Source organism: Modicisalibacter sp. MOD 31.J, assembly GCF_020147985.1.
Taxonomy (GTDB): domain Bacteria; phylum Pseudomonadota; class Gammaproteobacteria; order Pseudomonadales; family Halomonadaceae; genus Modicisalibacter; species Modicisalibacter coralii.
The window spans coordinates 386,209-441,041 of the sequence record NZ_JAGXFF010000004.1; the positions used below are offsets into that span (position 1 = coordinate 386,209).

At 67.4% G+C, this 54,833-nt stretch carries 53 protein-coding genes and 1 pseudogene (1 of these 54 running past the window's edge); 24 read left to right on the forward strand and 30 right to left on the reverse strand.

The genetic code is table 11. The features are described from left to right. Window positions 1–846 (forward strand): dihydroxy-acid dehydratase (locus tag KGR00_RS15710; protein ID WP_224424451.1); only part of this gene is annotated, 846 nt, incomplete at its 5' end. A 148-nt stretch (window positions 847–994) separates the two neighbouring features. Here KGR00_RS15710 and KGR00_RS15715 read toward each other — a convergent pair. Beyond that, window positions 995–2,227, reverse strand: a complete 1,233-nt coding sequence (locus tag KGR00_RS15715; protein ID WP_129138896.1) for an ROK family protein — start codon at window positions 2,225–2,227, stop codon at window positions 995–997. Window positions 2,228–2,536: 309 nt separating this feature from the next. Here KGR00_RS15715 and KGR00_RS15720 point away from each other — a divergent pair, with 309 nt between their 5' ends. The 7 genes from KGR00_RS15720 to ugpC are packed head-to-tail and all read left to right on the forward strand — an operon-like array spanning window position 2,537 to window position 9,985. Then, window positions 2,537–3,307, forward strand: coding sequence for an SDR family oxidoreductase (locus KGR00_RS15720; protein ID WP_224419597.1), 771 nt, complete (start codon window positions 2,537–2,539; stop codon window positions 3,305–3,307). After that, window positions 3,304–4,188, forward strand: coding sequence for an SMP-30/gluconolactonase/LRE family protein (locus KGR00_RS15725; RefSeq protein WP_224424452.1), 885 nt, complete (start codon window positions 3,304–3,306; stop codon window positions 4,186–4,188). Before KGR00_RS15720 ends, KGR00_RS15725 begins: the two co-directional genes overlap by 4 nt. Before the next feature lie 44 nt (window positions 4,189–4,232). After that, entirely contained in the window at window positions 4,233–5,498 is a 1,266-nt protein-coding gene (locus KGR00_RS15730) for an ABC transporter substrate-binding protein (protein ID WP_224419599.1), read from the forward strand. A 59-nt stretch (window positions 5,499–5,557) separates the two neighbouring features. After that, window positions 5,558–6,481 (forward strand): sugar ABC transporter permease, encoded by a 924-nt coding sequence (locus tag KGR00_RS15735; protein WP_129138892.1) that lies wholly within the window; start codon window positions 5,558–5,560, stop codon window positions 6,479–6,481. Further along, window positions 6,478–7,308 carry a carbohydrate ABC transporter permease gene (locus tag KGR00_RS15740; protein ID WP_224419600.1) on the forward strand — a complete coding sequence of 277 codons (831 nt, stop codon included), beginning with the start codon at window positions 6,478–6,480 and terminating at the stop codon, window positions 7,306–7,308. Before KGR00_RS15735 ends, KGR00_RS15740 begins: the two co-directional genes overlap by 4 nt. 3 nt (window positions 7,309–7,311) lie before the next feature. After that, a complete protein-coding gene (locus tag KGR00_RS15745) occupies window positions 7,312–8,952 on the forward strand; it encodes a glycoside hydrolase family 43 protein (RefSeq protein WP_224419601.1) in 1,641 nt (546 codons plus the stop codon). A 4-nt stretch (window positions 8,953–8,956) separates the two neighbouring features. Next, window positions 8,957–9,985, forward strand: a complete 1,029-nt coding sequence (gene ugpC / locus KGR00_RS15750) for a sn-glycerol-3-phosphate ABC transporter ATP-binding protein UgpC (RefSeq protein WP_224419602.1) — start codon at window positions 8,957–8,959, stop codon at window positions 9,983–9,985. Between the two features lie 326 nt (window positions 9,986–10,311). On the opposite strand, the gene KGR00_RS15755 is transcribed toward ugpC, so the two are convergent. Then, window positions 10,312–11,586, reverse strand: a complete 1,275-nt coding sequence (locus KGR00_RS15755) for an aminotransferase class I/II-fold pyridoxal phosphate-dependent enzyme (RefSeq protein WP_224419603.1) — start codon at window positions 11,584–11,586, stop codon at window positions 10,312–10,314. Window positions 11,587–11,830: 244 nt separating this feature from the next. Here KGR00_RS15755 and KGR00_RS15760 point away from each other — a divergent pair, with 244 nt between their 5' ends. Then, window positions 11,831–13,630: an IlvD/Edd family dehydratase gene (locus KGR00_RS15760; RefSeq protein ID WP_224419604.1), complete on the forward strand. Its 1,800-nt coding sequence runs from the start codon at window positions 11,831–11,833 to the stop codon at window positions 13,628–13,630. A 22-nt stretch (window positions 13,631–13,652) separates the two neighbouring features. On the opposite strand, the gene KGR00_RS15765 is transcribed toward KGR00_RS15760, so the two are convergent. Continuing rightward, window positions 13,653–14,414 carry an FCD domain-containing protein gene (locus KGR00_RS15765; RefSeq protein WP_129138886.1) on the reverse strand — a complete coding sequence of 254 codons (762 nt, stop codon included), beginning with the start codon at window positions 14,412–14,414 and terminating at the stop codon, window positions 13,653–13,655. Between the two features lie 100 nt (window positions 14,415–14,514). Next, complete coding sequence (argE, locus tag KGR00_RS15770; RefSeq protein ID WP_224419605.1) at window positions 14,515–15,672, reverse strand: acetylornithine deacetylase; 1,158 nt, start codon at window positions 15,670–15,672, stop codon at window positions 14,515–14,517. A 152-nt stretch (window positions 15,673–15,824) separates the two neighbouring features. On the opposite strand from argE, the gene wrbA reads away from it, so the two are divergent. From wrbA to KGR00_RS15785, 3 genes are all read left to right on the forward strand, one after another. After that, entirely contained in the window at window positions 15,825–16,430 is a 606-nt protein-coding gene (gene wrbA / locus KGR00_RS15775; RefSeq protein WP_129138884.1) for an NAD(P)H:quinone oxidoreductase, read from the forward strand. Window positions 16,431–16,638: 208 nt separating this feature from the next. Beyond that, window positions 16,639–17,817: an acyl-CoA dehydrogenase gene (locus tag KGR00_RS15780; protein ID WP_224419606.1), complete on the forward strand. Its 1,179-nt coding sequence runs from the start codon at window positions 16,639–16,641 to the stop codon at window positions 17,815–17,817. A 7-nt stretch (window positions 17,818–17,824) separates the two neighbouring features. Then, window positions 17,825–19,060: a CaiB/BaiF CoA-transferase family protein gene (locus KGR00_RS15785; protein WP_224419607.1), complete on the forward strand. Its 1,236-nt coding sequence runs from the start codon at window positions 17,825–17,827 to the stop codon at window positions 19,058–19,060. Here KGR00_RS15785 and csiR read toward each other — a convergent pair. The 5 genes from csiR to KGR00_RS15810 all read right to left on the reverse strand — a co-directional run bounded on the left by csiR (window position 19,057) and on the right by KGR00_RS15810 (window position 25,000). After that, window positions 19,057–19,746: a DNA-binding transcriptional regulator CsiR gene (csiR, locus tag KGR00_RS15790; RefSeq protein WP_129138881.1), complete on the reverse strand. Its 690-nt coding sequence runs from the start codon at window positions 19,744–19,746 to the stop codon at window positions 19,057–19,059. The two genes, KGR00_RS15785 and csiR, sit on opposite strands and share 4 nt — an antisense overlap. A gap of 114 nt (window positions 19,747–19,860) precedes the next feature. After that, a complete protein-coding gene (locus KGR00_RS15795) occupies window positions 19,861–20,115 on the reverse strand; it encodes a Txe/YoeB family addiction module toxin (protein WP_224419608.1) in 255 nt (84 codons plus the stop codon). Then, the gene (locus tag KGR00_RS15800; RefSeq protein ID WP_224419609.1) at window positions 20,112–20,366 is read right to left on the reverse strand and encodes a type II toxin-antitoxin system prevent-host-death family antitoxin; all 255 of its coding nucleotides are present in this window, start codon (window positions 20,364–20,366) and stop codon (window positions 20,112–20,114) included. Before KGR00_RS15800 ends, KGR00_RS15795 begins: the two co-directional genes overlap by 4 nt. A 75-nt stretch (window positions 20,367–20,441) precedes the next feature. Continuing rightward, window positions 20,442–23,747 (reverse strand): AAA family ATPase, encoded by a 3,306-nt coding sequence (locus KGR00_RS15805; protein ID WP_224419610.1) that lies wholly within the window; start codon window positions 23,745–23,747, stop codon window positions 20,442–20,444. Then, on the reverse strand, window positions 23,744–25,000 hold the full coding sequence (locus tag KGR00_RS15810; RefSeq protein WP_224419611.1) for an exonuclease SbcCD subunit D C-terminal domain-containing protein: 1,257 nt from the start codon (window positions 24,998–25,000) through the stop codon (window positions 23,744–23,746). Before KGR00_RS15810 ends, KGR00_RS15805 begins: the two co-directional genes overlap by 4 nt. Window positions 25,001–25,182: 182 nt before the next feature. On the opposite strand from KGR00_RS15810, the gene nfi reads away from it, so the two are divergent. Next, window positions 25,183–25,941 carry a deoxyribonuclease V gene (gene nfi, locus KGR00_RS15815; protein WP_224419612.1) on the forward strand — a complete coding sequence of 253 codons (759 nt, stop codon included), beginning with the start codon at window positions 25,183–25,185 and terminating at the stop codon, window positions 25,939–25,941. 142 nt (window positions 25,942–26,083) lie between these two features. On the opposite strand, the gene KGR00_RS15820 is transcribed toward nfi, so the two are convergent. Beyond that, on the reverse strand, window positions 26,084–26,980 hold the full coding sequence (locus KGR00_RS15820; RefSeq protein WP_224419613.1) for an aldo/keto reductase: 897 nt from the start codon (window positions 26,978–26,980) through the stop codon (window positions 26,084–26,086). 104 nt (window positions 26,981–27,084) lie between these two features. On the opposite strand from KGR00_RS15820, the gene KGR00_RS15825 reads away from it, so the two are divergent. Next, window positions 27,085–27,666, forward strand: coding sequence for a DUF1415 domain-containing protein (locus KGR00_RS15825; RefSeq protein WP_224419614.1), 582 nt, complete (start codon window positions 27,085–27,087; stop codon window positions 27,664–27,666). Between the two features lie 106 nt (window positions 27,667–27,772). After that, on the forward strand, window positions 27,773–28,204 hold the full coding sequence (locus KGR00_RS15830; RefSeq protein WP_224419615.1) for an OsmC family protein: 432 nt from the start codon (window positions 27,773–27,775) through the stop codon (window positions 28,202–28,204). Between the two features lie 74 nt (window positions 28,205–28,278). Here the strand turns inward: KGR00_RS15830 and KGR00_RS15835 are convergent, their stop codons facing one another. The 4 genes from KGR00_RS15835 to KGR00_RS15850 all read right to left on the reverse strand — a co-directional run bounded on the left by KGR00_RS15835 (window position 28,279) and on the right by KGR00_RS15850 (window position 33,570). Further along, on the reverse strand, window positions 28,279–29,961 hold the full coding sequence (locus tag KGR00_RS15835) for a GMC family oxidoreductase N-terminal domain-containing protein (protein WP_224419616.1): 1,683 nt from the start codon (window positions 29,959–29,961) through the stop codon (window positions 28,279–28,281). 253 nt (window positions 29,962–30,214) lie between these two features. Beyond that, window positions 30,215–30,919, reverse strand: coding sequence for a type 1 glutamine amidotransferase (locus KGR00_RS15840; RefSeq protein WP_224419617.1), 705 nt, complete (start codon window positions 30,917–30,919; stop codon window positions 30,215–30,217). Beyond that, the gene (locus KGR00_RS15845; protein ID WP_224419618.1) at window positions 30,916–31,911 is read right to left on the reverse strand and encodes an amidoligase family protein; all 996 of its coding nucleotides are present in this window, start codon (window positions 31,909–31,911) and stop codon (window positions 30,916–30,918) included. Before KGR00_RS15845 ends, KGR00_RS15840 begins: the two co-directional genes overlap by 4 nt. Window positions 31,912–32,016: 105 nt before the next feature. Further along, entirely contained in the window at window positions 32,017–33,570 is a 1,554-nt protein-coding gene (locus tag KGR00_RS15850) for a cation:proton antiporter family protein (protein WP_224419619.1), read from the reverse strand. Between the two features lie 216 nt (window positions 33,571–33,786). Between KGR00_RS15850 and KGR00_RS15855 the strand changes: the two genes are divergently transcribed. Beyond that, window positions 33,787–34,605 carry a creatininase family protein gene (locus KGR00_RS15855; RefSeq protein ID WP_224419620.1) on the forward strand — a complete coding sequence of 273 codons (819 nt, stop codon included), beginning with the start codon at window positions 33,787–33,789 and terminating at the stop codon, window positions 34,603–34,605. On the opposite strand, the gene ribA is transcribed toward KGR00_RS15855, so the two are convergent. Next, a complete protein-coding gene (gene ribA, locus KGR00_RS15860; RefSeq protein ID WP_224419621.1) occupies window positions 34,581–35,702 on the reverse strand; it encodes a GTP cyclohydrolase II RibA in 1,122 nt (373 codons plus the stop codon). The genes KGR00_RS15855 and ribA overlap by 25 nt on opposite strands. A 78-nt stretch (window positions 35,703–35,780) precedes the next feature. Between ribA and KGR00_RS15865 the strand changes: the two genes are divergently transcribed. Then, complete coding sequence (locus KGR00_RS15865; protein WP_224419892.1) at window positions 35,781–36,623, forward strand: RibD family protein; 843 nt, start codon at window positions 35,781–35,783, stop codon at window positions 36,621–36,623. Window positions 36,624–36,665: 42 nt separating this feature from the next. On the opposite strand, the pseudogene KGR00_RS15870 reads toward KGR00_RS15865, so the two are convergent. The 5 genes and pseudogenes from KGR00_RS15870 to KGR00_RS15890 all read right to left on the reverse strand — a co-directional run. After that, window positions 36,666–37,595: pseudogene (locus KGR00_RS15870) on the reverse strand (lysylphosphatidylglycerol synthase transmembrane domain-containing protein); the annotation flags it as partial. Beyond that, window positions 37,547–38,422 (reverse strand): hypothetical protein, encoded by an 876-nt coding sequence (locus KGR00_RS15875; protein ID WP_224419622.1) that lies wholly within the window; start codon window positions 38,420–38,422, stop codon window positions 37,547–37,549. The pseudogene KGR00_RS15870 and the gene KGR00_RS15875, both read right to left, overlap by 49 nt. Next, a complete protein-coding gene (locus KGR00_RS15880) occupies window positions 38,419–39,480 on the reverse strand; it encodes a glycosyltransferase family 4 protein (protein WP_224419623.1) in 1,062 nt (353 codons plus the stop codon). The genes KGR00_RS15875 and KGR00_RS15880 overlap by 4 nt, the downstream gene beginning before the upstream one ends. Then, complete coding sequence (locus tag KGR00_RS15885) at window positions 39,477–39,875, reverse strand: 6-carboxytetrahydropterin synthase (protein WP_129138865.1); 399 nt, start codon at window positions 39,873–39,875, stop codon at window positions 39,477–39,479. Before KGR00_RS15885 ends, KGR00_RS15880 begins: the two co-directional genes overlap by 4 nt. Window positions 39,876–39,914: 39 nt before the next feature. Next, window positions 39,915–40,886 carry a zinc-binding alcohol dehydrogenase gene (locus KGR00_RS15890; RefSeq protein WP_224419624.1) on the reverse strand — a complete coding sequence of 324 codons (972 nt, stop codon included), beginning with the start codon at window positions 40,884–40,886 and terminating at the stop codon, window positions 39,915–39,917. Window positions 40,887–41,116: 230 nt separating this feature from the next. On the opposite strand from KGR00_RS15890, the gene KGR00_RS15895 reads away from it, so the two are divergent. Beyond that, window positions 41,117–41,884: a CDP-alcohol phosphatidyltransferase family protein gene (locus tag KGR00_RS15895; RefSeq protein WP_224419625.1), complete on the forward strand. Its 768-nt coding sequence runs from the start codon at window positions 41,117–41,119 to the stop codon at window positions 41,882–41,884. A gap of 10 nt (window positions 41,885–41,894) precedes the next feature. Here the strand turns inward: KGR00_RS15895 and KGR00_RS15900 are convergent, their stop codons facing one another. Continuing rightward, complete coding sequence (locus KGR00_RS15900) at window positions 41,895–42,647, reverse strand: sulfite exporter TauE/SafE family protein (RefSeq protein ID WP_224419626.1); 753 nt, start codon at window positions 42,645–42,647, stop codon at window positions 41,895–41,897. A gap of 152 nt (window positions 42,648–42,799) precedes the next feature. Between KGR00_RS15900 and KGR00_RS15905 the strand changes: the two genes are divergently transcribed. From KGR00_RS15905 to KGR00_RS15915, 3 genes are all read left to right on the forward strand, one after another. After that, window positions 42,800–43,828, forward strand: coding sequence for a succinylglutamate desuccinylase/aspartoacylase family protein (locus KGR00_RS15905; RefSeq protein WP_224419627.1), 1,029 nt, complete (start codon window positions 42,800–42,802; stop codon window positions 43,826–43,828). 167 nt (window positions 43,829–43,995) lie between these two features. Next, window positions 43,996–45,039 carry a tRNA dihydrouridine(20/20a) synthase DusA gene (gene dusA / locus KGR00_RS15910; RefSeq protein ID WP_224419628.1) on the forward strand — a complete coding sequence of 348 codons (1,044 nt, stop codon included), beginning with the start codon at window positions 43,996–43,998 and terminating at the stop codon, window positions 45,037–45,039. 1,081 nt (window positions 45,040–46,120) lie between these two features. Further along, window positions 46,121–46,507, forward strand: coding sequence for a hypothetical protein (locus KGR00_RS15915; RefSeq protein ID WP_224419629.1), 387 nt, complete (start codon window positions 46,121–46,123; stop codon window positions 46,505–46,507). An 85-nt stretch (window positions 46,508–46,592) separates the two neighbouring features. On the opposite strand, the gene KGR00_RS15920 is transcribed toward KGR00_RS15915, so the two are convergent. Together KGR00_RS15920 and KGR00_RS15925 are read right to left on the reverse strand one after the other, a co-directional pair. Then, window positions 46,593–47,018 (reverse strand): GFA family protein, encoded by a 426-nt coding sequence (locus KGR00_RS15920; protein ID WP_224419630.1) that lies wholly within the window; start codon window positions 47,016–47,018, stop codon window positions 46,593–46,595. A gap of 93 nt (window positions 47,019–47,111) precedes the next feature. Beyond that, the gene (locus KGR00_RS15925; protein WP_224419631.1) at window positions 47,112–47,672 is read right to left on the reverse strand and encodes a nucleotidyltransferase family protein; all 561 of its coding nucleotides are present in this window, start codon (window positions 47,670–47,672) and stop codon (window positions 47,112–47,114) included. Between the two features lie 241 nt (window positions 47,673–47,913). Between KGR00_RS15925 and KGR00_RS15930 the strand changes: the two genes are divergently transcribed. Further along, complete coding sequence (locus KGR00_RS15930) at window positions 47,914–48,204, forward strand: hypothetical protein (protein ID WP_224419632.1); 291 nt, start codon at window positions 47,914–47,916, stop codon at window positions 48,202–48,204. 146 nt (window positions 48,205–48,350) lie between these two features. Here KGR00_RS15930 and groL read toward each other — a convergent pair whose 3' ends face one another. The 3 genes from groL to KGR00_RS15945 all read right to left on the reverse strand — a co-directional run bounded on the left by groL (window position 48,351) and on the right by KGR00_RS15945 (window position 51,052). Then, the gene (gene groL, locus KGR00_RS15935; RefSeq protein WP_129138855.1) at window positions 48,351–49,991 is read right to left on the reverse strand and encodes a chaperonin GroEL; all 1,641 of its coding nucleotides are present in this window, start codon (window positions 49,989–49,991) and stop codon (window positions 48,351–48,353) included. A gap of 76 nt (window positions 49,992–50,067) precedes the next feature. Continuing rightward, window positions 50,068–50,361 (reverse strand): co-chaperone GroES, encoded by a 294-nt coding sequence (locus KGR00_RS15940; RefSeq protein WP_129138854.1) that lies wholly within the window; start codon window positions 50,359–50,361, stop codon window positions 50,068–50,070. Between the two features lie 181 nt (window positions 50,362–50,542). Then, a complete protein-coding gene (locus KGR00_RS15945) occupies window positions 50,543–51,052 on the reverse strand; it encodes an FxsA family protein (protein WP_129138853.1) in 510 nt (169 codons plus the stop codon). A 169-nt stretch (window positions 51,053–51,221) separates the two neighbouring features. Between KGR00_RS15945 and KGR00_RS15950 the strand changes: the two genes are divergently transcribed. After that, window positions 51,222–51,983, forward strand: a complete 762-nt coding sequence (locus KGR00_RS15950; protein WP_129138852.1) for an SDR family oxidoreductase — start codon at window positions 51,222–51,224, stop codon at window positions 51,981–51,983. Between the two features lie 73 nt (window positions 51,984–52,056). On the opposite strand, the gene KGR00_RS15955 is transcribed toward KGR00_RS15950, so the two are convergent. Then, complete coding sequence (locus tag KGR00_RS15955) at window positions 52,057–52,332, reverse strand: ComEA family DNA-binding protein (protein WP_224419633.1); 276 nt, start codon at window positions 52,330–52,332, stop codon at window positions 52,057–52,059. A gap of 208 nt (window positions 52,333–52,540) precedes the next feature. On the opposite strand from KGR00_RS15955, the gene pyrF reads away from it, so the two are divergent. Next, complete coding sequence (pyrF, locus tag KGR00_RS15960) at window positions 52,541–53,242, forward strand: orotidine-5'-phosphate decarboxylase (protein WP_224419634.1); 702 nt, start codon at window positions 52,541–52,543, stop codon at window positions 53,240–53,242. Between the two features lie 12 nt (window positions 53,243–53,254). Here the strand turns inward: pyrF and lapB are convergent, their stop codons facing one another. The 3 genes in view from lapB to KGR00_RS15975 are tightly spaced (at most 34 nt apart) and all read right to left on the reverse strand, a layout consistent with a single transcriptional unit that may run on beyond the window. Next, entirely contained in the window at window positions 53,255–54,439 is a 1,185-nt protein-coding gene (gene lapB / locus KGR00_RS15965; protein ID WP_224419635.1) for a lipopolysaccharide assembly protein LapB, read from the reverse strand. Then, on the reverse strand, window positions 54,440–54,745 hold the full coding sequence (locus KGR00_RS15970; RefSeq protein ID WP_129138849.1) for a LapA family protein: 306 nt from the start codon (window positions 54,743–54,745) through the stop codon (window positions 54,440–54,442). 34 nt (window positions 54,746–54,779) lie between these two features. Further along, a protein-coding gene (locus KGR00_RS15975; protein ID WP_267899203.1) for an integration host factor subunit beta crosses the window boundary here: on the reverse strand, window positions 54,780–54,833 show its end. The gene runs 303 nt beyond the window's last position; only the last 54 of its 357 coding nucleotides appear in the window; its start codon lies beyond the right edge, outside the window; it ends in the stop codon at window positions 54,780–54,782.

Here is a 54,833-nt window from a genome sequence, read left to right on the forward strand (position 1 = left end):
CGCGGCACGCCGACGATCGTCGACCTGCAGCCCTCCGGGCGCTATCTGATGGAGGAGTTCTACTACGCCGGCGGGCTGCCGGCGGTACTCAAGCGCCTCGGCGAGGCCGAGCGGATTCCTCACAAGGACGCCCTGACCGTCAACGGCAAGACGCTGTGGGACAACGTCAAGGACGCCCCGCTCTACAACGACGCGGTCATCCGCCCGCTCGACGACCCCCTGCGCGAGGACGGCGGCATGTGCATCCTGCGCGGCAACCTCGCCCCCCAGGGCGCGGTGTTGAAGCCCTCGGCGGCGACCCCCGAGCTGATGACCCATCGCGGCCGCGCCGTGGTGTTCGAGGACTTCGACGACTACAAGGCGCGCATCAACGACCCCGATCTCGACGTCACCGCCGACGACATCCTGGTCATGAAGCACTGCGGACCGCGTGGCTATCACGGCATGGCCGAGGTCGGCAACATGGGCCTGCCCGCCAAGCTGCTCGAGCAGGGTGTCACCGACATGGTGCGGATCTCGGACGCGCGGATGAGCGGCACCGCCTACGGCACCGTGGTGCTGCACGTCGCCCCCGAGGCCGCCGCTGGCGGCCCGCTGGCGGCGGTCGAGAACGGCGACTGGATCGAACTCGACGCCTACGCCGGCACCCTGCACCTGGAGGTCGACGACGCCGAGCTCGAACGTCGTCTGGCCGAGAACGACCCCACCGCGGCGTCGCGCCGGATCGCCAGTAGCGGCGGCTACCGCCAGCTCTATATCGAGCGCGTGCTGCAGGCCGACGAGGGCTGCGACTTCGACTTCCTGGTCGGCTGCCGCGGCGCCGAGGTGCCACGCCACTCGCATTGAAAAGCAGGTGGCAGGATATCCAGGCGATATAAAAGCGCCGCCGCCACAAGCCGGCGGCGCTTTTGTGTCAGTTGCGAATGTCGGCTGTTGTAAGGGGCTTTCCGGGAAGACAGCCGCGCGGAATGTTCGAGTTGCCTACCGTGACGGCTCAGGCCAGGGGCAGGGCCCTTGGACGGTCGGCTTGCATCAGGCGACGGTCCGCTGCCTTCAGTGCCAGCTGGATGGCTCCCATGCAGGTCATGTCGTGGTCCCAGCCGTAAGTGGTGAGGCGTGTCTGGCCGATCAATTCCGCGACCAAGGCATCATTCAACGCCTGTTCGAGGCTGGGCTTGAGTTGATCGTAGGCTCGCACGCCTGATCCGGTGATCAGAACCTGATCAGGGTTGAAAAGCGCCAGTATGTTGGCGATGCCGGTGCCCAGCACGTGACCTGCCTTGTCGAATATCTGTCTGGCTATCGGATTGCCGTCTTCGGCGAGCCGAACTAGCACTTGCATTTGTTCTTCCGAGGGGTGGGCGCTATCGCCGGCAGGTAGCGGCAATAAGGTATGGGCGTCTCGGTAGAGCGCGTAGTCGCTGACGTAAGCTTCGATGCAGCCACGTTTGCCGCAGGCGCAGAGTGCACCGTTGGCTTCGTACTTGGTATGCCCGAACTCCGCCGACGAACCGTGCGCGCCGAGATAGGGTTTGCCATCGATCATGATCGCCATGCCCACGCCATAGCCGAGCATTATCACTGCCAGGTTGGGAATGGCCATGTAGTCGGGATGGCGGGTAATCGCTGCAGAGATGCAGTTGGCGTCGTTTTCGAGCTGGACCGGACAGGCGAAGCGAGCCCGGAGTGGCGAGACGATATCGACATTGCGCAGGGTGAACGCCGGGGACCAGACGATGCTGCCGCGCAGTGGTGACACGATCCCTTGCACGGCCACGCAGATACTGGCGACCGGGCCGCAGGCGGACGTCATGCGCAGGCACAGATCATCGATATGGCGTATGAGCAACTCGCTCAGAGCCTCGGCCGTGAGAGCCAGCGTATCGACCGCTAATGTGTCGTCGTGATGTAGCTCGCCACAGAAATTGCCGACCGTGAAGCGCACTTCGTTGATCGATAACTTGACGGTGATGACACAAGCCGCATGCGGATGGAGCGCGATCAGTGTCTTGGGGCGGCCACGGTGGCCAGGGCCTTGGCTGTCGGGGGGGCGCTCGACGACGATGCCCTGGTCGATTAGCTCGCCACTGATCGAGGTCACCGTCGCTGAACTCAGCTGATTGGCGGCTGCCAAGTCGATACGTGCCATGGCGCCATGGGTACGCAGTGAGCGGATCAGGGCCAAGGTGTTGTCGGTACGTATCGATTCGGTGACCGGGGCGGCCATGGGTAAACCTCAGATTAATTTCTGGCCTTAATTATATAGTGACGAAAGCACGAAGAAAATGCTCTCGTCAACCGCGTCTGTCGATGGATAGTACGAGATCGATGGCTGCCGGCTACACCAAGACAGGCCTTGAGCGTGTTACTCGGTGATTTGGCGCAACGACTAAAGTGGCATGTGGGATTATTTAATTTATTTGCTAAATTAAATGCGCTTGCAGAGCCAGCCTTATCCCTAGCGGCTGCAAGGAAGTCACGTATGGCGGGCCATCTAGCCCCAAGACCCTGAACAAGGCGAAAAACAGGAGCCGGCATGACCCACCTTTCAGCGCGATATCCGAGTCTCGAACAGCGTGTGGTATTCATTACCGGGGGCGGTAGCGGGATCGGTGCCGCCCTGACACGCGCCTTTCATCGTCAGGGGGCTCGGGTGGTTTTCGTCGATATCGCCAGAGAGGCGAGCGAGGCACTGGTCGAAGAGCTCGAGCGGGAAACCGGTCGGGCGCCTCGCTTCGAATTTTGCGACATCCGGGATGTCGAGGCCTTGCAGGCGACCATCGTTCGGGTCGCTGAGACGATCGGTCCCATTCGCGTACTGATCAACAATGCCGCCAACGACGATCGTCACGACTGGCGTGACGTCGATGTCGACTATTGGGACGAGCGAATGTCGCTCAACCTGCGTCCGATGTTCTTCACCATCCAGGCCGTGGCCGAACAGATGCGCGCGGCGGGGGGCGGCTCGATCATCAACTTCGGCTCGATCAGCGTGCGCCTGGCGCTTGGTGACATGGCCGCCTATGTCAGTGCCAAGGCCGCGGTGCACGGGCTGACGCGCAGCCTGGCCCGCGACTTGGGCCCTTGCGGCATTCGCGTCAATACGCTGGTGCCCGGCAGCATCATGACCGAGCGTCAGCTCGAGAAGTGGATCGGCCCCGAGGACGAGGCCAATATCCAGGCCCATCAATGCCTGAAGGTACGCCTGGAAGCCGAGCACATCGCGCCCGCCGCGTTGTTTCTCGCCGCCGACGATAGCGCCCAGATCAGTGCCCAGGAAATTCCGGTCGATGGAGGCTGGGGATGAGCATACCCATCGTCGCCGTCGAGCTCGACATGAGCCTGGGTGAGAGCCCCGTGTGGGACGCATCGAACGAGTCCCTTCACTGGGTGGATATCAACCTCGGGCTGGTCTATAGCTGGCGGCCCGGGAGCGACGACGCGCCATCGCGTGTCGCGCTGGGCGAGCCCCTGGGCTGCGTAGCGTTGAGTGCCACGGGGCTGGTCGTCGCCGCGCGCTCGGGGATCTATCGGCTGGATGCTTCTGATGGCGAGAAATCGTTAATCGTCGCCAATCCCGAATGGCGCAATGCGTCCGGTAACCGCTTCAACGACGGCCGCTGCGACCCGCTCGGGCGATTCTGGGTGGGCACGATCGATGCTGCCGAAGCTTTGCCAAGTGCCAGCCTGTATCGCCTGGACGGTGAACGCCTCACAGCCATGAGAAGCGCCCTGGCCATCTCCAACGGCCTGGCGTTCAGCCCGGATGGTCGCTTCGCCTATCACGCCGATTCACCCACCCGCCAGGTATGGCGTTACGCCTTCGACGCCGAGCGCGGCACGCTCGAGTCGGGCGAATTATGGATCGATCTGGCGCGCCATGACCTGCCCGGAGTGCCGGACGGCGCGGCGGTGGACAGCCACGGCGACTACTGGTGTGCGCTCTACGGAGGCGGCCAGATCGCCAGATTCGATCGTCACGGCGCTTTCCTGGAGAGCCACGCACTGCCTTGCCCGCACCCCACCATGGTGGCCTTCGGTGGTGCCGACCGAAAAACACTCTATATCACTACCGCCACCCAGCATTTGAGCGATGAGGAAAAACACCATCAATGGCCGTCGGCGGGCAGCCTGTTCGCCATGTCCGCGCCCAACCCGGGGCAGGTCGAACCGCGCGTCACGCGCTGAGTGACCGCCCATGCCACGCTCCAACAACAAGACGGGAGTAGCCCATGTTCAGTCATACCAGAAAGACGCTGCTGGTCGTCTCCGCTGCCACGCTGCTCGGCTCCGTGCAGTCGGTGATGGCGGATACCACGATTCGCATGATGCGCGTCGAGATCAGTCAGGTCGAGAAGGATTACTACGCCGAGATCGCTCGCGAATTCGAGAAGAGCCACCCCGGCGTGACCATCGAACTCGACTACCTCTCCAACGAAGCCTACAAGTCCAAGCTGCCCACCTTGCTGCAGTCCAGCCAGCGCCCGGACATCTTCTACAGCTGGGGTGGCGAGGCCTTGAAGGAGAAGGTCGAGGCCGGCTTCGTCAAGGATCTGACCGCGGCCATGCAGGGCGGCTGGCAGTCACGTTTCCCGGACTCGGCCATCGACGCCTTTACCATCAATGGCAAGATCTATGGCGCGCCGCTATACGTCACCGAGGTGGGCCTGTGGACCAACACCGCACTGACCGAGAAGGCCGGCGTGGATGTCGATGCCATCGACACCTGGCAGGACTTCCTCGATGCCGTCTCCAAGCTCAAGAAGGCCGGCGTCACGCCGATCGTGGTGGGGGCCAAGGATGGCTGGCCGATGCATTTCTACTGGGGCAGCCTGGCCACCCGGCTGGCCGGTCAGCAGGGTTTCGCGGCCGCCAAGGCGGGTGAGGGCGAGGGTTTTGCCGCGCCGCCCTTCGTCCAGGCCGGCGACAAGCTCGAGCAACTGGTCGAACTCGAGCCGTTCCAGCCTGGTTTCATGACCACCACCTACGAGCGCGCCAGCGGCATGTTCGGCGATGGCGAGGCGGCTTTCCACCTGATGGGCGACTGGGACTATCTGCCCTCGAAGCAGCGCTCGATGAGCGGAGAAGGGGTGTCGGACGAGGATCTGCGCTTCATCTCGTTTCCCCGCGTGGAAGGGGGGCAAGGCAACGAAGCGACCTTCGGCGGCCTGAACGGCTGGGCGGTCACGCGTGACGCCCCGGAAGTGGCAATAACATTCCTCAAGAGCCTGCTGAGCCTCGACAATCAACGTGAGGCGGCCAGGCGCGGCATTTTCGTGCCGATCGTCAAGGGGGCCGAAAAGGCATTGACGACGCCCTATGCCCGCAAGGTGGCCCGGGACATCGGCCAATCCTCCTACCATCAGGTATTCCTCGATCATGACCTGGGTGTGTCGGTCGGTGCGACGGTGAACGACATCAGCACCGACATCGCTCAGGGCGTGACCGGGCCGGAAGAAGCGGCCGAGCGTGTCGAGGAAGCCTGGCAGTTCCGCTAAGTGTGCCTTTCGCCGGGGCCGGTAACGGCCCCTGTCGAGCCTCATACCGGGTGTTTGAGATGACTACATCGTCGTATTCCCCTTCCGGCTGGCGACAACGGCTGCGGCGTGGTCGCGCCAGCGGTCGACTGAGCGCCGTGCTGCTGCTGTTGCCGCCGGCACTTATCCTGTTCTCGCTTTTCGTCATCCTGCCCTTGGCGGATGCCGCCTATTACAGCCTGTTCGACTGGAACGGTTATGCCACGCCCAGCGACTTCGTCGGGGCGGAAAACTATCAGCGTCTGCTGGGGCATTCGACCTTTCACACCGCGCTTTGGAACACCGCACAATTGGTCGTCGTCTCGTTGGTCGTCCAATTACCGCTAGCGTTGGGCCTGGCACTGCTGATCTATCGCAAGACGCCGACCAATGCCCTGTTCCGGCTGGTGTTCTTCCTTCCCTATATCCTTGCCGAGGTGGCCGCCGGGCTGATCTGGAGTTTCGTCTTCGATGGCGAATACGGCGTGACGGCTCAACTCTTCCATGCCATGGACATGGAGTCGGTGTATATCCTCGCCGATCGCCAATGGGCGTTCGCCGCGATCATGACGGTCATCGTCTGGAAGTATTTCGGTTTCCACATGATGATCTATATCGCCGCCCTGCAGGGTGTACCCAAGGATCTCGTCGAGGCCGCGCGGCTCGAGGGCGCCGGTCCCTGGCAGATTGCCCGTCATGTCCAGGTGCCGATGATCAAGCACGCCATCGTGGTCAGCGTGTTCTTCGCGCTGATCGGCTCGCTGCAGATCTTCGACATCATCATTCCCCTGACCAACGGGGGGCCGTCGAACAGCACCCACACCATCGTCACCTATCTCTATACCTTCGGCCTGACCCGGCTGAAGATCGGCTTCGGCAGTGCCGCCGCCATCTTCCTGTTCGTCATCGCCATGCTGATCGCCTTCTTCTACCAGCGCCACGCGATGGCCAAGGAGGGCGCATGAGACGCCTGTTCCTGTTGCGCAACAGTCTGCGGGTGATCGTGCTGCTGGTCGTCGCCGGTTTCGTCATCGGTCCGCTGCTGGCGGCGTTCTTCGGCGGCTTCAAGAGCAATGCGCAGTTGCGCACCAATCCGCTGGGACTGCCGGCGAGCTGGGACGTGAGCCACTACGCGGGCATCCTCGAGAATCCCGACTTCTGGCAGTACCTGGGCAACTCGCTGCTGATTTCGTCGGCGACGGTGGTGCTGACACTGATCGTCGGGGCGGCGGCGGCCTACGTGTTCTCGCACATCCGTTTCTTCGGTTCGCGCATGCTGCACTCCTATCTGCTGCTGGGGCTGATGTTCCCCTTCGCGGCGGCGATCCTGCCGTTGTTCATCAAGGTGCGGGATCTGGGGCTGCTGGATACCTACTGGGCGGTAATCCTGCCGCAGACCGCCTTCGGGCTGTCGCTGGCGATACTGCTCTTCAAGGCGTTCTTCGACCAATTGCCACGCGAATTGTTCGAAGCGGCCTATGTGGATGGCTGCAGCTACCTGCGCTTCTTCTGGGCCTTCACGTTGCCGCTGTCGACGCCGATTCTGGCCACGGTCGGGGTGTTCGTCTTCGTGCAGAGCTGGAACAACTTCCTGTTGCCGCTGGTGGTGTTCAATACCGAGTCGATCTACACCTGGCCGCTGGGAATGATGCAGTTCCGCGGCGAGTACCTGACCCAGTGGAATCTGATCCTGGCATTCGTTTCGCTGACCATCCTGCCCGCCATCGTGTTCTTCCTGGCGGCGCAAAAATACATTGTCGCCGGGCTGACCGGCGGTTCCGTAAAAGGGTGAAGCATGGCTGTCACGTTCACCAACCCCATTCTTCCCGGGTTCAATCCGGATCCCTCGATCTGCCGGGTGGGCGAGGATTACTACATCGCCACCTCCACTTTCGAATGGTACCCCGGGGTGCAAATCCACCATTCGACGGATCTGGTCAACTGGCGGCTGGTGCGCCGGCCGCTCGAACGGCCGGCCCAACTGGACATGCGCGGCAACCCCGATTCCTGCGGTATCTGGGCCCCTTGCCTGAGTCATTCACAGGGCCGCTTCTGGCTGATCTATACCGACATGAAGCGCTACGAGGGGCACTTCAAGGATGGGCTCAACTATCTGGTCAGCTCGCCGAGCATTGAAGGCCCGTGGAGCGATCCGGTGTTTCTCAATGCCAGCGGTTTCGATCCATCGCTGTTCCATGACGACGATGGCCGCCATTGGCTGCTCAACTTGAAGTGGGACTATCGTCAGGCGGCGGGACCGGACCGCTTCGGTGGCATCGTGTTGCAGGAGTACGATGCCGAGGCGCGGACACTGATCGGTCCGATCCATACGATCTTCGCGGGCACCGCCATGAAGCTGACCGAGGGCCCGCACCTGTACCGTCGTGACGGCTGGTATCACCTGCTGGTCGCCGAGGGCGGCACGGGGTATGGCCATGCGGTGACCATGGCCCGATCGCGATCGATCACCGGCCCCTACGAGGTCCACCCGGACAACCCGGTGCTGACCTCGCGGGACGACGAGAGCCTTGCGTTACAGCGCGCGGGTCACGCCGATCTTGTCGACACCCCGGCGGGCGAGACCTATCTGGTGCATCTCTGTGGCCGCCCGCTACCCGGTACTCAGCGTTCGCCACTGGGCCGCGAAACGGCCTTGCAACGGGCTCACTGGGACGACGATGGCTGGTTGCGCCTGGCAGTCGGCGGCAACGCCCCGCAGAACGAGGTAGAGGCGCCGTACGGCGCGACGTCCTGGCCCCTCGAGCGGGAGGAGAGCCATGCGTTCGATAGCGCGACGTTGCCGATGGCCTTTCAGTGGTTGCGCACGCCGTATCCCGAACGACTGTTCTCGTTGACCGAGCGGCGCGGGTATCTGCGCCTCTACGGCCGTCAGTCGCCGGGCTCGTGGTTCGAGCAGGCGCTGGTCGCACGGCGGCGTGACGTTTTTTCCTGTGAGGCCGAGACGACACTCGAGTTCGCGCCCGAGGATTACCAGCAGTGCGCCGGGCTGATCGCTTACTACAACCGCTTCAAGTTCCACTACCTGGCAGTCACCCGCGATGACGCCGGTCGGCGCGTGCTGACCATCCTGAGTTGCGCCGACAACTGGCCGAGCGGCGACCTCGACTTCCCTCTGGCCGCTCCCGTGATGCTCGACGAGGAAACGTCAGTGCGCCTGGGACTGACGATGGACGGGGCCAGCCTGCAGTTTCGCTACGCCGAGGGTGGCGGCGAATGGCAGCCGGTCGGGCCCACGTTGGACGCCGGGGTGCTTTCCGACGAGGGGGCGGGGCGTGCCCACGGCTACTTCACTGGCACCTTCCTGGGCATGGCGGCGCACGACATCAGCGGTCGCGCCCTGCCGGCCGACTTCAGCGCGTTTCGCTACATCCGGTCCGAGCCACGGATGACCGACAACGATTTACCGAGAGGATAATCCCATGGCCGACGTGACTCTGAAGGGAGTTCGCAAACGCTTCAAGGGCGGTGCGGACGTGATTCCCGACATGCACCTGACGATCGATGACGGCAGCTTCACCGTCCTGGTGGGGCCCTCGGGGTGTGGCAAGTCCACGCTGCTGCGCATTATCGCCGGTCTCGAGACCGCCAGCGAAGGCACAGTGTCGATCGACGGACGCGACGTGACCCAGGAGGAGCCCGCCGAGCGCAACGTGGCAATGGTCTTCCAATCCTATGCGCTCTATCCGCACATGAGCGTGGCTCGCAACATCGACTTCGGGATGCGTCTGGCCAAGGTGCCAGTCGAGGAGCGCAAGGCCAAGGTCGCCGAGGCGGCTCGATTGCTCAATCTCGAGGAGTATCTCGATCGCAAGCCGGCGGCGCTTTCCGGTGGGCAGCGCCAGCGCGTGGCGATCGGTCGGGCCATCGTGCGTAATCCCGGGGTGTTCCTGTTCGACGAGCCGCTCTCCAATCTTGATGCATCCCTGCGCAACCGCATGCGCGTCGAACTGGCCGAACTGCACCAGCGGCTCGGCGCGACGATGATCTACGTGACTCACGATCAGGTCGAGGCGATGACCCTGGCCGATAGGATCGTGGTCATGAACGGCGGACGCATCGAGCAGGCGGGGACGCCGATGGAGCTCTACACGCGCCCCGCGACGCGTTTCGTGGCCGAATTCATCGGCTCGCCGCGCATGAACCTGATCGAGGGGCCGACCGCACAAGCGTATGGCGCACACGCGCTGGGAGTGCGGCCCGAGCATATCGACGTAAGCCGCGAGCAGGGCGCCTGGCGTGGCCGCGTGCGGGTGATCGAGAAGCTCGGCGCCGATACCTTCGCCTACATGGACGCTGGCGAGCTGGGGGGCCTCATCGTGCGCTTGCCGGGAGACGACCCGACGAGGTCCGGCGAGTCGTTGTGGCTGACGCCGCGACCCGAGTCACTGCATTGCTTCGACAGCGGAGGAATGCGTATCGAGTCTTCCCGGCAAGCGTCGGGCTTTTAAGGCTGATCACTCATGTTGAACAGGCGGCAGAGATGTTTGGCTTAGAGGGTGTTTACAAAGTCGGCGAGCGAAGGCAAGACAAGGCAAAATCGGCCGAAAAAACGGAGTTTACACGGGGTAAATGAGTATTTTGAGGCCGATTTTAACGCCGTATTGTCGAGCGCAGGCATTTTGTAAACACCCTCTTAGGAAATGCTGAATAAATCGACGAGCGAGATAATGCCCCCCCCCGACGCCGGCGTCGTGCCGGCGTTCTTTCGGGTGGGGAGAGGTTTTCGAATCGGCGGCGTGAGTGGTGACAGCTCACGACCGCACGGTGGCGAGTGTCAGGCCCGGGCGGCGGCCAGTGCCTGATCCAGGTCGGCAATCAGGTCGTCGACATGCTCGATGCCGATCGACAGGCGCACCATGTCGGGGGTGACGCCGGCCGCAGCGAGCTCCTCGTCGTTGAGCTGGCGATGCGTCGTCGCCGCCGGGATCGCCGCACAGGTCTTGGCATCGCCGATATTGACCAGGCGCAGTACCAGCTGCAGGGCGTCGTAGAAGCGTGCGCTCGCCTCGCGGCCGCCCTGGACACCGAAGCTCAGGATGCCGGACGCCCGACCGTCCATGTAGCGCTCGGCCAGGGCATGGTCCTTGTGGCTGGCGAGTCCGGCGTACTGCACCCAGGTGACCTGCGGGTGGCCTTCCAGGTAGGTCGCGATCCGCTGGGTGTTGTCGCAGACGCGTTCGATGCGCAGCCCCAGGGTCTCCAGCCCCTGCAGCAGGTTCCAGGCGGCCTGGGCCGAGAGGGCGGCCCCCATGTTGCGCAGTGGCACCACCCGGGCCCGCGTGATGAAGGCGGCGTCGCCGACGTCCCGGGTGTAACTGATGCCGTGATAGGAGGCATCGGGGTCGTTGAGCAGCGCGAAACGCCGGGCCTGATCGGCCCAGGGGAACCGGCCGGAATCGACGATGACGCCGCCGACGGTCGTGCCGTGCCCGCCGATGTACTTGGTGGCGGAGTGGACGACGATATCCGCGCCATGTTCGATGGGACGCCACAGGAAGGGGGTCGCCACGGTATTGTCGACGATCAGCGGAACGCCGTGACGGTGTGCCACGTCGGCCAGCGCGGCGATGTCCACGAGGCTGCCCGACGGGTTGCCGATGCTCTCGCAGAACACCGCCTTGGTACGCTCGTCGATCATCGCCTCGATCTCGGCGAGGGCGTCCTTGTGGGCGAAGCGTACCTCGATGCCCTGACGGGGCAGGGTGTGGGCGAAAAGGTTGTAGGTCCCGCCGTAGAGTTCGCTGATCGAGACGATGTTGTCGCCCGCCTCGGCGATGGTCTGGATCGCGGAGGTGATGGCCGCCATGCCCGAGGCGACCGCCAGGCCGGCGATACCGCCCTCGAGGGCGGCGACGCGTTGTTCCAGTACCGCGCAGGTGGGGTTCATGATCCGCGAGTAGATATTGCCTTCCACCTGCAGGTCGAAAAGGTCGGCGGCATGCTGGGCGTTGTCGAAGGCGAAGGACGTGCTCTGGTGGATGGGCACGGCGACGGCATGCTGGTTGTCGGGGGCATAGCCGTGGTGGAGGGCGAGTGTTTCGGGCTTCATGGCGTGTCCTGTGCGGGCGGGTTGGTGCTTGTTGTCCAGAGCCATTATAGGGCCAGAGACCCGGGGGCCCGAAAGGACACCCCTGCCGGTTGCGTGACTCCGGTCGTGGGGGGCGGTCGTGCTGGCATTAATGTTGAACATATAATCCGTTTGTTCAACATACGTGAAGGTCCCGGTAGAGTACGCTGGCGAAAGGGCGAGACCTGTTTTCGACAACCGACCATCGAGAGAAAAGCGTCAGACCATGAGCGATCACAAGATGACTCCCGACCAGCTGCGCTCACGCTGGTGGTTCGACAATCCCGATCATCCCGGCACCACGGCGCTGTGCATCGAGCGCTACATGAATTACGGCCTCACGCTCGACGAGCTGAAGAGCGGCAAGCCGATCATCGGCATCGCCCAGTCCGGTTCCGACCTGACGCCCTGCAACCGCCACCACGTCGAGCTGGTCAAGCGGGTCAAGGATGGCATTCGCGCCGCCGGTGGGGTGCCCTTCGAGTTCCCGCTGCATCCGATCCACGAGAACGTGCGCCGGCCGACCGCGGCGCTGGATCGCAACCTGGCCTATCTGGGGCTGGTCGAGGTACTGCATGGCTATCCCCTCGATGGCGTGGTGCTGACCACCGGCTGCGACAAGACCACCCCGGCGTGTCTGATGGCCGCGGCGACCGTCAACATCCCGGCGATCGTGCTCTCCGGCGGGCCGATGCTCAACGGCTGGCGGGGCAGCGAGCGCGTGGGTTCCGGCACCATCATCTGGGAACTGCGCAAGCGTCTTGCCGCCGGCGATATCGGCTACGCGGAGTTTCTCGACCGGGCCACCGATTCGGCGCCGTCGATCGGGCACTGCAACACCATGGGTACCGCCTCGACGATGAACTCGATGGCCGAGGCGCTGGGCATGAGCCTGCCGGGCTCGGCGATGATTCCCGCGCCCTACAAGGAGCGGGCGATGGTCGCCTACCAGACCGGCGAGCGCATCGTCGACATGGTCTGGGAGGATCTGCGCCCGCTGGACATCCTGACCCGCGAGGCCTTCGAGAACGCCATCGTGGTCTGTTCGGCGCTGGGCGGCTCCTCGAACGCGCCGATCCACGTCAATGCCATCGCCCGCCACGCCGGTATCGAGCTCGACAACGACGACTGGCAGCGCCTGGGGCACCAGATCCCGCTGCTGGCCAACGTGATGCCGGCCGGCATCTACCTCTCCGAGGAGTTCCATCGGGCCGGCGGCGTGCCTGCGGTTCTCAGCGAACTGCTCAAGGCGAAGCGCCTGCACGGCGACGTGATGACCGCTAACGGGCGAACGCTCGCGGCCAACGTCGGCGGCTGCGAGACCCGGGACGACGACGTCATCCGTCGCTATGACAATCCGCTGGTCGAGCACGCCGGCTTCATCAACCTCAAGGGCAATCTGTTCGACTCGGCGCTGATGAAGACCAGCGTGATCGCCGACGACTTTCGCCGGCGTTTCCTGAGCCGGCCCGAGGATCCCGGCGCCTTCGAAGGGCGCGTGGTGGTGTTCGACGGCTCGGAGGATTATCACGCGCGCATCGACGACCCCGCCCTGGCGATCGACGAGAACACCATTCTGGTGATGCGCGGCGCCGGGCCGGTGGGTCACCCCGGCGGTGCCGAGGTGGTCAATATGCAGCCGCCGGAGGCGCTGATCCGGCAGGGCGTGGAGTCGCTGCCGTGCCTGGGCGACGGGCGCCAGTCGGGCACCTCGGGCTCGCCGTCGATCCTCAACGCCTCGCCGGAGGCAGCCGTTGGCGGTGGCCTGGCGCTGCTCGAGAGCGGCGATCGTGTCCGCATCGACCTGGCGCGCGGTGAGGCGAGCCTGCTGATCGACGACGCGGAACTCGCCTCGCGCCGGGAGGCGCTGGCGTCACGCGGCGGCTATATCTATCCGCCGCATCAGACCCCCTGGCAGGAGATCCAGCGCGGCATGGTCGAGCAGCTCGATCGCGGCATGGCGCTGGCGCCGGCGACGAAGTATCGCGATGTGGCGCGTCGCTCGCCGCCGCGCGACAACCACTGAGCGGGCGGGGTCGGCGTGGCGGTCACTCCAGTTCCACGCCGCGCCCCAGCGACGTCTCGGGGTCTTCCAGACCGAGTGCCTTGGCGGTACCGGCGAGTACCCGCTGGGCGGCGCGGAAGGCCTCGCGGGGCTGGCGGGCACGAATGCACTCCATCAACTGGCGGTGACGCTCCAGGCTTGCCGCGGGGTCATCGGTCTCGCTGACGTTGGACATCGACACCAGCAGGTAGATGGAGGGGCGCAGGATGTGCGAGAGCTGCGACCAGACGATGTTGTGGGTGGCCTTGAAGATCGCCGCGTGAAAGGCGACGTCGTAGTCGCTGTGCAGGCGGCGTTCCTCGGGGTTGGTGGCGTTGTGCAGGTTCTGCCCCATGCCCTCGAAGGCTTCCTCGAGCGCTACTAGGTCGCGTGCCGTGGCGCGCTTGGCGGCGGTCATCGCGACGTAGGGCTCGACGTCGAGCCGGAAGGTGAGAATCTCGCGCTGGACGCGGGGATTGGGCGCCGCGTAGCGGGTCATCCACTCGGTCACCTGCGGGTCGAGAATGTTCCACTCGGTGTAGTCGCGCACCTTGGAGCCATGCCCCGAGATGCGCTCGATGATGCCCACGTCGACCAGCTGACGCAGGTCGCTGCGCACCGCGGAACGGTTGATCGCGTAGTGCTCGCACAGGGCGAGCTCCTTGGGTACGAAATCGCCCGGCTGGTAGTCGCCGGAGAAGATCGCCTCGGCCAGCGCCTCGGCGACGCTGGGCCTCGACGCTGACTTGCGTTGCTGTCCCTTCACGGATGTGATTCCAAGACGGTTTCGATCAACGCTGCCATATGTTCAACATTTGGACAACGTGACCAACGGTTAACAAGGGCGATGGGCGTGAAAGCCTGGATCAATCGCCGGCAAGGCGATCGCCGAGCCGGGCCATGAAGGCCGCCCCGGCTTCCAGTTGGGTCTTGTCCAGGTACTCGTCGGGCTGGTGGGCCTGGGCGATGCTGCCCGGGCCGCAGATCACCGTCGGCAGGCCCGCGCGCTGGAACTGGCCGGCTTCGGTGGCGTAGGCGACGGCCTCGCTGTCGCGCTCGCCGAGCAGGTCGCGACACAGCGAGAGGGCCGCGGCGTTGTCGCGATCGGCCAGCCCCGGCACGGTATCGGTCAGGTTCTCGGTACGGATGGCGACCTGCGGCGCGCGCTGGCGCAGCTCGCCCTCGAGGGACTCGGCGTACTCGGTGAAACGCGCGTAGACCGACTCGAAGCCGTCCTGGGGCAGGTGGCGGATCTCCCAGTCGAACTGGCATTCGCGCGCCATGATGTTGATCGCCGTGCCGCCGGCGATCTTGCCCACGTGAAGGCTGGAGTGGGCGACGTTGAAGGCCTCGTCGACCCGGCCGGCCTCGCGCAGCTCGGCCATGATGTCCTCGATTCGGGTCACCAGCCGGGCGGCGACGTGGACCGCCGAGACGCCCTGGTTGACCTGGCTGGAATGTGCCTCCAGTCCGGTCACGGTGGTCCGCAGGTTGGTGATGCCCTTCTGGGCGACCACCGGGGCCATCAGTGTCGGTTCGCCGACGATCACCGCGGCGGGGCGGGGCTCGTCGGCCACCAGCGACTCGATCAGCCGTGGCGCGCCCACGCAGCCCACTTCCTCGTCGTAGGAGAGTGCCAGATAGATGGGGCGTGTCAGCGACTGTTCCAGCCAGCGCGGGACCTGGGCCAGCGCGCAGGCGATGAAGCCCTTCATGTCGCAGCTGCCGCGGCCGTAGAGGCGGCCGTCGCCCTTGTCGGTGAGCGAGAACGGATCGCTCGACCAGGGCTGGCCGTCCACCGGTACCACGTCGGTGTGGCCGGAGAGCACCACGCCGCCCTCGACCTCGGGGCCGATGCGCGCGAGCAGGTTGGCCTTCTTGCCATCATCGCTCTCGATGCGGCGGTAGGGCACCGCCAGATCGTCGAGATAGCCCTCGACGAAGCGGATCAGGTCGAGGTTGGAATCGCGGGACACCGTGGGGTGCCCGACCAGGGTTTCGAGTAGCTGCTGAGCGGACTGCATGAGGGCTCCGGGGATCGTTTGCCACAGCCTAGCATGGCCCCGCGCGCCCCCGGCAGGGCTTTTGACGGAAAAGCGCTCATGAGCCATCTTGAGAACGTTTGCCAACTCATGATTCGTTTTCGCGCTTGATTCATTGTCGATAGGAGTTTCCGATGAGCCGTATCCTGATCGTTTACTATTCCAGCTATGGGCATGTCGAGACCCTGGCCAATGCCGTGGCCGAGGGCGCGCGCGGCGTTGCCGGGACACAGGTCGACATCCGCCGCGTCGCCGAACTGGTGCCCGACGAGGTGGCCGTGCAGTCCGGCTACAAGCGGGATCAGGCGGCGCCGTTGATCGAGGATCCCAACGAACTGGCCGACTACGATGCGATCATCATCGGCACGCCCACTCGCTACGGCAACATGACCTCGCAGATGCGCAACTTCTGGGACCAGACCGGCGGTCTCTGGGCCCAGGGCAAGCTGATCGGCAAGGTGGGCAGCGCCTTCACCTCGACCGCCAGCCAGCACGGCGGCCAGGAGACCACGCTGACCTCGATCCATACCATGCTCTTCCATCTGGGCATGGTGGTGGTCGGTGTTCCGTATTCCTGCCAGGCGCTGACCGAGATGGGCGAGGTGACCGGGGGCACGCCCTATGGTGCCACGACTGTCGTCGGCCCCGACGGCAGCCGCCAGCCCAGCGAGAACGAACTGACCATCGCGCGCTTCCAGGGCGAACATGTCGCCAGGACCACCGCCAAGCTCGCCGGCTGATCGCCTCTCCCTCACATCGCCATATCGCACGTCTCACTCGGGCGGGGCCGCAGGGCCCCGCCCGATTTCGTTTATGCCGTTGTTGCCGGGCCATCGAGCAGGCCTTTCATTGTCCGTTAAAAATGTAGATATTTTTTGTTTGTGTCGATAATATTTTCGGCATGATGGCGAGCGTCATCCCCTGCAACCCGGTTCCCGCGAGGCCGACATGAGTGGATTCCAGTGGCACGACCCGCTGCTCTTCGAACAGCAGCTCAGCGACGACGAACGACAGATTCAGGACATGGCACGCGCCTACTGCCAGGAGACATTGCAGCCGCGGGTGCGCGAGGCCTTCGAGCAGGAGCGCTTCGACCGCGAGATCCTGCGCGAGATGGGCGAGCTGGGGCTGCTCGGGGCGACCGTCGCGGAAACCTACGGCGGGGCCGGGGTCGGTCATGTCGCCTATGGACTGATCGCCCGCGAAGTCGAGCGGGTCGACTCCGGCTACCGCTCGGCGATGAGCGTGCAATCCTCGCTGGTGATGTATCCCATCGAGACCTACGGCAGCGAGTCGCAGAAGCAACGTTACCTGCCCGGGCTGGCCAGCGGCGAGCTGGTGGGCTGCTTTGGCCTCACCGAGCCCAACGCCGGTTCCGACCCCGGCAGCCTGCAGACCCGGGCGCGCCGGGTCGACGGCGGCTACCGGCTGAGCGGGCAGAAGATGTGGATCACCAACAGCCCGATCGCCGACATCGCCATCGTCTGGGCGCGCTCGGATGCCCACGAGGGCAAGATCAAGGGTTTCATCGTCGAGCGCGGCGCCGAGGGCTTCTCGACGCCGACCATCCACGGCAAGCTCTCGCTGCGCGCCTCGGTGACCGGCGAGATCGTCCTCGACGACGTCTTCGTCCCCGACGAGGCCCTGCTGCCCGATGCCAGCGGCCTGGGCGGGCCCTTCGGCTGTCTCAACAAGGCCCGCTTCGGCATCGCCTGGGGCACCATGGGCGCCGCCGAGTTCTGCTGGCATGCCGCGCGCCGCTATACCCTGGAACGCCAGCAGTTCGGGCGTCCGCTGGCGGCGACCCAACTGGTGCAGGTCAAGCTGGCCGACATGCAGACCGAGATCGCCCTGGGGCTCGAGGCCTGCCTGCGCGTCGGCCGGCTGCTCGACACCGGCCAGGCGACGCCGGAGATGATCTCGCTGATCAAGCGCAATCATTGCGGCAAGGCGCTGGCGATCGCCCGCCAGGCCCGCGACATGCATGGCGGCAACGGTATCTCGCTGGAATACGAGGTGATTCGCCACATGGTCAACCTGGAGACGGTCAACACCTACGAGGGGACCCACGACGTGCACGCGCTGATTCTGGGACGTGCCCAGACCGGCATCCAGGCCTTTGCCTGAGGCCGCCATGACCGTTTGCGATGAGACCCCGCGCAAGCCGCTCGCCGGTATCCGCGTGCTCGATCTGTCGCGGGTGCTGGCCGGTCCCTGGTGTACCCAGCAGCTCGCCGACCTGGGGGCCGAGGTGATCAAGATCGAGCGCCCCGGGCGCGGTGACGACACCCGCGGCTGGGGGCCGCCCTGGCTCGACGGCACCACCGAGTCGGCATACTTTCTCAGCGCCAATCGCGGCAAGCGCTCGGTGACCATCGACCTCGCCCGGCCCGAGGGGCAGGCGCTGGTTCGCCGGCTGGCCGCCGACAGCGACGTGCTGATCGAGAACTTCAAGGTCGGCGGGCTGGCCGCCTACGGCCTGGACGCGGCCAGCCTGTGCGAGGCCAACCCCCGTCTGGTCTACTGCTCGATCACCGGCTTCGGCCAGGACGGCCCCTATGCCTCGCGGGCCGGCTACGATTTCCTGATCCAGGGCATGGGCGGGCTGATGAGCGTGACCGGCCAGCCCGACGGCGAGCCGACCAAGGTGGGCGTGGCGTTCGTCGATATCTTCACCGGGCTGTACGCCGCCAACGCCATCCTCGCCGCCCTGCACCGCCGCGAGACCACCGGGCGGGGCGGTCACATCGACATGGCGCTGCTCGACGTGCAGGTCGGGGTACTGGCCAACCAGGCGCTCAACTACCTGACCAGCGGCCGCAACCCCGAGCGGCTGGGCAATGCGCATCCCAACATCGTGCCCTATCAGGCGTTCGCCACCGCCGACGGCCATCTGATCCTGGCGGTGGGCAACGACGACCAGTTCCGGCGCCTGTGCGAGGTATTGGGCATGCCGGGGCTGGCCGACGATGCACGCTTTGCCACCAATGCCGCTCGCGTCGCCCATCGCGAGACACTGGTTCCCTTGCTCGACGCCCGGCTGCGAGGGGCGAAAAGCGTCGAGTGGCTGGCGGCCATGGAAGCGGCGGGGGTGCCCTGCGGACCGATCAACCGGCTCGACGCGGTATTCGACGACCCGCAGGTGCGTCATCGCGGGCTACGCATCGAGCGATGTCACGCGGCCGGCGAGCCCATGTCGCTGGTGGGCAACCCGATTCGGCTCGACGGCCAGCGGCTGAACGCCGAGCGGGCCCCGCCGCGGCTCGGCGAGCATACCGATGCGGTGCTCGCCGAACGCCTCGGCCTCGATCCCGCCGCGCTGGCGGCGTTGCACGAGAGTGGGGTGCTCGGCCGACCCGACGACGCCTAGATGAGTGCGCGCGCTTCCAGCTCCTGCCGGATGATCGGCACCGGCGTCATCAGGTGGTCGCGCATCATCGCCCGTGCCCGGGGGGTGTCGCGGGCCAGGATCGCCTCGACCAGGGCGGCATGCTCGCGGCGCTTGGCGTCCAGGGCGTCGTCGGAGAACACCGTGCGACACAGCCACAGGTGGCGATAACGCTCGGCCTGGTCGAATAACGCGGCGCGGGCCTGAAGCAGGTGCGGCGAGCGGCAGCCCGCGGCGATGGCGGTGTGGAAGGCCTGATGGCGGGCGTCCCAGACGTCGAGCATCTCCTCGGCGCTGTTGACCTCCATCACCTTGGCCAAGGTGTGCGCCCTGGCCAGGATCTGTGCCTCCCAGTCGTCGTCGCCGCGGGCGATGGCCAGCTCCAGCACCAGCCCTTCCAGTTCGGCGCGGGCATCGTAGACGTCCTCGAGCTCTTGCAGCGACATCCCCGCGACCCGGTAGCCGCGCTGGCTGACCGCGGTGACCAGCCGTTCGCCGATCAATTGCGAGAGCGCCTCGCGCAGCGGCCCCACGCCCAGTTCATAGCGCGCCTTCAGGCGGCTCATCAGCAGCTTCTCGCCGGGGGCGAAGACGCCGCGAATGATGTCGCGCTTGAGACGCTGGTGGGCGCTGATGGCGAGATTGGGGCGCGGCACGTCGCGGGTCATGGGCGGCTTCCTGGCGAATGTGACGCGATGATACCCAACCCCGCCGCCGGACGGGACCTGCCGATATCAGCGCGACTGGCGATTGTTGCGGTGATTGACGTCGTGCCCGGTGTCTCAGTAGTGGTAGCGTAACTGAGCGATGAAGAGATGTTCCTCCGCGACCTTGTAGACGAGACGGTGTTCCTCATCGATGCGCCGTGACCAGTAGCCCGCGAGACCATGCTTCAGGGGTTCCGGCTTGCCGATACCCTCGAAGGGCGCTCGCTGGATCGCCTTGATCAACTGATTGATCCGGCGGAGTGTCTTCCTGTCGGTTCGTTGCCAATAGAGGTACTCCTCCCAGGCATGCTCGGAGAAGGTGAGCTTCATTCCTCGATGAGCTCCCGCTCGCGACCATCTTCATTCTCCAATTGCGCGATGGACTCGAGCAGGCGTCGGGCGTTCTTCGGCGAGCGCAACAGGTAGGCGGTTTCCTGCAAGGCTTCATAGTCTTCCAGCGACATCATGACCACCGACGGCGCCTTGCTGCGTGTGATGGTGATGGGGGTGTGGTCGTCGCAAACCTGCTGCATGGTCTTCGCCAGATGGCTGCGTGCCGCCGTATAGCTGATGGCATCCATCGGATATCTCCTGTACGGGATGTTGTACTGTAAAGAATAGCGTTCAACAGAGCGCGCGGCAATGGCGAGGCCGAGTCACTCGCTCACCAGCCGCGCCCGGCTGGTGCCGTTGCCCTCCGGTTCGATGCGGATCTGTACCGGAATGCGTTCGTGCATCTCGGGGACGTGGGAGATCACCCCGACACGGCGGCCCAGGGCCTGGAGGCCGTCCAGGGCATCCATGGCCAGCGCCAGCGACTCGGGGTCGAGGCTGCCGAAGCCTTCGTCGATGAACAGCGACTCGATGGCCAGCTCGCCGGAGGCCATCGAGGCCAGGCCAAGCGCCAGCGCCAGCGAGACGAGGAAGGTCTCGCCGCCGGAGAGCGAGTGCACCGAGCGGCGCTCGTCGGCCATGTCGCGGTCGATCACCAGCAGACCGAGTTCGCTGCCGCCGCGTACCAACCGGTAGCGGCGGCTGAGCCCGGCGAGATGGACGTTGGCGTGCTCGAGCAGCTGTTCCAGATTGTAGGCCTGGGCGATACGCCGGAAGGCCTTGCCGTCCGCGGAACCGATCAGCTCGCTGATCCGGCCCCAGCGGCGGAATTCGCTGCGAGCCGCTTGCAATTCGGCCTGGGCGTCCTGGTGGCGCTGACGTCGCCGGTCGTCGTCGCGCAGGGCATGCACGGCCTCGTCGCGCTGCTGCTGGGCGGCGTCCAGGCGCGGGGCCAGGGCCTCGCGTTCATGCTCGAGCGCTTCGCGGCGCCGAACGATCTCGGCCTCGGCGGATTCGTCGAGCAGGGCAGCGTCGTCTGCCGCCCCGTCGAGGAGCTGCTGATCGCGGCGATGATCGAGCAGTGCCTGACGACGCTCGGCCAGGCTGGCGGCGGCCTGCTGGCGGTCATGATCGGCGTCTTCCAGTTGCTGGCGCTGGCGCTCTGCCGCGTCGTCGGCCTGGGCCAGCAGGCGGGCGAGCCGGGCTTCGTCCAGCGCGGCATGCGTGCGCCGCCACTCGGCCAGCTCGGCGTTCAGGGTGTCGCGCTCATGGGTCAGCGTCGCCAGGCGCTCGGCCTCGTGGGCCGCCTGCTGGGCGAGCCGCTGGTGCTCGCGCTGCGTCTCGTGCCGGTGTGTCTGGGCCGCCTCCCGGGCCTGTCTGGCGTTCTCCTGACGGGCATCGAGATGCTGCTGCCAGGCGTCCGGCGAGGCATGCTCGCCGAGTCTCGCGGCGAGGGCGCGGGCGCGATCGTCGCGCCGCTGACGAAGCGGCGGCAGTTGCTCGGCGAGTGCCTGCAGCTCCGTGTCGAGCCCCTCGCGGCGCGTCTCGAAACGTGCCAGCCGCGTGGCGTCTTCCTGCAGGGCCTGGCGTAGTGGTTCGATGCGCGCCTCGGCCTGATTCAGCTTGCCTAGTATCGTGTCGTGATGCGCGTGATCGGCCTTGGCGCGCTCGCTCTGCTCGGCCAGCCAGGTGTCGCGCTGGTCCTCTTCGAGCGTCGCGAGTTCGCCATGCAGCGGGTGCCGTGCGAGGGCGTCGCGGGCCTCCCGACATTGCCGTTCGGCGCTCTGAAGCTCCTGACGCGCCTGCTTGAGCGAGGCGTCGAGGGCACTGTACTCGCCGAACAGGCGGTCGCGTGCCTGCTTGGCCTGGGTCAGGGCCTCGTCGACTTCCTGGCGTTGGCGTTCCTCTTCGCGCTGCTGCGCTGCCAGCTGTTCCGCCTCCGGCGATGCCGGTGGATGGTGCCGCCAGGGATGCTCGAGCCCGCCGCAGACCGGGCACGGGGCGTCCTCGACAAGCGTCTCGCGCAGCGCGACGACACCGTCGCTGCGCGCCGCCCGGCTGCGCTCGATCATGCCGGTCACGGTGTCGTGGCGGGCCTGGGCGTCATCGAGCCGGCGTCGGGCCTGCCGGCCCTGCTCCAGCAGCCGGGCCAGCCGGGGTTCGTCCGCCTGGACCCGCTCGAACAGCCGCTGATGGTGGGTCAGGGCGCGCTGGTACTCCCGCCAGTGACTGGCGAGCTCCTCGAGGGCCAGCTGGCGCTGATGTGCCCGTTCGAGTGCACTGCGGTGGGCCTGGCGGGCGGTCTCGAGGTCGTCGTGCTCGCCCAGCAGTTGCTGCAACGTCGCCTGCCAGTCGGCGTGCTGCTGGCGGCGTTGACGATGTTCCGTCCGAGCCTTCTGATGATCGGTCTCCAGGTGGTCGCGCTGGGCCTGCCGCTCGGCCTGGGTCTTTTCCAGCTGTGCCAGCTGATGGTCGAGATTGGCCAGGTCCATGGCCAGCTCCCGAGCCTCGCGCAGCGCGGGCTCGGCCGTGCGGCGTGCCTCGGCGGCTTGCGCCAGTGTCCGCTCGGCGGCCTCGAAGGCGCGTCCAGCCTGGTCCCGGGCGCTCTCCGCGTCGGCCAGTGCCCCTTGGGTCTGCTGGTGAGCGGCTTCCAGGGCGTCGAGTTCGCCGGGCAGTTCGGCCTGACGCGTCAGACGATGCCGCTGGGGCAGGATCACCCGCCGCCACGCCTGATCCTCCCGTACGGGCGCCAGTGACTGCCAGCGGTCCTCGGCCGCCTGCTGGCGGCGCCGACCCGCAGTGACGGCGTCACGCAGCCGTTCATCGCTGGCGTGCCACTGCTCGCGCGCCTCTAATCCCCTGGCGTCGCGCTGCACGGCATCGAAGGCGTCCTGGGCGGCGCGGGCCCGTCGTTCGAGGTCGGCGCGGGCCGCCGGCTCGGCGGGCAGGTCGTCGGCGAGTCGGGTCTCCAGGGCCTCGACCCGCTTCTTCGCCTCGCTGGCGCGACGAAAGGCGGCCATCGAGATCGCCGAATACTCGGCGGTGCCGGTGAGCCGCTCCAGCAGATCGCTGCGGGCGTTGTCGTCGGCCTGCAGGAAGGCGGCGAACTCGCTCTGGGCGAGCAGCACGGCGCGGGTGAACTGCTCGAAGGTCAGCCCCAGACGCTCGGGCAGCAGGCGATCGAACTCGCGTTTCTGGGCGGTCAACAGGCGGTCGTCGTCGAGATCGCGCAGCGACTGTTCGACGGCCTGCAGGCGGCCGTCGGCCTTGTCGCGGGCCCGGCGCACCGCCCAGCGGGCGCGATAGCGGCGGCCGTCGCGACCCACGAAGTCGACCTCGGCATGGCCGCTGGCGGTACCCCGGCGCAGCAGGGTGCGCGGATCGCTGGTGGTCAGCGCGGTGCCCGCGGCATCGTCGAGCTGGCTGTCGCGCTGGGGGGCCAGTCGCAGGCGCGGTGTATTGCCGTAGAGCGCCAGGCACAGCGCGTCGAGCAGGGTGCTCTTGCCGGCGCCGGTGGGGCCGGTGATGGCGAACAGGCCGGCATCGGCGAGGGGCGGGCTCGCGAAGTCGAGTTCCAGCGGACCGGGCAGCGAGGCGAGGTTGGCCAGACGCAGGGCGAGAATTCTCATCGGTCCAGTTCCCCGGCGTCCTGCTGACCGTCGAGCACGTCCTGGCAGAGCCGGTCGAAGTCGGCCAGCACCGTATCGTCGGGTGGCGCGTCCCAGCGTGCCTGCCAGGTGCGTTCGAAGAGCTTGCGCGGGCCGAGCGTCTCGAGATCGACCCGTGCCGGAGCCGTTTCGTGCTCGGTCTGGGGCAGGCGCCGCGTGAGCCGCAGCAGGCGCAGCGCCTTGCCGGCCAGCGCCGCCTCGATGCGGGCGCGCAGATCGGGGGCCGGCGCGTCGAGCTCGACGCGTACCTCCAGCCAGGGCCAGCGCTCGCGCGGCAGGTCGGGGTCGTCGTCCAGGCTTTCCAGCTCGTCCAGCACCTGCGCCAGTGGCGCGGGGCCGATCCGCTGCATGGCCACCGGGCGCGGCACGCCGAGGGTTTCGAGATCGACCAGGCGTTCGCCGTCGAGGGTGACCTCGACCACCTGATGCGGGTAGTCGACCTCGCTGAAATCCAGCGGCAAGGGGCTGCCGCTGTAGCGGATGCGCGCCTCGCCGACCTGCTGGGCGCGGTGCAGGTGACCCAGCGCCACGTAGGCGATGTCCTCGGGAAACAGCGCCGCCGGGATCGATTCCTCGCCGCCGATGACGATCGGCCGCTCGCTGGCCTCCGAGACCGCCGCGCCGCGCAGGTGGGCGTGACTCATGGCGACCAGCGCCTGGCCGTTGGCGCGGCGCGCGCGGGCCGCATCGATCAGTGCCGCGTGGACGCGGCTGATGCCGCCGACGTAGTCGTCGACCGGGGCGTCATCGTCGCCGCGCCGCCCGGTGACCTCGGCGGGGCGCAAAAAGGGCAGCGCCAGGCACCAGGCGCGGGTCTCGCCGCTGGCGTCGGTGAGCGGTACCAGCAGCCGCTCGGCGTCGAGCCGCCCATCGTCGAGCCAGTGAACCCGGCCCAGCGCGTGGGTGCGCAGGCGGGCCAGCAGCGGGGCGGGCAGCTCGATGCGGTTGCCGCTGTCGTGGTTGCCGGCGATCAGCACCATGTCCAGCGTCGGCAGGCGCTCGTGGGCGGCAACGATGAAGTCGTAGAGCAGGGCCTGGGCGCGCAGCGACGGGTTGACCACGTCGAAGACGTCGCCGGCGATCAGCAGCGCGTCGGGCCGCCGGGTCTCCAGCGTCTCCAGCAGCCAGTCGAGAAAGGACCGGTGTTCGGCATGGCGTTCCTGGCCATGAAAGGTCTGGCCGAGGTGCCAGTCGGCGGTATGCAGCAGTTTCACGTCGGGGTATCCGCGCAACGATGATCGGTCGGCGCCTCAGTGTACCGGCTCTGCCGGCCGGGTCCATGATGGCGTCCGCCCGGGGCTCCGGCAGACAGTGGCAAAGCATCTCAGGGGCGTTCCGGAATGGCGTGACGGGCATGCTAGGCTGGGGGAACGATCGACAAAAGGATGTTGTCTCGATGCCCGAATCGTTTCATGAAGAGCCGTTTCACGAAGGGCGCGTTCAGAACGCGGCCCTGCATGACTGGACCCTGTCCCCGGAGCGCGCCATCGCTCTGCAGCAAGAACTCGCGCCGCGTCTCGAGCGCCACGACCGGATCGGTGAGGTCGAGTGGATCGCCGGCGTCGACATCGGTTTCGAGGACGACGGGGCGACCACCCGAGCGGCGGTGGTATTGCTGCACTGGCCCGACCTGACACCGGTCGAGGAGCTCGTCCACCGCGAGCCGACGCGCATGCCCTACATTCCCGGCCTGCTGTCGTTTCGCGAGATACCGGCGGCGCTGGGGGCCTTCGACAAGCTCTCGCGGCGCCCCGATCTGGTGATGGTCGACGGCCAGGGTATCGCCCATCCCCGACGCCTGGGGATCGCCGCGCATCTCGGGCTATGGCTCGACCTGCCCACCCTCGGCGTGGCCAAGAAGCGCCTGTGCGGGCGTCATGGCGAGGTGCCCGAGGTCCGCGGCGAATGGACGCCGCTGACCGATCGCCGCCGCGCCGAGGACCCGGCGGACGTGGCCACCGATGCCGACGGCCGGGTGGTCATCGGGGCCATGTTGCGCTCGCGTCTGGGCGTCAAGCCGGTGATCGTCTCCCCCGGCCATCGTTTGAGCCTGGCCACCGCGCTGGACTGGACGATCGCCTGCCTGGGACGCACCAAGCTGCCCGAGCCGACGCGGTTGGCGGATCGGCTGGCCTCCCGGCGGGGAATGCGGTGATTTACTACTGCGCTCGATATCCAGGCCGCCGGCGGTACTCAAAATCCTCATTTACTGGCGTGTAAACTCCGGTTTCTCCGTTCCGGCGACGGCCTGCCTATCTTCGCTCGTAACGTAAATCTCTCGCATTCCCGATTCTTCTTTACACGATATCGAGGGGTTCCTTGCGCGCGGGCGGCGGGAAGGCCGCGTCCAGCCGGGCGAGGGCCTCGGCGTCGAGGCGCAGCGTCAGCGCCTCGGCGTTGGCGCGCACGTGCGCGGGCTGTACCGCCTTGGGAATGGCGATCACGTCGCGGGCGTCGCCGTCGTGACGGTCGGCCGCCGGGCGGATCGCCCAGGCCAGCAGCACCTGGGTGGGCGTGACGCCGTAGTCGGCGGCGATCGCCGTCACCGCCGGATTCGCGAGCAGCGAGTCCCGCAGCCGCCCGCCCTGGGCCAGCGGCGAGTAGGCCATGGTCGGCAGGCCGCGCTCGCGCTGCCGGGGCAGCAGGCTGTGCTCGATGCCCCGCGAGCCGAGATGGTAGAGCACCTGGTTCACCGTGCAGTCGCGACCGCCGGGAAGCCGCCAGAGCGATTCGAGGTCGTCGACGTCGAAGTTGGAGACGCCGAAACGGCGGATCTTGCCCTGGTCGCGAAGGCGCTCGAAGGCTTCCAGGGTCTCGTCGAGGGTGATGCTGCCCGGCCAGTGCAGCAGGTAGAGATCCAGGTGGTCGGTACCCAGCCGGGCCAGGCTGCGTTCGCAGGCGGCGATGGCGCTGTCGCGACCGGCGTTCCACGGGTAGACCTTGGAGACCAGGAAGGCGTCGTCGCGGCGCCCGGCGAGCGCCTCGCCGACGACCTCTTCGGCGCCGCCGTCGGCGTACATCTCGGCGGTATCGATCAGTGTCAGCCCGGCGTCGAGCCCCTGCTGCAGGGCGCGGACCTCGGCATCGCGTGGCGCGAGGCCCTCGCCCATGTACCAGGTGCCCTGGCCGATCGCCGGCAGGCTGATGGCCGGCGCCGCAGCGGCGGCGGGTAACGTGACGCTAGCGTGGGGCACGAGGACCTCCGGATCGGTCGTGGTAGCCATTGCCATGCATGGTGCTCGACCCCGCCGGCTGCCGCAAGGGCTATACTGGCCCGTCTTCATCAACGAGGTCCGTCATGCCGTCCGCCGATACTGCCGCGATCGCCGCCACCCGCGCCTGGGTCGAGCGCTTCGTCGTCGCCCACCATCTGTGCCCCTTCGCCGCGCCCGAGGTGCGTCGCGAGCGCGTACGCTACGCCACCGTCTCGGCGGAGGCCATCGAACCTGCGCTGCGGACCCTGATCGACGAATGTCGGCGGCTCGACGAGGACCCGGCGATCGAGACCACGCTGCTGATCCTCACCCGCGGGATGGCCTCGTTCGACGACTATCTGGATCTGCTGGCCCTCGCCGAGGCGCTGCTCGAGGCCGAGGGCTACGAAGGCATCTATCAACTGGCGAGCTTTCACCCCGATTACCGCTTCGCGGATGCCGAGGCGGACGACCCGGCCAATGCCACCAATCGCTCGCCCTGGCCGATGCTCCACCTGCTGCGTGAGGCCAGCCTGAGTCGGGTCCTCGAGAGCTACCCCGACCCCGAGGCCATCCCCGAACGCAACGTCGCGGCGATGCGGCGGCTGGGGCTGGCGCGGGTGACGGCCGAACGGCTCGCCTGTCTGGAGAGTCCGCTCGGCCACGAAGGCGAGTCGCGGGGTTGAATTGTCCCTTACCGGCCCGAATGCACTACAGTCAGGAAGGCATGATGCTGACCCGGCAGCGGCGAGGCGCCGCGTCGGGCGATCAACCCACGAAAGGAGGCAGTTCATGACGATCAAGAAGCAGGGGTCGGCCCAGTGGCGTGGCAGCCTGAAGAAGGGCAAGGGCACCGTTTCCACCGAGAGTGGCGCGCTCGGGGAGAATCCCTACGGCTTCAACACCCGTTTCGAGGGTCAGCCGGGCACCAATCCGGAAGAGTTGATCGGTGCTGCCCACGCCAGCTGCTACTCCATGGCGCTGTCGATGATCCTCGGCGAGGAGAACCTGGAGCCCGAGAGCATCGATACCCGGGCGACGGTGACCCTGGAGCAGGACGACAGCGGCTTCACCATCTCGGCCATTCACCTGGAAACCGTGGCCAAGATCCCCGACGCCGATCAGGCGACCTTCGAGACCTGCGCCAACAAGGCCAAGGAAGGTTGCCCGGTCTCCAAGCTGTTCAAGGCCGAGATCACCCTGGACGCCAAGCTCGCCAACTGAGCGGAAGCCGTTCGCACGACATCGGAAGCCGGCCCGCGGGTCGGCTTCCTTGCGTCGGGCCCCGGGCTGGCGGCTCAGGAGGACGCCGTCGCCGAGAGAGTGGCCCGCTCGTCGGTGGCCTGTCCGATGGCCCGCCAATGGCGTTCCTCGAGAATCATCGCCGCGGCCTTCTCGGCGATCATCAGGGTGGGGGAGCAGGTGTTGCCGGAGGTGATGGTGGGCATGATCGAGGCGTCGACGACGCGCAGGGCCTCGATGCCGTGCACCCGTAGCCGGTCGTCGACCACCGCGTGGATGTCCTGGCCCATCTTGCAGGTGCCCACGGGGTGGAAGATGGTCGTGCCGATGTCGCCGGCGGCCTGGACGAGTTCCTCGTCGCTCTGCCAGTCGGGGCCGGGCTTGATCTCCTCGGGCCGGTAGCGGGCCAGGGCGGGCGAGGCGACGATGCGGCGAGTGAGGCGAATCGCATCGATGGCCACGCGCCGGTCCTCCGGCTCGCTCAGGTAGTTGGGCTGGATACGCGGTGGCTGGCGCGGATCGCGAGCGCGAATCGTCACCGTGCCGCGACTCGCCGGGCGCAGCGGGCAGACCGAGGCGGTGAAGGCCGGGAAGTCGTGCAGCGGCTCGCCGAAGGCCGGCAGCGACAGCGGCTGGACGTGATATTCCAAGTCGGCGCTGGGCCGGTCGGGACGCGAACGGGCGAAGGCGCCAAGCTGGCTGGGTGCCATGGTCAGCGGCCCGCGGCGGGCGCTCAGGTACTGCCAGGCCATGCCCAGCTTGCCCCACCAGGAACCGGCGATCTCGTTGAGGGTGGTCGCGCCGGTGACCCGATAGATCATCCGCAGCTGCAGGTGGTCCTGCAGGTTGGCGCCGACCCCCGGCGCGGCGTGAACCACGGGGATGCCCAGTTCGTCGAGCAGTTCGCGGGGCCCCACCCCCGAGCGCTGGAGGATCGACGGCGAGCCGATCGCCCCGGCGCTGAGAATCACCTCGCCGGCCTCGAGGGTCTGGAAGGCCCCGTCGAGGCGCGCCAGGATGCCACAGGCGCGCGGTCGCTCGCCGCGGGTGTCGAACAGCACGCGGTCGACCTCGGCGTCGGTGACCAGGGTGACGTTGTCGCGGGTCTCGAGCCCGCGCAGGAAGGCCTTGGCGGCATTCCAGCGCACCCCGCGGCGCTGGTTGACCTGGAAGTAGCTGCAGCCTTCGTTGTCGCCGCCGTTGAAGTCCTCGATGGCGGGGATGTCGCTCTCGGCGCAGGCCTCGCGAAAGGCCTCGAGAATCTCCCAGGCGTGGCGCTGGGGTTCGACGCGCCACTCACCGCCGGCGCCGTGCAGGGCACTTTCGCCGGCGTAGTGATCCTCGCTGCGGCGGAACAGGGGCAGCACGCTCTGCCAGTCCCAGCCGGCGTTGCCCAGCGCTGCCCAGTGGTCGTAGTCGCGGGCCTGGCCGCGCATGTAGATCATGCCGTTGATCGACGAGCTGCCGCCCAGTACCCGGCCGCGGGGGTAGCCCAGCGAACGGCCGTTGAGCCCGGTTTCGGCCTCGGTCCGATAGCACCAGTCGGTGCGCGGATTGCCGATGCAGTACAGGTAGCCGACCGGGATATGGATCCAGGGGTAGTTGTCGCGCCCGCCGGCCTCGACCAGCGTGACGCGGTGGTGCGGGTCCTCGGAGAGGCGTTTGGCGAGCAGGCAGCCGGCGGGGCCGGCACCCACGATCAGGGTATCGGCGGCCGCGTAGGAACGGGCATGCGTCATGGCGGCGGGCGTCTCTTGTCGTTGTCGGTCATTGCCAGACTAGGCGAGAGAGGCCGGCCATCGGCAGCCGACGATGGTCGAAGGCTCTTAGAGCACATTTCCAACCCCCTGATGATGGGCGCCGGGGACAGGGCGAAGCGAGGGTCCTTTGCCATGGATGGCAAAGGTAGCGCCCAGGGATGGGTTTACAGCGCCCTCGCGAAGCCCTGTCGCCGGAAAAGTCCGCTTCATCTACCGGTTGTAAAAAGCGTTCTTAGGCGCGCGTCTCGTCCCCGGCGGACCGCGAGGCCTCGGCACGTATCGCGGCCTGCTCGACCAGGGCGCGGATCAGGCGCTGCTGGGGCCGGTTGAAGACCAGGAACTCGGGATGCCACTGCACGCCGATCAGGAACTCGTGGTGACAACTCTCGATGCCCTGGACCAGGCCGTCGCGGTCGCGGGCGACCACGCTCATGCCGTGGCCGGTACGGTCGATGGCCTGATGGTGCAGGCTGTTCACCTGGCACCAGTCGACCTGCAGGATGTGGTGCAGCCGGCTGCCTTCCACCACGTCGACGGTCTTGCGCGGCAGCACCGTCCGGCGCGGCTTGATGTGGGCGTAGGTGGTCTGGATGTCGCTGATCAGCGTCCCGCCCAGGAAGACGTTGATGATCTGGGCGCCGCGGCAGATGCCCAGCACCGGGCATCCGGTGGGTACCAGGCGGTCGAGCAGCGTCAGTTCCAGCTCGTCGCGTTGCGGATCGACGCGCACGTCGAGCTGCATCTCGCCGCCGTAGAGCTGGGCGCCGATATCGTCGCCGCCGCCGACCACCAGCCCGTCCAGGCTATCGATGTCGGGCCGGGCGGGGGACAGCCGCACGGGCCGCCCGCCGGCGCGCCATACCGCGAGGCAGTCGCACCACCAGGCCAGCCGGCTCTTGTGATCCGATGTCGTGATGCCGATCAGCGGTCGTCTCATGCGTCCTTCATCCACTCGCGAAGCCGATCCAGCCAGCGCGATACCGACGAGCGGCTGTGATGGGCGATATAGGCGGCGCTGCGTTCGGCCAGCCGGGTCGGGTCGGCGGCCAGGCGTTCGACCTCCACCCAGCGATTCCATTCCGCGGTGGCGCTCCAGTCCGGCTGCGACAACTGGGCGTTGGGCAGCCGGTAGTGGTAGGTCGGCCGCGGCTTGACGCGATCGTCGTCCGCCAAGCCGGGGTGATCGGGACTCAGGAAGGCGAACAGCGGATAGAAGTCGAGTTCGCGGTTGCGGCTGGGGTTGGCGGCCATGTAGTCGTCGATCAGGGTGTCGAGGTCCGGCCGATAGTCCGGCTCGAGCACCCGCAGGGCATAGTCGCGAGGAAACGGGTTGGCGTGCGGCAGCACCTCGCGGGTGATGTCGATGTCGATCTCCTCGCGCAGCCACTCGGCGAGGATCAGGTAGGCGCGCAGATGGGCGAGCACGCTCTCGGCATCGGTGTCCGGCACCTCGGGGTTGAGATGCAGGCCGAAACCGTAGAGCAGGCTGTCGCGGGTGTCGCGGGCGCCCTGCCGGCGCAGGGCGTCGAACAGCCCGTCGAGTTCGCCGAGGGCCAGCCAGGGTATCGGCGGGCAGACGATCTCGGTGGGCACCACGCCGGCCACGGCGTCGCCGATCAGCGCCCGGGTACGATTGTGCAGCTCCAGGCGCAGGTGCGACCACTCGTCGTCGCCGTGCTCACGGGCCTTCGCCAGCAGCTTGTCGTCGGGATGCGCGTACTTGGCGTCCAGCTCGATGGTGAAGTCGCCGTGCCGGGTATCGACGACCTTGTAGCGATGGGGGCCGAGCCGCTCGATCTCGCCGCCGAAGCGGTCGCGGACGAGCTCGGCGGCGGCGGTCGGGGCAATGGCGGCGAATTCGATCTCCACGCCCACTCGCCGTAATTGGCCTTCGGGCGTTCGGGGCGAGGGTGGCGCTGCGGGTTTCATGCGACCCTCCGGGGTAGACGACTGATGCCGACCATTGCAACGGCTGACCGGATGCCTTGCAAGCCCTTTCACGCGTGGCGGCCGGCTTTCGTGTATCGGGGGGTATCAGCCACGCGTGGCGGTGAGCCCCTGGCGAACGTGCTCGGCCAGCCCCAGCCCGGCCTCGTGCATGGTCAGGTAGGTCTGGTTGGCCCCGGCGCGACGGATCGCCTCGGCCTCGTCCTCGTAGAGGCTGTGGGCGATGATGGTGCCGGCGAAGCCGTGATCGCGCAGTTGGCGGGTGGCGAAGATCTTCGACTCGGCATCCGGCAGCGATAGCATCACGACCTCGATCTGGCGCAGGTTGACGCTGTTCCAGAAGCCGATGTCCTCGCCGTCGGCGTAGACCACGTGGCGCCCCGCGCGGACGTGGCTCTCGACCCGGTTGGGATCGGCATCCAGGCCGATCAACCGGGTGTCGTCGGCATGCAGACGATCGTAGGCGGCGGTGCCGGTACGCCCCATGCCGACGATCATCACCCGGGCGTCGCCCAGCGAGGCGGGCTGCTCGTCGGGATGCCAGCGATGATTCTCGAAGCGCCGCAGCCAGGGCTCGAGACGCGCGAACAGCGAGTGGGCGTTGCGCTGCAGCGGTGCGGCGACCAGAAACGACAGCGCCACGGCCAGCGCCAGGCCCACCAGGGTGTCGGGCGCCAGGGCGGCGGCGACGATCAGGCCGAACTCGCTGTAGCTGGTCAGGCTGATCGCCGCCTGGAAGGCGTTGCGGGCGCGCAGCCGGAACAGGATCAGCAGGAAGAAGAACAGCGCCGCCTTGAGCGGCAGCAGCGCGGTAAAGGTCACGGCGAAGACCAGCGAATCCCAGTCGGGCATCCCCGACATGCCGATCTTGAGAAAGAACCCCACCAGGAAGAGCTCCTTGAGCCCCCACAGCGTCTTGCCGAGCTCCTGGGCGCGGGGGTGATCGGCAACCAGCGCGCCGAGCAGCAGCGCGCCCACCTCGCCGGACAGCCCCAGCGCCGAGAATCCCGCGCCGCCGACCACCACGGCGAGGACCAGGCCCATCAGCAGGAGCAGCTCGTCGTGGCCGCTGAGGTCGATCAGACGCTTCAACAGCGGCCGCGCGAGGGGCAGGCCGAACAGCAGCACGGCCCAGGGCGAGGGCACCTGGCCGGTGGAGAAGGCCAGCACCACCAGGGCGATCAGGTCCTGGATGATCAGGATGCCGATCGCCACCCGGCCGTGAAAGGCACGCAGTTCGCGGCGGGCCTCCAGGCTCTTGGCCGAGAGCACGGTACTCGAGAAGGCCAGGGCGATGGCCAGGATCGACGCGGTGGCCCAGGTCGCCCCACCCAGCCAGTGCAGGCCGGGCGCGAACACCAGCAGCGTGGCCAGGAAGTGGATCAGCCCGCCGCCGAACACCTCGGGCTGGGCGAGACTCTTGAGCTTGAGCTTGAGGCCCACCGTGAACAGCAGCAGCAGCACGCCGAGGTGCGCGACATGGTCGAGGATCTCGGGGGTCGACGGGGGCAGCGCCAGGGAGTCGGCGAAGGGGTTGATCAGAAAGCCCGCCGCCAGGAAGCCGATCAGCGCTGGCAGCCCGCACCGCCAGGCGAGCAGGCCCAGCACGAAGGCGAACGACAGACAGATGACTTCCAGCATGGGCGGGCTCCCGTGAGACGATCTGGTGTGCCCGGCGGTATGACGAGCGATTCCCGGGTTTTTTACCGCAACTCGGCCGTCATGCCCACCGTCGGCGACGCCGGATTGACCTCGGTCAACGCGCAAAGCGTCAGCGTTCGCGGCGACGCTGACGTATCCTGTCAGCGGGACGATTCGATGACATCGGCGGCGTCGACCGTCGGCAAGGGAGGAAGCATGAACGCATCGCGACAGGGCGCGGACTGGACGGCGCTGACCAGCGTCGAACTCGAGGCCTGGGCCGAGGGCGACGGCGTGGCGGTGCTGCCGCTGGCGGCGATCGAGCAGCACGGCGGCCACCTGCCGCTGGCCACCGACCGGACGATCGGCGAAGGACTGCTCGAGGCGGCGCGCCATCGGCTGCCGGAGAACTTCCCGCTGCTGGTGCTGCCGACCCTGGCGGTGGGCGCCAGCGACGAGCACACGGCGTTTGCCGGCACCCTGAGCCTGCCGCCGGAGGTGGCGATCGCAGTGATCGAGGCCCACGGCGAGGCGGTCGCGCGGGCCGGCCTGCGCCGCCTGGTGCTGTTCAACAGCCACGGCGGCAATACCGCGGTGGCCGACATTGCCGCGCTCAAGCTGCGCCGGCGGCTGGGCCTGCTGGTGGTCAAGGCCCACTACATGCGCTTCGCGCCGCCGGCGGATTCACTGCCCGCGGCGGAGTGGCGCCACGGCCTGCACGGCGGGGCCGCCGAGACCGCGATGATGCTGCATCTGGCCCCGGAGACGCTACGCCGGGCGTGGCTCGATCACCCGCCGTCGCGGGGCGAGGCGATGGCGGCACAGGGCGGCCGGCTGGGCCCCGAGGGGGAGGCGGCGTTCGCCTGGATGGCCGAGGACCTGCACCCGGGCGGCGTGGTCGGCGATGCGCGTCTGGCCAGCGCCGCCCTCGGCGAGCGGCTGGTCGCGCACTACGCGCAGTGCCTCGCCGAGGTGCTCGTCGAGACCCGCGAGCTGGCGATCGACGACTTTCAGGCCCGTTCCGAGCCGGAGTGACCGTCGAGGACGTCATCGAGCAGGTGCCCGGCGCGATGCGCCTTGGCGTGCAGGTAGCGGTAGTTCTGCTCGGTGAGCCGCCCGTAGAGCGCCTGGCGGCCGGCGACCTCGATGCCGCCCTCGGCCAGCGCGGCGATCTTCACCGGATTGTTGGTGAGCAACTGCACGCGCTGGACGCCCAGTGCGGCGAGCATGTCCACGGCGACGCCGTAGCGGCGCTCGTCCTCGCCGAAGCCCAGCACCTGGTCGGCGTCCAGGGTATCCAGGCCCTCGTCCTGGAGCGCGTAGGCGCGCAGCTTGTTGGCCAGGCCGATGCCGCGGCCCTCCTGGGCCAGGTAGAGCAGCACGCCGCCGCCCAGGGCGGCGATTTCGGCGACGGCGTTGCGCAGCTGTTCGCCGCAGTCGCAGCGCAGGCTGGCGAACAGGTCGCCGGTCAGGCAGGCGGAATGCAGGCGCAGGGGCACGTCCCGCTGCCAGGTCTCGCGGTCACCGATGACGATCGCCACGTGCTCGCGCAGGCCGTCGGGCTCGCGAAACAGGATGAAGCGGCTCTCGCTGGCCTCGGCGAGCGGGATACGGGCCTCGCTGACGCGGCGCAGCATGCCGTCGGCACTCTCCAGACAGCGCTCGGCATCCTCGGCGGCGACGCCGAGCAGGGCCCCTTCGGCGATGCGTGCCTCGATCGCCGTGCGGGCCTCGCCGTCGAGGCGGCGGGTCAGCGCCGCCGGAATCAACAGGGCGCGGCGCATCAGCGCCAGGGCGGCCTGTTCGGCACGGTTGGCGGCGAGCGGTTCGGCGTCCGTCGCCCCGGGCTCGAGGCCGAAGGCCAGCGCATGCAGACGCCGGGTGTCGTGCCACAGTGCCGGCGGCAGCGCCAGACGGGCGCTGTCGGCGTCGATCCTGTGCCCCAGGCGGGCAAGACGGTGACGGCTGAGCACCAGCGCCGGTGTCGGCATCTCGGCGGATTCGGCGAGACGCTCGAAGGCCGCCTCGTCGACGCTCTCCAGCGGGTGGACGAGGACGGCCTCGTCGGCGTCGCGCAGCAGCACCGGCAAGCCGCGGCGTATATCGAATAGGGCGCGTTCGACCTGATGCATGAGCGTCTCCTTGCTTGGGGGTTGCCCTGGCGCAGCCGGGCTGCGCATGATGAATCGCCTGTCTCGATGGGAGCCGACATGGACGACTCGCTTCTCGATGCGGCCTGGCGCGGTGTGCGCCGGGCGCGCGAACACGACTGGTCACGCTCGACCGTCGCCCGTATCGACACCGGCGTCGGGGCCATCGAGGTCCGGCGCGGCGGCGACTGGTCCGCTGATGCCGTCTGGCCCGCCGGCGCGTGCGCCCTGCTCGACAGCCTGTTGCCGCTGGTGGCCCGGTGCGGGGGCCTGGCGATCGCCCAGCTGGGGCAGAGCCTCGACGGGCGCATCGCCACCGAGAGCGGGGCCTCGCATTACATCAACGGCCTGGCCAGTCGCGTGCATCTGCACCGTCTGCGTGCCCTGGTCGACGCCGTGCTGGTCGGCGCCGGTACCGTGGCGGCCGACGATCCGCAACTCACGGTGCGCCATGTCGAGGGCGCCAACCCCTGGCGGGTGGTCTGCGACCCGCGCGGGCGGCTCGACGTCCGGCGCGACGTGTTCCAGACCGCTGCCGCGCCCACCCTGCATCTGGTGGGGCGCGGCGCGCCGCCACTGGTCGGCGCCGGGGCGCACGTCGAGCGTCTCGAACTGCCCGCGGGGCCCCGCGGCATCGAGCCGCGCGCGGTCCTCGATGCGCTCGCCGAGCGCGGCCTGACGCGGGTGCTCGTGGAGGGCGGCGGGGTCACCGTCTCGCGTTTCGTCGAGGCCGACGTGCTGCACCGCCTGCATCTGCTGGTGGCGCCGCTGCTGATCGGTTCCGGCCGCCCGGGCCTGGCGCTGACGCCCATCGATACCCTCGACGCGGCGCGGCGCCCGCCGGCCCGGACCTTCCCCTGCGGCGACGACACCCTGTTCGATCTGCGCCTGCTCGACCCCTGAGCGTCGGCGCAGCAGAAACAGCGCGCCGGGCAGGCTGCTCACCAGCACGAGGACGCCGTAGGCCACCGACACCGCCACGCCCTGGGCCGGGTCGAGCCCGGTCGCGCCCCACACCAGCGCCGCGGCGCCCTCGCGCAGCCCCCAGCCGGCCACCGACAGCGGCAGGGCCATGGCCATGAGGACCGGCGGTACCAGGACCAGCAGTGTGGGTGTGGCCAGCTCGACACCGATGGCGCGGGCCGCACAGAGGTAGACCGCCACGTAGCTGGCGACCACCAGCAGCGAGCCGAGCAATTGACCCGGCCAGGCCGCGGCGTCGAGCAAGGCGCGCTTGAGGTCACCGCCGAGCCCTTGCAGGGCCCGTGGCGGACGATGCCAGGCGTGCCGGAGCCCACCGCCAACCGCCAGCACGATGAGACCCGGCACCGCCACGCCCGGTAGCCCCAGTCCGCCAAGCCGCTCGACGAGTGTCGTGACGGCGTGAATCAGCGGGTCGCGCCAGGTCGGCGAGAGCAGCGCGATACCCGCCAGCAGCCACAGCACCAGTTGCCCCGAGACGCGCTCGATGACCACGGCGCGCACTGCCGGACCGCGTTCGCCACTGGCGCTGGCATGGCGCCAGGCCCGGGTGACGTCGCCCATCACCCCGCCGGGCAGCAACTGGTTGAGAAAGGTCGCCAGGTAGTAGTCGGCGACGGCCGTGGGGTAGGCCAGCGGCACGCCCAGCAGGCGCGCGGTGAGCCGCCAGCGCCAGGCCGAGACCAGCACCTGGGGCAGCCCCAGGGCCAGCGCCAAGAGCACCCAGGCGGGCGACAGATCGCGCAGTTGCGCGGCGATCGCCGACGGCTCGAGCCACGCCGCCAGCGCGGCGAGCAGCCCCAGGCTGACCGCCAGCCGCAGCACGCTCCGGCGGCGAGACGCCGTCACGCGGCATCCCCCGGTACGACGAAGAGGTCGTCGTGCTCGACGCACAGCCCCAGCCGGCCGCTTGCCAGTGCCTGGCGACGGCGTTCCAGCCAGGTCGCGATCCGCCGCGTGTCGTCCGGGGCCTGCTCGCCGGCGGCCTGGGCCCAACCGTCGATCAGCGTCGTGGCGAGGGGCGTGGCGTCCGCCGCGCCCGCCGGCAACTGCCAGGGGCTCGGTGCCCGCGCGATCTGGTAGCCGCGCGCGGCGAAGCGGTCGGCGAGCCATGTCGGCGCGTCGCCGCCCAGCGCCGGGCCGAAGCCCTTGTCGCGGCGCTGGTGGGCGGCGAGCACGCCACGCAGCCAGCGGTCGTCGTCGTCCTCGTGGTGATGGCCCCGGGCGTCGACGAAGGCCCAGTCGCCGGTAACGCTGAGCGTGAACAGCCCGGCCACCCGGCGCTGGGCACAGGCCTCGACAAGGGCATCGAGCCAGTCGCGGGAGACCAGGTCGAACAGCGCCGAGGCGACGACCAGGTCACAGCCGTCGAGCAGTGCGGCGTCCAGCGGCTGCAGGCCGCGATGATCGCTGATCCACTCCAGCGGACGGTCGGCTCCGTCCGCCAGGCGATGCAGGCGTGTCGCGGCCTGGCCGAGCAGGGTGGCGTCGTGATCGACCAGCCGCCAGCGCTGGGGGCCGGGCAGCCGCGGGGCCAGATAGGCGACGTTGCTGGCGCCGCCGCTGCCCAGGTCGACCAGGCTAAGGGCATGGGCCGGTGTCTGGCGCGCGAGCAGCCAGTCTCGGGCCTGCTCGGTCAGGCCGGGGTCGCGGGCACGGTGGTCGATGCTTTCGCGCAGGCGCAGCCAGTGGGCGTCGAAGTGGCCGGTGGTATCGCTCATGGGGCGTCTCCCGGCGGCCGCTGCAGGGCGGCGGCGAAGGCGCGCCCGGCCTGGTTCCAGTCCTGAAGGGCGTCGCGGGCGCGACGGGCGCCGTCGCGCAGGTGGCGACGCAGCTCGGCGTCGTCGAACCAGCGTGCCAGGGCGCCGGCCAGGGCCTCGGCGTCGCCGGGGGGCACCGGGAGGCCGGCATCCGCCGGCAGGGTATGCGCCAGAGCACCGCCGGTGGTGGTGATCACCGGCAGGCCGTGGGCCAGCGCTTCGCTGATCACCATGCCGTAGCCTTCGTAGTGGGAAGGCAGCACGAAGACGTCGGCGTCCCGGTAGGCCGATCCCAGCTCGGCGGGCGGGCGTTCGCCGAGCAGATGAATGCGCGCCTCGAGCCCGGTGGCCGCGATGCGCTCGCGCACCCGATCGACATGGGCGGTGTCGCGGTCGAGGCCGCCGATGCAGTCGCAGCGCCAGTCGCGATCGGCAAGGGTCGCCAGAGCGTCGATCAGCACGTCGTGGCCCTTGCGCGGGGTAACGGTGGCCACGCAGAGCAGGCGCGTCGCGCTGTCGCCGCCGTCGGCGGGCAGCGGGGCGCGGTCGACGCCGGGCTCGACGACCGCGATGCGCCCGGGGGCAACGTGGTAATCGGCCAGGCGCCGGGCGGTGAAGGGGCTGGTGACGATGACCCGGGCCACGGCGCCCAGGGCGCGCGTCTCGCTGACCGCGAAGCGCGTGCGCTGGGCCTCGTCGAGGCCGGTCTCGTCGGCGAGCGGATGGTGGACCAGGGCGGTGAGGTCGAGGCGCTCGCCGTGGCGGGCGACGACTTCGGGCAGTGCGCCCATCGCCAGGCCGTCGATCACCGCCCGGGCGCCGTCGGCCAGCCCGGCGAGGGCGGTGTCGAGCGCCTGTGCGGCGACGGCGTCGGGTTCGGGGAAGCGCCCCTCCAGGCCGATGACGTCGACTCGCCAGCCCTGCTCGCGCAGGGCCTCGGCGATGCGGGCGTCGTAGACATAGCCGCCGGTGAGCTGCTGCGGGTCGCCGGCGACGATCAACGTCAGGGTCGCGCTCACAATGCCCCCTCGTAGCTGGCCCAGGCGATATGCGACTCGTGCAGCGTGACCGTGAGGTGGGTCAGCGCCTTGGCGCCTTCGCCCAGCCGGCCCTCGCGGATCATCGCCGCCATGCGTTCGAAGACGGCATGGGCCATGAATTCGGTGGTGGTGTTGCGACCCCGGAAGGCCTCGTCGTCGTCGAGATTGCTGAGGTTGAACGCCGCCAGCAACGACTTGAGGGCCTCGCTGGCCAGGCCGATGTCGACGACCAGGTCGTGCTCGTCGAGCTCGGGGCGGCGGAAGGTCACGTCGACGACATAGGTGGCGCCGTGCTGGCGCTGGGCGGGTCCGAAGACCTCGCCCTGGAAGCTGTGGGCGATCATCATGTGATCGCGGACGGTCAGGCTGAACATGCGAGCCTCCTTGGTTGGCGTGCGGGTCTCGGGTGTCGCTCAGTAGCGCAGGCGGTGGCACAGCGCCCCGCGGGCGGCGGCCAGGCGCGGCATCAGGTCGGGGAGATCGCTGAAGGCGCTTTCGGCCTCGATCAGCGCGTCGAGTCGCGGGTCGGCGAGCAGTTCCAGGGCCAGCGAGAGACGCCGGTGATGGCTCCAGCGCGCGCGGTGCGACGCCGCGACCGAGCCGACCTGACTCGAGCGCAGCGTCAGGCGGCGGGCGTGGAAGGCTTCGCCCAGCGGCACCTCGACGGCTTGCTCGCCGTACCAGCTCATCTCGATCACGGTCGCCTCGAATCCGGCCAGTTCCAGGCCGCGGCGCAGCCCGGCCGGGTTGCCGCTGACATGAAAGATCCGGTCGGCCTCGCCGGTGGCCTCGCCGGGTGTGCGGAAAGGCACGTCGAGCGCTCGGGCCAGTTCGGCGCGGGCCGGGTCGATGTCGATCAGCTCGACCCGGGTGCCGGGGATTCGGGCGCAGAGAAAGGCGATCAGCGCGCCGACCACCCCGGCGCCGATCACCGCGATGCAATCGCCGGGGCCGGGGGCGGCATCCCACAGGCCGTTGACGGCGGTTTCCATGTTGGCGCCGAGCACGGCGCGGCCGGCGGGCAGCGATTCGGGCAGGGCGACGACGGCTTCGGCGGGGACCACGTAGCGGTCCTGATGGGGGTGCAGGCAGAACACCCGGCGGCCGAGCCATTCGTCGGGGCCGCGCTCGACCTCGCCGACGCTGGCATAGCCATACTTCACCGGGCCCGGGAAGCCGCCGGCCTGAAAGGGCGCGCGCATGCGCTGGTATTCGGAGGAGGGCACCCGGCCGTTGAAGACCAGCGCTTCGGTGCCGCGGCTGATCCCGCTGTAACGGGTGCGGATCTGCAGCTCGCCGGCGGCGGGCGCCGGCAGGGCCTCCTCGCGGATCGCGCCGTGGCCGGGAGCCAGGGTCCAGAAGGCCTGTGCGGGGGTGGCGGGCATGCTAGCGTCCTTGTCGTGACCGGGGTCGTCCGCGGGATGCGCTCGGGCATCATCGGTGCAACCGTTGTACAATGATTGTATAGCAATGCATCCTTGCATCATCAATGCTCGACCTGCACCGGGTGGGGTGCTGCGCGTCATCGCGCCGTCGTCCTTAAGTTCCGTGGTGGGGCCGGCGACGTCAAGTCATCATCTGGCGAGCGCGTCAGTCGACGAGGAGGTAGCGCCACATGCGTCGGTCATCCCCGCCACCTGCCGGTGTCCCCCGTCTCCGGCGTCTACCGCTGCCGAGTCTCGCCGAGAGCCTGGCCGTATTGACGCTGTTCGCCCTGCTGGTCGAGAGCCTGCTGGCCTGGCTGGCGGCGCCCGCCGGGCTGCGTGTGAGTGCCGGCGCGATCTATCTGGCCATGCTGGTCCTGGTGGCGTGGGGCTGGGCACCGTCGCGCCAGGCGCTGGGCTGGGCCAACCGTGTCACCCTGCTGCGCGGCATGCCGGTGGCGGTGATCGCCGGCGCGCTGGTGTTCCCCGAGTTCATGGCCCGGCACGCCGGGGCCATGGCCGGGCTGGCGCTGGTGGCCCTGCTGCTCGACGGCGTGGACGGCTGGGTGGCGCGCCTGACCCGGTCGATATCGCGCTTCGGGGCGCGCTTCGACATGGAGCTCGATGCCTTCTTCATCGTGGTGCTGTGTGCCGCGCTGACGGTGCTGGGCAAGGTCGGTTGCTGGGTGCTGGCGATCGGCGCCCTGCGCTACCTGTTCGTGATGGCCGGCTGGCGCTGGCAGTGGCTCCAGCGCCCGCTGTTCGCGTCGCGTCGCCGCAAGGTGATCTGTGTCTGGCAGGTCGCGACCCTGCTCGTCGGTCTGCTGCCCTGGACGCCTGCGTCGCTGGCGAGCGGGCTGGCCGGCGTGGCGCTGGCGCTGCTGGGGCTGTCCTTCGCGCTCGATGTGCGCTGGCTGGCGCGCCGCCGTCACGTCCCCGTGCCGGCGGGCGAGTGCTGAGACGGGACGTTCAGACCACGCCCAGCGCCTTGAGGATCAACTGCCCCCCGACGATCGCCATGGCCAGGATGATCAAGCGATAGAACAGCCGTTCGTTGACCCGGTGCTGCAGCCACAGGCCGCTGCGTACCCCGGCCCAGGCCACCGGCACCAGCAAGAGCGAGGCGCTGGCGCTGGTGAAGTCGATCTCGCCGAGCCACAGGTAGGGGCCGAGCTTCATCAGGTTGACCGCGGCGAAGGCCAGCACGCTGGTGGCGATGAAGGCTTCCTTGGAGAGGCGTCGCGGGATCAGGTAGAGGTTCACCGGCGGTCCGCCGGCATGGGCGAGAAAGCTGGTGAAGCCGCAGCCGATGCCGGCCGGGATCGACCAGAGGGCGGAAATCGCGCGTGAGGCGGCGGGGCGCGCCAGCATGTAGGCGGCGAACAGCAGCGAGATGATCCCCAGCAGCAGCCGGATCAGGTCCTCGTCGAGCAGCCCGATGGTCAGCGTGCCGATCACCACGCCGACGGCCATGCCCGGTAGCAGCCGTTTCACTTCGCGATTGTCCTGCCGGCCCCACCAGGCCTTGACGCTGAAGGCATCCATCACGATCAGCAGCGGCAACAGCAGGCCCGCTGCCTCGACCGGACCGATGGCCAGTGCCATCAACGGCACCGACAGGGTGCCGAACCCGCCGGCGAATCCCCCCTTGGAGACCCCGGTGAAGAAGGTCGAGATCACGATCAGGGACCAGGCGAGCAGCGAAAAGTCCGGCAGGGTCATGCGGGCTCCTTGGGTTCGCACGGGTAAGACGACGAGGGGACAGAGTGTATCAGTCCGGCGTGCGAGAGGACCGGCAAGAAAGCATGGGGGGTCGTCAATGCGCCACTCGCCGCGTATAAGGAACCCACGCTTCATCAAAGGAACGCAAGGACATGGCAAGAGCCCCCTTCGAACTGGCCGGGGTGCGCGTGGCGCCGGGGTCGCGCGAGCAGATCGACGTGCCGGTGGCCAAGCTCTACACGCATGCGCCGCTGGACATTCCCGTCGAGGTGGTCCATGGCCGGCAGCCCGGCCCGGTACTGCTGGTCTGCGGGGCGATTCACGGCGACGAGATCAATAGCGTCGAGATCGTCCGCCGCCTGTTGCGCTCCTCGTCGATTCGTCGCCTGCGCGGCACGCTGATCGCGGTGCCCATCGTCAACGTCTTCGGCTTCGTCCAGCACACCCGCTACCTGCCGGACCGGCGCGACCTCAACCGCTGCTTCCCGGGGAGTGAATCGGGTTCGCTGGGCTCGCGGGTGGCCGCGCTGTTTCGCGAGCAGATCGTCGACCTGGCGTCGCACATCATCGATCTGCACACCGGCGCCATCCACCGTACCAACCTGCCGCAGGTGCGCTCGCAGCTCGACGTGGGCGACGAAACCGCGGCGATGGCGGAGGCGTTCGGCGCGCCGGTGATCCTCAACGCCGAGCTGCGCGAGGGCAGTCTGCGCGCCTACGCCCAGGGGCGCGGGGTGCCGGTACTCACCTACGAGGCCGGCGAGGCGCTGCGTTTCGACGAGTGGGCGATCGCCCCGGGGGTGCGTGGTGTGCTGCGGGTGATGCGCCACCTGGGCATGCTGGCGGCGAGCCGGCGGCGTCGCGAACCGCCCCCGGCGGAGATCGCCAACGGGTCGAGCTGGGCTCGGGCGCCGATCGACGGCATCCTGCGCCCGCGCGTGCGCCTGGGCACGCGAGTGGCCAAGGGCCAGGTGCTGGGCATCGTCGCGGATCCGTTCGGCAACACCGAAGGCGAGGTGGTATCCAATGCCGACGGTATCGTCATCGGCCAGAGCAATCTGCCCCTGGCCAACGAGGGCGAGGCGTTGTTTCACGTCGCGCGCTTCGAGGCCATCGAAGAAGCGGAGAGTGCTGTCGAGTCGTTCCAGTCCGACTATGAAGGGTTGCCGGACATCCTCTGAAGAGGCCGTGTCGGGCCATCGACCCGAGGGCTGGAGGGCGGTGGCGCGTCGGGATGCGAATCGCGCCGTGCTGTGCGAGAATCCGCCCCTTCCTTTCTGCCGTCTCCCGCTGGCGCACTGCGCCGCCGGGGGCGGTGATGCCTCGAATTCTCCGTGATCGATACGCCATGGCAAAGCTCCAAGACGCGATTTCCCGTACCACGACTCACCCCCTGCGGCCTGCGCTGGACAGGACGTTTTCCGTCGCGCCGATGATGGACTGGACGACCCGGGACTACCGGGCCTTCGCGCGGACCTTGACCCGGCATGCGCTGCTGTATACCGAGATGGTCACCACCGGGGCGATTCTTCACGGCTCGCCGCGGGAGCGCTTCCTGGGCTACGACGACACCGAACATCCGCTGGCCCTGCAACTGGGCGGCAGCGATGCGGGGGAGTTGGCGGCCTGCGCGGCGATCGCCGAGGCCTGGGGCTACGATGAGGTCAACCTCAATGTCGGCTGTCCCAGCGACCGGGTACAGAACAACCTGATCGGCGCCTGTCTGATGGCCCATCCGCAGACGGTGGCGGCGGCGGTACGCGCCATGCGCGAGGCGGTATCGATTCCGGTGACGGTGAAGTGCCGTATCGGCATCGACGATCAGGATGCCGACGCTGATCTGGCGCGTTTCGTCGCCGAGGTGGCCGACGTCGGCTGCGAGACCTTCATCGTCCACGCGCGCAAGGCCTGGCTGCAGGGGCTATCGCCCAAGGAAAATCGCGACGTGCCGCCGCTCGACTATCCGCGGGTCCATCGCCTGAAACGCGATAATCCGCAGCTGCACATCGGCATCAACGGCGGCATCAAGACCCTCGATGATTGCGGTGCGCATCTCGCCCACGTCGACAGCGTGATGATCGGTCGCGAAGCCTACCAGAATCCCTGGCTGCTGGCCGGTGTGGATGCGGCCCTGTACGGGGTCCCCGGCCCGGCGACGTCGCGCCATGCAGCGGCGCAGGCCCTGCGCCCCTATATCATTCGGCGGCTGGAGGAGGGTGCCAGGCTCAACCACGTTACCCGGCATTTGCTGGGACTCTTCCAGGGGTGCCCGGGCGGGCGTCGCTTCCGCCGTCATCTCTCCGGAAACGCCCACCGCGACGGTGCCGGGATCGCGGTCTACGACGATGCGCTCGGACTGGTGCCGGAAGTGAACGAGCCGGCTATCCACTGAGCAGCACCGCGGCGCGCGGTGCAGTGACGCCGTGGCCAACGATCTCGCCGGTGTTTTGTAGGTTATCTCTTACCTCGTCTTGGGCGATCGCTTACCCGGGTTTCTAACTTGAGTTAATTACCTGGCGAAATGCCTCGCTATACTGTTCTTAGAACGCATTCCCAAACCCTCTGATGATGGGCGCCGGTGGCAGGGTAAAGCGAGGGTCCTTTGCCATGGATGGCAAAGGTAGCGCCCAGGGAGGGGTTTACAGCGCCCTCGCGACGCCCTGCCGCCGGATAAGCCTGTTTCGTCTACCGGTTGTGAAAGGCGTTCTTAGGGTTAGTACGAAAAGGTGCCGAGCACAGACAGGCAGTTTTCTGTGGCCAGGGAAGACCCGTGAAGGACCCCGGGCAGGGAATGCCCGATGCACCAAGGAGGCGTGAGCGGGATGGCTCACGGGTGAGCAGCAAGGAGCATAGCGCTACGCAGCGGCCCGGCCCTTGAGGCCGGGCTTTTTTGGAGTGCCTGCGCGTACCTCGGCCGGACGGGGGCCGTCGCCATGGCAATGCCTACGTGGTTTCGCCACTTTCGCACGCGAATGTAAGCCTTGGCTGACAGAACGCACCCGTTTCCTCTGTTTATAGTAATACCCTCACGATAATCGACGTATAAAACTGTGAATGGCAACGTAGGGGAAACACTATGCAGCGTTGGCTGATTGCTGGAGTTCTGGCGGGGGTGTTGGCGACTGCCGCCCTGGCATGTGCCTTACCGGCAAGGGCGGACGATCAGTCGGTGATGGCCGGGGAGGGCCTGCGCGTCGAACCGCGCTAGACGCCTGAACGGGTGCCGTTCCCGTGTGAACGTTCGGGATGGGCCGCCTGCCATGGACGACAATGGCGGTGTGCCGGCGCTTGCGGTGCCGGGCGGTCGCCTGGCCGCTTGCCCTTGCGATCCCGACGCCGTACGCTCGTTGTTCCGCTCCGCTGGCATCGGGGCCGTTTTCCGACTGACTCGATCAAGCGTGTAGACGTGACCTATGGGCAAGGAAGCCTTTCGAAGCGACGCAATCCCGCCTGTCAAATCATTGATGCTCGGCATGCTGCTCGGCCTGGGCGTCGCCGCCAGTGGTGCCATGGCCAGCCCGGCGAAACTCGACCTCTATCATCAGATCGCGCATCCCGACAGCGCGACGCCATCCTGTGCCTGCCAGCGGGGGGCTTCCGTGACGCGGCGGTCGCTGTGCGGCCCCCAGAACAGTGAGGCGAGTCATCTGCTCGACCGTCTGGCGTTCGGCAGACGCCTGGAGCATCTCATCATCGCCGAACAGGTCATTCCGGGCATGATGGCCAGCGATGCCTGTCTGATCTACGGCCCGCCGGATCGAGTCGCGGCGGATGGCGAAGGGTGCGACGAGCTGATCTGGTGGCGTCCCGACCACCGGGTGAAGATCTGTTACGGCCACGTGGTCAGCGTTACCCGTTGAGCCGCGAGCTTGCCTCGCTCACACCGGGCCCCGCATCCCGGCTCAGGCGATGCCATGTCGAGAGCGGTGATGACTCGGGGTGGTGTCATTGTCCGGCCGGGCGGGGAGGCGCGGGCTGACCCTCGATACGTGTCAGGGCCGGGTCCAGGCATGCCCAAGACGGTGCGTTCTGTGCCCAGATGTTCATCGTCGGCGGGACCGAGGACGGGTCGTCCAATGTGCCCAGGCGCACGACGGTGAATTGCGGTCGACCGGACGAATTGGCAAAGAGATGGGCGCCGCATTGCGGGCAAAACCGCCGCTGGATCTCGTTGCCGCTGTCGGCCGTGGCGGTGAAGGTGCTGAGTTCGCCGCTCACCGAGACGGCGTCCGTGGGCGCCAGGGCGTTGACGGTACCGTTCGAGGCGATGTGCTGGCAGGCGCGGCACCAGCACACCCGGGCCATCGTCAGTTCGGCGTTGATCGTGTAGGTCACCGCGCCGCAGAGGCAGCGTCCGCTATGTTGGGTCATGGTTCACCGGGTTCGTCGAGAAGGGCTGGCGGTTACGGGTTGTCTGAAAAATGTCTGCGCTCGCCGACTTTTCAGACAGCGATTAGTGGTCCCTCAAGAACAGTTTACCTTGAGTGTCGGCCAGGTTTCCCGCCAGCGTTTATCCGCGACACGTTGCTGGAAAGCCGACGGCCTGGGGCGGTACGGATTCAGCGTGATGGTTCCGGCGAACAGGGCCGCGAGGCCGAATGGCGCGATCAGTTCGATATCGCCTCGTGGCGATAGACGCGCGCCGATCGCCGTTTCCACTTCCACCCAGTGGCGCATGGCGTGCTCGGTGGAGGTGTAGGGCGCGTCGCCATTGCGATGGTGCATGCGTGCCTGGTTCCTGACCGACCACGGTAGCCGCGACACACTGGCCAGTCGCGCTTCGAGGGCCGCGTCACGGGCGGGCGTCGCATGGCTCGCGTCATGGTAGATCAGGTCGATGTCGTTCAACGTCGTCGACTCGGCCTTGCCGTGCAAGGTGTCCCAGACCAGCTTCCTGACGAAGCCGGCGCCGATGCACCAGTCGTCGAGATTCAGTGACCGGGCCAGGCGCAACGCCTTCATGCGAACGTCGTCCTGTTCGAGCCAGGTCGTTATCCGCTGTTCTCGGGGCGTGTCACTCGACATTCGGTCATTATCCTCATCGGCTAGCGCCAGGGTCGTCTTTCAACCTGCCCATCATAAGGCAACCCGCGATCTCGCTCACGGGGTGTTGGCTGGTACGCGTTGACGACGGGGCGTCGGGGCCTGCGCCAGCGGTGCGGGGAGAAAAATCCCGACGAGCCGGGTGACGAAAAAGGGGGATAACGCCTAGGCTGGGGAGGGCATTGGGAAAATGCCCGTTCAATGGCAACAAAGGGAGATTGTGATGCTTTTCGACAAGTCCGACATGAGCCTGACGCACTATTCCTGGCGTACCGGCCCCAAGGATTCGCGCTTCGAGGGCGAGCCCGATGGCAGCGAGTTCGTGCCCGAGGAGGGCAATGAGGTGTTGTATGTGCTCAACAAGGCGCTCGAGACGCTGGGGGCGTCCGAGAAGACCAAGCTCCACAAGGGCGAGTCCCTGATCAAGGAAGAGCTGCCGTCTGCATTGCGCCAGCAGCGCGATGTTCACGACTGGGTGGTCGAACGCCTCGAGGAGGACGCCCCGCTGGGTTGAACCTGTCCGGTCTGCTGTGGCCGGGCTTTGTCGCCGGCTCGCCGTTGATGTGCCGGAACGGCGCTCATGAAAAAGCCCCACCGCGTGCGGTGGGGCTTCTGCGTCGCCTCGATGGAGGCGACGTATCGGCGGTCGGCCGGGCTGGCTTACATCATGCCGCCCATGCCACCCATGCCGCCCATGTCGGGGGCACCGCCGGCTTCCTTCTCGTCCGGATCCTCGGCGATCATCGCTTCGGTGGTGATCATCAGGCCGGCCACGGAGGCGGCGGACTGCAGGGCAGAACGCGTGACCTTGGCCGGATCGAGAACACCCATCTCGAACAGGTCGCCGTACTCGCCGGTCTGGGCGTTGTAGCCGAAGTTGCCTTCACCGTCCTTGATGCGATTGACGATGACGGAGGCTTCTTCACCGGCGTTGGTGACGATCTGACGCAGCGGCGCTTCCATGGCGCGTACCGCGATGGCGATGCCGTGGGTCTGATCCTCGTTGTCGCCCTTGAGGCCCTGGACCTTGGTCAGGATGCGGATCAGTGCGGTGCCGCCACCCGGTACCACGCCTTCCTCGACGGCGGCGCGAGTGGAGTGCAGCGCATCCTCGACGCGGGCCTTCTTCTCCTTCATCTCGACTTCGGTCGCCGCACCCACGCGGATCACGGCAACACCGCCGGCCAGCTTGGCGACACGCTCCTGCAGTTTCTCGCGGTCGTAGTCGGAGGAGGTTTCCTCGATCTGCGCGCGGATCTGGCTGACGCGGGCTTCGATGTCGCCCTCGGCGCCGGCGCCGTCGATGATGGTGGTGTTTTCCTTGGACATGGTCACGCGCTTGGCGTTGCCCAGATGGTCCAGGTTGGCCTGCTCGAGGGTCAGGCCGACTTCCTCGGAGATCACGGTACCGCCGGTGAGGATGGCGATGTCCTGCAGCATGGCCTTGCGGCGGTCACCGAAGCCGGGTGCCTTGGCGGCGGCGACCTTGACGATGCCGCGCATGTTGTTGACCACCAGGGTCGCCAGGGCTTCGCCCTCGATGTCCTCGGAGATGATCACCAGCGGCTTGCCGGCCTTGGCGACGCTCTCGAGTACCGGCAGCAGTTCGCGGATGTTGGAGATCTTCTTGTCGACCAGCAGGATCAGGGCGTCTTCCAGCTCGACGGCCATGGTTTCCTGATTGGTCACGAAGTAGGGCGACAGGTAGCCACGATCGAACTGCATGCCTTCGACGACTTCCAGCTCGTCTTCGAAGCCGCGACCTTCATCGACGGTGATGACGCCTTCCTTGCCGACCTTTTCCATCGCTTCGGCGATGATCTGGCCGATGCGGGCGTCGCCGTTGGCCGAGATGGTGCCGACCTGGGCGATGGCCTTGGAATCGGTGCAGGGCACGGCCAGCTGCTCGATTTCCTTGACCGCGGCGGTGACGGCCTGATCGATCCCGCGCTTGAGATCCATCGGGTTCATGCCGGCGGTAACGCCCTTGAGACCTTCGTTGACGATGGACTGGGCCAGCACGGTCGCGGTGGTGGTACCGTCACCGGCAACGTCGGAGGTCTTGGAAGCCACTTCCTTGACCATCTGCGCGCCCATGTTCTCGAACTTGTCCTTGAGCTCGATTTCCTTGGCAACGGAAACGCCGTCCTTGGTCACGGTGGGAGCGCCAAAGGATTTTTCGAGAACCACGTTGCGGCCCTTCGGCCCCAGCGTTGCCTTCACGGCGTCGGCGAGAACGTTGACACCACGCGCCATGCGCTTGCGAGCGTCGTCTGAGAACTTGATCTGTTTCGCTGCCATTTTCGTTACTTCCTGATGTCTGTGCGATGAACGAGATTAGAAGTAGTAAAAGGTCGGATTCGACACGAAGTCCTGGTTAGCCTTCGACGACGGCCAGAATGTCCGATTCGCTCATGATCAGAACTTCTTCGCCATCGATCTTCTGCTTTTCGACGCCAAAGCCTTCCTTGAAGATCACGGTGTCGCCCACTTTCACGTCCAGGGGGCGAACTTCGCCGCTGTCCAGAATCCGGCCGTTACCGACGGCGACGACCTCGCCACGAGTCGGCTTTTCCTGGGCATTGCCCGGGAGCACGATGCCGCCAGCGGTTTTCTGTTCTTCTTCGACGCGACGGACGACGACGCGATCGTGCAAGGGACGGATGTTCATTGCTCACGTTCTCCTGATGGTTGCATGACTAGAATGCATTTCCCTGTCGAGCAAGGCTCACGGGCGGAGGGCCTCGACCCCCCGGTGTCAATGGTCTGCATCGGGATGCAGACCGAAGCTGATTGCTGCTCCCTTGATGGGGTCGGCTCAACCCCTTTCAAGGGGTTGCAATGAAAAAAATTCACTGACGAGGCTCGTCCTTGGCGATGAAGTCGCCTTCCAGTGCGTCGCCTTCCGAGGCCTGCTGCTGGCGCGAATCGCTCTCGCGAGCGCCGGACGGGCGATAGGTTTCGTGCCAGCCGTCGCTGCCGCGACGATAGGTGTGCAGGTTGAAGCCGCGCACCTGGGCGGGTAGCCGCGTCAGCAACCGGCCCAGCCAGCGGCGGGTGTTGGGCAACAGACACAGGAAGCCCAGGGTGTCGGAGAGAAACCCCGGCGCCATCAGCAGGGCGCCACCGAAGATCAGGGCGGCGCCGGTCATCAGTTCGTCGGACGGAATTTCCCCCTCGGCCAGGCGCTGCTGGGCGCGCTGGAGGGTTGCAACGCCTTCACGCTTGATGAGGTGCAGGCCCAGGAAGCCGGTACCCAGTACCAGCAGAAGCGTCATCAGCAGTCCGATGTGAGCGCCGACCGTGAAGAGGATGACGAAGTCGAGCAGGGCGAACAGGGTGAAGAACAGCAGAATCGGCATAGTTGCTCCGAGGCGTGGGACTCTCGACAAGATGGAGGCAAACACGCGGAATGCAAGTGTTCCGGGACGCGGCGCGACACCACCATGCGCCAATGGCTTCGGTCGGGGAGCCATGCTATCTTGGGATTATATTGCAGTGCACAAAACCGACTGGTGCGGAGGAACGAACATGCAACTGGATGGTGCCATCATCGCGATTACCGGCGGGGCTCGCGGTCTGGGCCTGGCCATGGCGAAGACGCTGGGCGCGCAGGGCGCACGGCTGGCATTGCTCGACCGCGAGGACGAGGCCCTCGTCGAGGCCGCGGGGGCATTGGCCGAACGGGGCATCGGCGTCGAGACCTTCGTGACCGATGTCGCCGACGAGCGCTCGGTCGTGGATACCTTCGCCGCGATCGCCGACCGACTGGGACCGGTCTCGGGGCTGGTGAACAACGCCGGCGTGACCCGTGACGGTCTGCTGGTCAAGGCCAAGAACGGCGAAGTGGAAAAGACGATGTCGCTCGAACAGTGGCAGCAGGTCATCGACGTCAATCTCACCGGCGTCTTCCTGTGTGGGCGGGAAGCCGCGCGCCAGATGATCGAAGCCGGCCACGAGGGCGTGATCGTCAACATCTCGAGCATCTCGCGGGCCGGTAACATGGGCCAGAGCAACTATGCGGCCACCAAGGCGGGCGTGGCGGCGCTGACCGTGACCTGGGCGAAGGAACTGGCGCGCCACGGGATCCGGGTCGGTGCCGTGGCGCCGGGCTTCATCGAGACCGAGATGACCGCCTCGATGCGCTCGGATGTGCTCGACAAGATCACCCGAGGGATCCCGCTGGGGCATCTCGGCCAGCCGCAGGACATTGCCGACAGTGTTCGTTACATTTTCGAGAACGGCTACTTCAGCGGCCGGGTTCTGGAGTGTGACGGCGCGCTGCGTATCTGACAGGGGGCGGTCCAATGCAACGACGCAGGGCGTGGCCATGGCCGCGCCCTGCGTCGTTGATCTCCCTGTCGCGTCAGAAGCTGACCTTGCCCTCTAGTCCTTCGATCGTGGCGTCGCCGATGCCGTCGACGCGGGCCAGATCCTGGACCGTCTGGTAGTCTCCATTGGCCTTGCGGTCGGCGACGATCGCTTGTGCCTTGACCTCGCCGATGCCCGGAAGCTGGGCGAGCTGCTCGGCGGTGGCCGTGTTGACGTCGATGGCCGGCGTGTCCTCGGCGAAGGCCGGCGACGCGACGACGCCCAGCGCCAGCGTGAGTAACAGTGTCTGGATGACGCGTTTCATGGTCATGGCGTTTCCTCGCGGTAGTGTGCACAGTTGCCCCGGAACCGACGGGACCTTTCACGCTAAGCAATGACGCGAGGAACGTTTAGTTACTTTTTCTCAACATTGTGTAAGAGATCTCGGAGAAGTCTGTCGGCGAAAGACGACATTGGCGGCTTTCCGGCGTTTCCGGCTTCGCTGGTATACTCCGCGGAAAACCCGATCTGGAGTCGTCATGGCCGTCACCCGTTCCCCGTTGATCATCGCGCTCGACTACGCATCGCTCGATACCGCCTTGTGCATGGCCGATCAACTCGATCCCGCGCGCTGTCGGCTCAAGGTCGGCAAGGAGCTGTTCACCCGCAGCGGACCCGCGGTGCTGGAAGCCTTGCACGGGCGGGGATTCGAGGTCTTTCTGGACCTCAAGTTTCACGACATCCCCAATACGGTCGCCGCGGCGGTGCAGGCGGCGGCCGATCAGGGCGTGTGGATGGTCAATCTGCATGCCGCCGGCGGTCGGCGGATGATGGAAGCCGCCCGCGAGCGGCTGGATCACGCCGGGCTGGCCACGCACCTGATCGCGGTGACGGTACTCACGAGCATGGAACGGGCCGATCTGGCGGAGACGGGGCTCGACGTCGAGCCCATGAGCCAGGTCGAGCGGCTGGCGTGCCTTGCCCGGGACAGCGGCATGGATGGCGTGGTCTGCTCGGCGCAGGAAGCGCAGCGGCTGCGCGATGTCTGTGGCGACACCTTCCTCAAGGTGACGCCGGGGATCCGCCCGTCCTTCGCGGCCGCCGACGATCAACGGCGTGTGCTGACGCCCGCCGAGGCGATCCGGGCCGGCAGCACGCATCTGGTGGTGGGGCGTCCGGTGACCCAGGCGCGGGAGCCGATGGCGGCGCTGGCCGCGATCGAGCAGGAACTTTCGGCCTGAACCGGCCGGCGCTCATTCGCCTTCGAGGCCGGTAATCGGCTTGGTGGTGCCCCAACTGCGACAGCGCGGGCATTGCCAGTGCAACTGCCCACCGGAGAAGCCGCAGCGATGGCAGCGAAAGCGCGGCCGCGCCTCGAGCAGCTTGCCGGTGTGCTGCTTGAGCAGTGAAAAGTGCTGGCGCTGGTCGGGTTGGGCATCGACGAGATACAGATTCATCAGGTAGTCGACGCCCCGCAGGCTCGGGTTGACGGCCAGTTGCTCGCTGACGAACGCTGCGGCGCCGTCGCTCCCTTCGCGATGCTCGATGCGCTGCGCGAGCATGATCACGGTGCTGATGTGCGGCGCCGATTCCAGCCAGCGGTGCAGGCAGCGCTCCAGGCCCTTTTCGTCCTCGAGCTTCAGGTAGGCGTCGCGCAGCGGCTCGAGAACGATCGGTATGAAATCCCGGTCCTGTTCGGCGAGCCGCTGCAAGAGTCGGATCTGGCTCTTGTAGTTGGCGGTATCACGCTCGAGTTCGGCGAGCAGCCAGTTGGCGCGCACGCAGCGGGCGTCGATGTTGAGCGCGTGACGTAACCGCTTGCGGGCCAGGGCGGGGCTGGCCGAGCGCATGTCGCCTTCGGCCAGCTCGCACAGCCAGTGGGCGGCGGCGCGGCGGGTGTCGTCGTCCTGACGGACCAACTGGGGGAGGGCGACGTCCAGCGCCTTCTGCCATTCGCGTTCCCGTTCGTAGAGATCGACGAGCAGCCGCTTGGCGGCGTTGAGCTGTTCCTCGTCGATACTCTCGCGGGACAGCGACTCGAGGAGGCGTTCGGCGCGGTCGAGCAGGCCCAGGTGCAGGAAGTCCCGGGACAGTTCGATCTGTACCTGGCCGCTCTGCAGGGCGGTGAGCGCGGGGCGGGCCAGCAGGTTCTGGTGGATCTTCACGGCACGGTCGGCTTCGCCGCGCAGCCGGAACAGGTTGCCCAGCGCGATGTGCGTGTCGATGGTGTCGCTGTTGACTTCCAGCGCCTGGACGAAGGTTTCGATGGCCTGATCGGGCTGCTCGTTGAGCAGATAATTGAGACCGACGAAATAGTCGCGAGAGAGGCGGTTCGCGTGATGCGTTCGAGGTTCCGAGCGTCCCTGCTCGCGTCGTCCCAGCCACCAGCCGATGGCAATTGCCGCCAACAAGAGGGCCAGCAGCATCAGATCGGGCATTTAGGGAATTTCCTTGAACTCCTGGATACGCAGACGATCGAGCTCCTTGCGCTGCTGCTGGTTGTGGCGCTGAGCCCGGGTGAGCAGCGTGCGCAGGCGAAGGTAGACGCCGGTCATGGCCAGCATGCCCAGTATCACGCCACAGGCCAGGGCGACGAGCAGCCAGAGCGAGAGGGAGGCCGGCGGCAGGTCGATCCAGATCAGGTTCAGCGGTACCGCCTGTTGATTGTTGACGGCGAACAGGATGCCGAGGAGCAGGACGACCAGCAGGATGATCGCGAGCAGCAGGCCTTTTAGCCAACGCATAGTGTGTTCCTTTTACGGTCTCGGACAGGGGCCGCTAGTAGCCCAGGGCGCGACTGGCGTTGACCTGCTCTCGCAGCTCCTTGCCCGG

What these genes read in the sequence shown, in the direction of transcription:
- KGR00_RS15715 (WP_129138896.1), bottom strand. Translation starts at nt 2,227, where the DNA reads ATGGCCGCCCCGGTCACCGAATCGATACGTACCGACAACACCTTGGCC.
- KGR00_RS15720 (WP_224419597.1), top strand. Translation starts at nt 2,537, where the DNA reads ATGACCCACCTTTCAGCGCGATATCCGAGTCTCGAACAGCGTGTGGTA.
- KGR00_RS15725 (WP_224424452.1), top strand. Translation starts at nt 3,304, where the DNA reads ATGAGCATACCCATCGTCGCCGTCGAGCTCGACATGAGCCTGGGTGAG.
- KGR00_RS15730 (WP_224419599.1), top strand. Translation starts at nt 4,233, where the DNA reads ATGTTCAGTCATACCAGAAAGACGCTGCTGGTCGTCTCCGCTGCCACG.
- KGR00_RS15735 (WP_129138892.1), top strand. Translation starts at nt 5,558, where the DNA reads ATGACTACATCGTCGTATTCCCCTTCCGGCTGGCGACAACGGCTGCGG.
- KGR00_RS15740 (WP_224419600.1), top strand. Translation starts at nt 6,478, where the DNA reads ATGAGACGCCTGTTCCTGTTGCGCAACAGTCTGCGGGTGATCGTGCTG.
- KGR00_RS15745 (WP_224419601.1), top strand. Translation starts at nt 7,312, where the DNA reads ATGGCTGTCACGTTCACCAACCCCATTCTTCCCGGGTTCAATCCGGAT.
- ugpC (WP_224419602.1), top strand. Translation starts at nt 8,957, where the DNA reads ATGGCCGACGTGACTCTGAAGGGAGTTCGCAAACGCTTCAAGGGCGGT.
- KGR00_RS15755 (WP_224419603.1), bottom strand. Translation starts at nt 11,586, where the DNA reads ATGAAGCCCGAAACACTCGCCCTCCACCACGGCTATGCCCCCGACAAC.
- KGR00_RS15760 (WP_224419604.1), top strand. Translation starts at nt 11,831, where the DNA reads ATGAGCGATCACAAGATGACTCCCGACCAGCTGCGCTCACGCTGGTGG.
- argE (WP_224419605.1), bottom strand. Translation starts at nt 15,672, where the DNA reads ATGCAGTCCGCTCAGCAGCTACTCGAAACCCTGGTCGGGCACCCCACG.
- wrbA (WP_129138884.1), top strand. Translation starts at nt 15,825, where the DNA reads ATGAGCCGTATCCTGATCGTTTACTATTCCAGCTATGGGCATGTCGAG.
- KGR00_RS15780 (WP_224419606.1), top strand. Translation starts at nt 16,639, where the DNA reads ATGAGTGGATTCCAGTGGCACGACCCGCTGCTCTTCGAACAGCAGCTC.
- KGR00_RS15785 (WP_224419607.1), top strand. Translation starts at nt 17,825, where the DNA reads ATGACCGTTTGCGATGAGACCCCGCGCAAGCCGCTCGCCGGTATCCGC.
- csiR (WP_129138881.1), bottom strand. Translation starts at nt 19,746, where the DNA reads ATGACCCGCGACGTGCCGCGCCCCAATCTCGCCATCAGCGCCCACCAG.
- KGR00_RS15795 (WP_224419608.1), bottom strand. Translation starts at nt 20,115, where the DNA reads ATGAAGCTCACCTTCTCCGAGCATGCCTGGGAGGAGTACCTCTATTGG.
- KGR00_RS15800 (WP_224419609.1), bottom strand. Translation starts at nt 20,366, where the DNA reads ATGGATGCCATCAGCTATACGGCGGCACGCAGCCATCTGGCGAAGACC.
- KGR00_RS15805 (WP_224419610.1), bottom strand. Translation starts at nt 23,747, where the DNA reads ATGAGAATTCTCGCCCTGCGTCTGGCCAACCTCGCCTCGCTGCCCGGT.
- nfi (WP_224419612.1), top strand. Translation starts at nt 25,183, where the DNA reads ATGCCCGAATCGTTTCATGAAGAGCCGTTTCACGAAGGGCGCGTTCAG.
- KGR00_RS15825 (WP_224419614.1), top strand. Translation starts at nt 27,085, where the DNA reads ATGCCGTCCGCCGATACTGCCGCGATCGCCGCCACCCGCGCCTGGGTC.
- KGR00_RS15830 (WP_224419615.1), top strand. Translation starts at nt 27,773, where the DNA reads ATGACGATCAAGAAGCAGGGGTCGGCCCAGTGGCGTGGCAGCCTGAAG.
- KGR00_RS15835 (WP_224419616.1), bottom strand. Translation starts at nt 29,961, where the DNA reads ATGACGCATGCCCGTTCCTACGCGGCCGCCGATACCCTGATCGTGGGT.
- KGR00_RS15840 (WP_224419617.1), bottom strand. Translation starts at nt 30,919, where the DNA reads ATGAGACGACCGCTGATCGGCATCACGACATCGGATCACAAGAGCCGG.
- KGR00_RS15845 (WP_224419618.1), bottom strand. Translation starts at nt 31,911, where the DNA reads ATGAAACCCGCAGCGCCACCCTCGCCCCGAACGCCCGAAGGCCAATTA.
- KGR00_RS15850 (WP_224419619.1), bottom strand. Translation starts at nt 33,570, where the DNA reads ATGCTGGAAGTCATCTGTCTGTCGTTCGCCTTCGTGCTGGGCCTGCTC.
- KGR00_RS15855 (WP_224419620.1), top strand. Translation starts at nt 33,787, where the DNA reads ATGAACGCATCGCGACAGGGCGCGGACTGGACGGCGCTGACCAGCGTC.
- ribA (WP_224419621.1), bottom strand. Translation starts at nt 35,702, where the DNA reads ATGCATCAGGTCGAACGCGCCCTATTCGATATACGCCGCGGCTTGCCG.
- KGR00_RS15865 (WP_224419892.1), top strand. Translation starts at nt 35,781, where the DNA reads ATGGACGACTCGCTTCTCGATGCGGCCTGGCGCGGTGTGCGCCGGGCG.
- KGR00_RS15875 (WP_224419622.1), bottom strand. Translation starts at nt 38,422, where the DNA reads ATGAGCGATACCACCGGCCACTTCGACGCCCACTGGCTGCGCCTGCGC.
- KGR00_RS15885 (WP_129138865.1), bottom strand. Translation starts at nt 39,875, where the DNA reads ATGTTCAGCCTGACCGTCCGCGATCACATGATGATCGCCCACAGCTTC.
- KGR00_RS15890 (WP_224419624.1), bottom strand. Translation starts at nt 40,886, where the DNA reads ATGCCCGCCACCCCCGCACAGGCCTTCTGGACCCTGGCTCCCGGCCAC.
- KGR00_RS15895 (WP_224419625.1), top strand. Translation starts at nt 41,117, where the DNA reads ATGCGTCGGTCATCCCCGCCACCTGCCGGTGTCCCCCGTCTCCGGCGT.
- KGR00_RS15900 (WP_224419626.1), bottom strand. Translation starts at nt 42,647, where the DNA reads ATGACCCTGCCGGACTTTTCGCTGCTCGCCTGGTCCCTGATCGTGATC.
- KGR00_RS15905 (WP_224419627.1), top strand. Translation starts at nt 42,800, where the DNA reads ATGGCAAGAGCCCCCTTCGAACTGGCCGGGGTGCGCGTGGCGCCGGGG.
- dusA (WP_224419628.1), top strand. Translation starts at nt 43,996, where the DNA reads ATGGCAAAGCTCCAAGACGCGATTTCCCGTACCACGACTCACCCCCTG.
- KGR00_RS15915 (WP_224419629.1), top strand. Translation starts at nt 46,121, where the DNA reads ATGCTGCTCGGCCTGGGCGTCGCCGCCAGTGGTGCCATGGCCAGCCCG.
- KGR00_RS15920 (WP_224419630.1), bottom strand. Translation starts at nt 47,018, where the DNA reads ATGACCCAACATAGCGGACGCTGCCTCTGCGGCGCGGTGACCTACACG.
- KGR00_RS15925 (WP_224419631.1), bottom strand. Translation starts at nt 47,672, where the DNA reads ATGTCGAGTGACACGCCCCGAGAACAGCGGATAACGACCTGGCTCGAA.
- KGR00_RS15930 (WP_224419632.1), top strand. Translation starts at nt 47,914, where the DNA reads ATGCTTTTCGACAAGTCCGACATGAGCCTGACGCACTATTCCTGGCGT.
- groL (WP_129138855.1), bottom strand. Translation starts at nt 49,991, where the DNA reads ATGGCAGCGAAACAGATCAAGTTCTCAGACGACGCTCGCAAGCGCATG.
- KGR00_RS15940 (WP_129138854.1), bottom strand. Translation starts at nt 50,361, where the DNA reads ATGAACATCCGTCCCTTGCACGATCGCGTCGTCGTCCGTCGCGTCGAA.
- KGR00_RS15945 (WP_129138853.1), bottom strand. Translation starts at nt 51,052, where the DNA reads ATGCCGATTCTGCTGTTCTTCACCCTGTTCGCCCTGCTCGACTTCGTC.
- KGR00_RS15950 (WP_129138852.1), top strand. Translation starts at nt 51,222, where the DNA reads ATGCAACTGGATGGTGCCATCATCGCGATTACCGGCGGGGCTCGCGGT.
- KGR00_RS15955 (WP_224419633.1), bottom strand. Translation starts at nt 52,332, where the DNA reads ATGACCATGAAACGCGTCATCCAGACACTGTTACTCACGCTGGCGCTG.
- pyrF (WP_224419634.1), top strand. Translation starts at nt 52,541, where the DNA reads ATGGCCGTCACCCGTTCCCCGTTGATCATCGCGCTCGACTACGCATCG.
- lapB (WP_224419635.1), bottom strand. Translation starts at nt 54,439, where the DNA reads ATGCCCGATCTGATGCTGCTGGCCCTCTTGTTGGCGGCAATTGCCATC.
- KGR00_RS15970 (WP_129138849.1), bottom strand. Translation starts at nt 54,745, where the DNA reads ATGCGTTGGCTAAAAGGCCTGCTGCTCGCGATCATCCTGCTGGTCGTC.